The sequence below is a fragment of the Chromatiaceae bacterium genome, assembly GCA_024235395.1.
Taxonomy (GTDB): Bacteria; Pseudomonadota; Gammaproteobacteria; order Chromatiales; family Chromatiaceae; genus Thiosocius.
Genome location: JACKMK010000001.1, coordinates 863,173 through 920,383 on the forward strand (window position 1 = coordinate 863,173; position 57,211 = coordinate 920,383).

Annotated in this window: 55 protein-coding genes (2 of these 55 running past the window's edge); 16 read left to right on the top strand and 39 right to left on the bottom strand. The window is 64.9% G+C overall.

The features are described 5' to 3' along the window. From H6955_04015 to H6955_04035, 5 genes are all read right to left on the bottom strand, one after another. On the bottom strand, positions 1-1,737 hold the 5' portion of the coding sequence (locus H6955_04015; protein ID MCP5312696.1) for an MtrB/PioB family decaheme-associated outer membrane protein. The gene continues 420 nt to the left of window position 1, outside the view; only the first 1,737 of its 2,157 coding nucleotides appear in the window; its start codon is at positions 1,735-1,737; its stop codon lies off the left edge, out of view. A 20-nt stretch (positions 1,738-1,757) separates the two neighbouring features. Then, positions 1,758-2,780 (bottom strand): DmsE family decaheme c-type cytochrome, encoded by a 1,023-nt coding sequence (locus H6955_04020; protein ID MCP5312697.1) that lies wholly within the window; start codon positions 2,778-2,780, stop codon positions 1,758-1,760. A 393-nt stretch (positions 2,781-3,173) separates the two neighbouring features. Beyond that, positions 3,174-4,613 (bottom strand): exodeoxyribonuclease I, encoded by a 1,440-nt coding sequence (gene sbcB / locus H6955_04025; protein MCP5312698.1) that lies wholly within the window; start codon positions 4,611-4,613, stop codon positions 3,174-3,176. Continuing rightward, complete coding sequence (gene tsaB / locus H6955_04030; protein ID MCP5312699.1) at positions 4,610-5,287, bottom strand: tRNA (adenosine(37)-N6)-threonylcarbamoyltransferase complex dimerization subunit type 1 TsaB; 678 nt, start codon at positions 5,285-5,287, stop codon at positions 4,610-4,612. The genes sbcB and tsaB overlap by 4 nt, the downstream gene beginning before the upstream one ends. 5 nt (positions 5,288-5,292) lie before the next feature. Then, a complete protein-coding gene (locus tag H6955_04035) occupies positions 5,293-6,267 on the bottom strand; it encodes a quinone oxidoreductase (protein ID MCP5312700.1) in 975 nt (324 codons plus the stop codon). 182 nt (positions 6,268-6,449) lie between these two features. Between H6955_04035 and H6955_04040 the strand changes: the two genes are divergently transcribed. Then, positions 6,450-7,391, top strand: coding sequence for a sulfur oxygenase reductase (locus H6955_04040; GenBank protein MCP5312701.1), 942 nt, complete (start codon positions 6,450-6,452; stop codon positions 7,389-7,391). Between the two features lie 25 nt (positions 7,392-7,416). On the opposite strand, the gene H6955_04045 is transcribed toward H6955_04040, so the two are convergent. The 8 genes from H6955_04045 to H6955_04080 all read right to left on the bottom strand — a co-directional run bounded on the left by H6955_04045 (position 7,417) and on the right by H6955_04080 (position 17,758). Continuing rightward, positions 7,417-8,403 carry a GGDEF domain-containing protein gene (locus tag H6955_04045; protein ID MCP5312702.1) on the bottom strand — a complete coding sequence of 329 codons (987 nt, stop codon included), beginning with the start codon at positions 8,401-8,403 and terminating at the stop codon, positions 7,417-7,419. 88 nt (positions 8,404-8,491) lie between these two features. Next, positions 8,492-9,328, bottom strand: coding sequence for a 23S rRNA (adenine(2030)-N(6))-methyltransferase RlmJ (locus H6955_04050; GenBank protein MCP5312703.1), 837 nt, complete (start codon positions 9,326-9,328; stop codon positions 8,492-8,494). Between the two features lie 127 nt (positions 9,329-9,455). Next, on the bottom strand, positions 9,456-11,363 hold the full coding sequence (locus H6955_04055) for an ATP-dependent DNA helicase (protein ID MCP5312704.1): 1,908 nt from the start codon (positions 11,361-11,363) through the stop codon (positions 9,456-9,458). Between the two features lie 24 nt (positions 11,364-11,387). After that, positions 11,388-11,891: a hypothetical protein gene (locus H6955_04060; protein MCP5312705.1), complete on the bottom strand. Its 504-nt coding sequence runs from the start codon at positions 11,889-11,891 to the stop codon at positions 11,388-11,390. Positions 11,892-11,985: 94 nt separating this feature from the next. Beyond that, on the bottom strand, positions 11,986-12,531 hold the full coding sequence (locus tag H6955_04065; GenBank protein MCP5312706.1) for a tetratricopeptide repeat protein: 546 nt from the start codon (positions 12,529-12,531) through the stop codon (positions 11,986-11,988). 25 nt (positions 12,532-12,556) lie between these two features. Further along, positions 12,557-14,893, bottom strand: coding sequence for a penicillin-binding protein 1B (gene mrcB, locus H6955_04070; GenBank protein MCP5312707.1), 2,337 nt, complete (start codon positions 14,891-14,893; stop codon positions 12,557-12,559). 199 nt (positions 14,894-15,092) lie between these two features. Beyond that, the gene (locus H6955_04075; GenBank protein ID MCP5312708.1) at positions 15,093-15,713 is read right to left on the bottom strand and encodes a class GN sortase; all 621 of its coding nucleotides are present in this window, start codon (positions 15,711-15,713) and stop codon (positions 15,093-15,095) included. After that, positions 15,710-17,758 carry a marine proteobacterial sortase target protein gene (locus H6955_04080; GenBank protein ID MCP5312709.1) on the bottom strand — a complete coding sequence of 683 codons (2,049 nt, stop codon included), beginning with the start codon at positions 17,756-17,758 and terminating at the stop codon, positions 15,710-15,712. Before H6955_04080 ends, H6955_04075 begins: the two co-directional genes overlap by 4 nt. Positions 17,759-17,978: 220 nt before the next feature. On the opposite strand from H6955_04080, the gene pdsR reads away from it, so the two are divergent. The 5 genes from pdsR to H6955_04105 all read left to right on the top strand — a co-directional run bounded on the left by pdsR (position 17,979) and on the right by H6955_04105 (position 22,692). Then, positions 17,979-18,677, top strand: a complete 699-nt coding sequence (pdsR, locus tag H6955_04085) for a proteobacterial dedicated sortase system response regulator (protein MCP5312710.1) — start codon at positions 17,979-17,981, stop codon at positions 18,675-18,677. An 8-nt stretch (positions 18,678-18,685) separates the two neighbouring features. After that, a complete protein-coding gene (locus tag H6955_04090; protein MCP5312711.1) occupies positions 18,686-20,737 on the top strand; it encodes a hypothetical protein in 2,052 nt (683 codons plus the stop codon). A 107-nt stretch (positions 20,738-20,844) separates the two neighbouring features. After that, positions 20,845-21,330, top strand: a complete 486-nt coding sequence (locus H6955_04095; protein MCP5312712.1) for a hypothetical protein — start codon at positions 20,845-20,847, stop codon at positions 21,328-21,330. Positions 21,331-21,470: 140 nt separating this feature from the next. Continuing rightward, positions 21,471-22,385, top strand: a complete 915-nt coding sequence (locus H6955_04100; protein ID MCP5312713.1) for a D-hexose-6-phosphate mutarotase — start codon at positions 21,471-21,473, stop codon at positions 22,383-22,385. 67 nt (positions 22,386-22,452) lie between these two features. Then, positions 22,453-22,692 (top strand): acetyltransferase, encoded by a 240-nt coding sequence (locus H6955_04105; protein MCP5312714.1) that lies wholly within the window; start codon positions 22,453-22,455, stop codon positions 22,690-22,692. 101 nt (positions 22,693-22,793) lie between these two features. On the opposite strand, the gene H6955_04110 is transcribed toward H6955_04105, so the two are convergent. From H6955_04110 to H6955_04130, 5 genes are all read right to left on the bottom strand, one after another. Next, positions 22,794-23,150: a hypothetical protein gene (locus H6955_04110; GenBank protein MCP5312715.1), complete on the bottom strand. Its 357-nt coding sequence runs from the start codon at positions 23,148-23,150 to the stop codon at positions 22,794-22,796. A gap of 152 nt (positions 23,151-23,302) precedes the next feature. Further along, on the bottom strand, positions 23,303-24,640 hold the full coding sequence (locus H6955_04115; protein ID MCP5312716.1) for an ATP-binding protein: 1,338 nt from the start codon (positions 24,638-24,640) through the stop codon (positions 23,303-23,305). Then, positions 24,637-25,302 carry a response regulator transcription factor gene (locus H6955_04120; GenBank protein MCP5312717.1) on the bottom strand — a complete coding sequence of 222 codons (666 nt, stop codon included), beginning with the start codon at positions 25,300-25,302 and terminating at the stop codon, positions 24,637-24,639. Before H6955_04120 ends, H6955_04115 begins: the two co-directional genes overlap by 4 nt. 1 nt (position 25,303) lies before the next feature. Beyond that, complete coding sequence (locus H6955_04125) at positions 25,304-25,636, bottom strand: peptidase (GenBank protein ID MCP5312718.1); 333 nt, start codon at positions 25,634-25,636, stop codon at positions 25,304-25,306. Further along, the gene (locus tag H6955_04130) at positions 25,629-26,162 is read right to left on the bottom strand and encodes a cytochrome b/b6 domain-containing protein (GenBank protein MCP5312719.1); all 534 of its coding nucleotides are present in this window, start codon (positions 26,160-26,162) and stop codon (positions 25,629-25,631) included. Before H6955_04130 ends, H6955_04125 begins: the two co-directional genes overlap by 8 nt. Positions 26,163-26,372: 210 nt before the next feature. Between H6955_04130 and H6955_04135 the strand changes: the two genes are divergently transcribed. The 3 genes from H6955_04135 (at position 26,373) to H6955_04145 (ending at position 29,620) form a co-directional block, all read left to right on the top strand. Continuing rightward, a complete protein-coding gene (locus H6955_04135; protein ID MCP5312720.1) occupies positions 26,373-27,257 on the top strand; it encodes an ABC transporter ATP-binding protein in 885 nt (294 codons plus the stop codon). Next, the gene (locus H6955_04140; protein MCP5312721.1) at positions 27,254-28,267 is read left to right on the top strand and encodes an ABC transporter permease; all 1,014 of its coding nucleotides are present in this window, start codon (positions 27,254-27,256) and stop codon (positions 28,265-28,267) included. The genes H6955_04135 and H6955_04140 overlap by 4 nt, the downstream gene beginning before the upstream one ends. Before the next feature lie 165 nt (positions 28,268-28,432). After that, a complete protein-coding gene (locus H6955_04145) occupies positions 28,433-29,620 on the top strand; it encodes a hypothetical protein (GenBank protein ID MCP5312722.1) in 1,188 nt (395 codons plus the stop codon). Between the two features lie 70 nt (positions 29,621-29,690). Here the strand turns inward: H6955_04145 and H6955_04150 are convergent, their stop codons facing one another. Then, a complete protein-coding gene (locus H6955_04150) occupies positions 29,691-30,185 on the bottom strand; it encodes a hypothetical protein (protein ID MCP5312723.1) in 495 nt (164 codons plus the stop codon). 55 nt (positions 30,186-30,240) lie between these two features. Then, complete coding sequence (parC, locus tag H6955_04155; protein ID MCP5312724.1) at positions 30,241-32,496, bottom strand: DNA topoisomerase IV subunit A; 2,256 nt, start codon at positions 32,494-32,496, stop codon at positions 30,241-30,243. A 159-nt stretch (positions 32,497-32,655) separates the two neighbouring features. Between parC and H6955_04160 the strand changes: the two genes are divergently transcribed. Then, positions 32,656-33,498 carry an NAD-dependent protein deacetylase gene (locus tag H6955_04160; GenBank protein MCP5312725.1) on the top strand — a complete coding sequence of 281 codons (843 nt, stop codon included), beginning with the start codon at positions 32,656-32,658 and terminating at the stop codon, positions 33,496-33,498. Here H6955_04160 and H6955_04165 read toward each other — a convergent pair. The 10 genes from H6955_04165 to H6955_04210 form a co-directional block, all read right to left on the bottom strand. Further along, a complete protein-coding gene (locus H6955_04165; protein MCP5312726.1) occupies positions 33,495-34,136 on the bottom strand; it encodes an MBL fold metallo-hydrolase in 642 nt (213 codons plus the stop codon). The genes H6955_04160 and H6955_04165 overlap by 4 nt on opposite strands. A gap of 63 nt (positions 34,137-34,199) precedes the next feature. Beyond that, positions 34,200-35,450: an HDOD domain-containing protein gene (locus H6955_04170; GenBank protein ID MCP5312727.1), complete on the bottom strand. Its 1,251-nt coding sequence runs from the start codon at positions 35,448-35,450 to the stop codon at positions 34,200-34,202. 62 nt (positions 35,451-35,512) lie between these two features. Beyond that, a complete protein-coding gene (locus tag H6955_04175; GenBank protein ID MCP5312728.1) occupies positions 35,513-36,208 on the bottom strand; it encodes an alpha/beta hydrolase in 696 nt (231 codons plus the stop codon). Positions 36,209-36,252: 44 nt separating this feature from the next. Then, the gene (locus H6955_04180) at positions 36,253-38,697 is read right to left on the bottom strand and encodes an EAL domain-containing protein (GenBank protein MCP5312729.1); all 2,445 of its coding nucleotides are present in this window, start codon (positions 38,695-38,697) and stop codon (positions 36,253-36,255) included. A 12-nt stretch (positions 38,698-38,709) separates the two neighbouring features. Further along, on the bottom strand, positions 38,710-39,861 hold the full coding sequence (locus H6955_04185) for a TonB-dependent receptor (protein MCP5312730.1): 1,152 nt from the start codon (positions 39,859-39,861) through the stop codon (positions 38,710-38,712). Positions 39,862-39,904: 43 nt separating this feature from the next. Beyond that, on the bottom strand, positions 39,905-40,282 hold the full coding sequence (locus tag H6955_04190; protein ID MCP5312731.1) for a hypothetical protein: 378 nt from the start codon (positions 40,280-40,282) through the stop codon (positions 39,905-39,907). A 319-nt stretch (positions 40,283-40,601) separates the two neighbouring features. Next, positions 40,602-41,078 carry a hypothetical protein gene (locus H6955_04195; GenBank protein MCP5312732.1) on the bottom strand — a complete coding sequence of 159 codons (477 nt, stop codon included), beginning with the start codon at positions 41,076-41,078 and terminating at the stop codon, positions 40,602-40,604. Further along, complete coding sequence (locus H6955_04200; protein MCP5312733.1) at positions 41,075-42,127, bottom strand: c-type cytochrome; 1,053 nt, start codon at positions 42,125-42,127, stop codon at positions 41,075-41,077. The genes H6955_04195 and H6955_04200 overlap by 4 nt, the downstream gene beginning before the upstream one ends. Before the next feature lie 118 nt (positions 42,128-42,245). After that, positions 42,246-44,132, bottom strand: coding sequence for a DNA topoisomerase IV subunit B (gene parE / locus H6955_04205; protein MCP5312734.1), 1,887 nt, complete (start codon positions 44,130-44,132; stop codon positions 42,246-42,248). A 27-nt stretch (positions 44,133-44,159) separates the two neighbouring features. After that, a complete protein-coding gene (locus H6955_04210; protein ID MCP5312735.1) occupies positions 44,160-44,768 on the bottom strand; it encodes a hypothetical protein in 609 nt (202 codons plus the stop codon). A 100-nt stretch (positions 44,769-44,868) separates the two neighbouring features. Between H6955_04210 and H6955_04215 the strand changes: the two genes are divergently transcribed. The 3 genes from H6955_04215 (at position 44,869) to H6955_04225 (ending at position 47,004) form a co-directional block, all read left to right on the top strand. After that, entirely contained in the window at positions 44,869-45,108 is a 240-nt protein-coding gene (locus H6955_04215) for an exodeoxyribonuclease VII small subunit (protein MCP5312736.1), read from the top strand. Continuing rightward, the gene (gene ispA, locus H6955_04220; GenBank protein ID MCP5312737.1) at positions 45,098-46,000 is read left to right on the top strand and encodes a (2E,6E)-farnesyl diphosphate synthase; all 903 of its coding nucleotides are present in this window, start codon (positions 45,098-45,100) and stop codon (positions 45,998-46,000) included. Before H6955_04215 ends, ispA begins: the two co-directional genes overlap by 11 nt. A gap of 176 nt (positions 46,001-46,176) precedes the next feature. After that, positions 46,177-47,004 (top strand): GTP cyclohydrolase I FolE2, encoded by an 828-nt coding sequence (locus H6955_04225; protein ID MCP5312738.1) that lies wholly within the window; start codon positions 46,177-46,179, stop codon positions 47,002-47,004. Positions 47,005-47,043: 39 nt separating this feature from the next. Here the strand turns inward: H6955_04225 and H6955_04230 are convergent, their stop codons facing one another. From H6955_04230 to ribB, 6 genes are read right to left on the bottom strand one after another with little or no spacing between them, the layout of a single operon-like run. Further along, positions 47,044-47,691 (bottom strand): TIGR02281 family clan AA aspartic protease, encoded by a 648-nt coding sequence (locus tag H6955_04230; protein ID MCP5312739.1) that lies wholly within the window; start codon positions 47,689-47,691, stop codon positions 47,044-47,046. A 15-nt stretch (positions 47,692-47,706) separates the two neighbouring features. Continuing rightward, a complete protein-coding gene (locus H6955_04235) occupies positions 47,707-48,258 on the bottom strand; it encodes a phosphatidylglycerophosphatase A (GenBank protein MCP5312740.1) in 552 nt (183 codons plus the stop codon). Then, entirely contained in the window at positions 48,176-49,132 is a 957-nt protein-coding gene (thiL, locus tag H6955_04240; GenBank protein MCP5312741.1) for a thiamine-phosphate kinase, read from the bottom strand. The genes H6955_04235 and thiL overlap by 83 nt, the downstream gene beginning before the upstream one ends. A gap of 12 nt (positions 49,133-49,144) precedes the next feature. Beyond that, positions 49,145-49,573: a transcription antitermination factor NusB gene (nusB, locus tag H6955_04245; GenBank protein ID MCP5312742.1), complete on the bottom strand. Its 429-nt coding sequence runs from the start codon at positions 49,571-49,573 to the stop codon at positions 49,145-49,147. Between the two features lie 12 nt (positions 49,574-49,585). After that, positions 49,586-50,053 carry a 6,7-dimethyl-8-ribityllumazine synthase gene (gene ribE, locus H6955_04250; GenBank protein ID MCP5312743.1) on the bottom strand — a complete coding sequence of 156 codons (468 nt, stop codon included), beginning with the start codon at positions 50,051-50,053 and terminating at the stop codon, positions 49,586-49,588. 34 nt (positions 50,054-50,087) lie between these two features. Continuing rightward, complete coding sequence (gene ribB, locus H6955_04255) at positions 50,088-51,206, bottom strand: 3,4-dihydroxy-2-butanone-4-phosphate synthase (GenBank protein MCP5312744.1); 1,119 nt, start codon at positions 51,204-51,206, stop codon at positions 50,088-50,090. A 66-nt stretch (positions 51,207-51,272) separates the two neighbouring features. Here ribB and H6955_04260 point away from each other — a divergent pair, with 66 nt between their 5' ends. Further along, a complete protein-coding gene (locus H6955_04260; protein ID MCP5312745.1) occupies positions 51,273-51,917 on the top strand; it encodes a class II aldolase/adducin family protein in 645 nt (214 codons plus the stop codon). Further along, positions 51,910-52,842, top strand: coding sequence for a patatin-like phospholipase family protein (locus tag H6955_04265; GenBank protein ID MCP5312746.1), 933 nt, complete (start codon positions 51,910-51,912; stop codon positions 52,840-52,842). Before H6955_04260 ends, H6955_04265 begins: the two co-directional genes overlap by 8 nt. Before the next feature lie 12 nt (positions 52,843-52,854). Here H6955_04265 and H6955_04270 read toward each other — a convergent pair whose 3' ends face one another. Beyond that, entirely contained in the window at positions 52,855-53,517 is a 663-nt protein-coding gene (locus H6955_04270) for a riboflavin synthase (protein ID MCP5312747.1), read from the bottom strand. A gap of 126 nt (positions 53,518-53,643) precedes the next feature. Here H6955_04270 and H6955_04275 point away from each other — a divergent pair, with 126 nt between their 5' ends. Continuing rightward, positions 53,644-55,671: a methyl-accepting chemotaxis protein gene (locus H6955_04275; protein MCP5312748.1), complete on the top strand. Its 2,028-nt coding sequence runs from the start codon at positions 53,644-53,646 to the stop codon at positions 55,669-55,671. Here H6955_04275 and ribD read toward each other — a convergent pair. Continuing rightward, positions 55,652-56,764, bottom strand: coding sequence for a bifunctional diaminohydroxyphosphoribosylaminopyrimidine deaminase/5-amino-6-(5-phosphoribosylamino)uracil reductase RibD (gene ribD, locus H6955_04280; GenBank protein ID MCP5312749.1), 1,113 nt, complete (start codon positions 56,762-56,764; stop codon positions 55,652-55,654). The two genes, H6955_04275 and ribD, sit on opposite strands and share 20 nt — an antisense overlap. A gap of 91 nt (positions 56,765-56,855) precedes the next feature. After that, positions 56,856-57,211: the 3' portion of a transcriptional repressor NrdR gene (gene nrdR, locus H6955_04285; protein ID MCP5312750.1), read on the bottom strand. 148 nt of this gene lie beyond the right edge of the window; the window shows 356 of its 504 coding nt (coding positions 149-504); its start codon lies beyond the right edge, outside the window; the stop codon is at positions 56,856-56,858.

Consider the following 57,211-nt stretch of genomic DNA (forward strand, 5'->3'; position numbering starts at 1 on the left):
CGAGCGATCGATCTCGTGGTCCTCCGAGCGCCTGTCCCAGCGACCGTTGAACTGCGAGGCCTTGGTCTCGTCGTACGACACCCATCCGTTGAGGTGCCAATCGCTGTTGATCACGAAGTCGGCATCCAACGAGTACAAGCGTGCGCTGCCGTCGATCAATCCGTAGGGATTCGATCCGGGCCCATAGTCGTCCTGCGAGTCCTCGACGTTGAACTGCAGACCGAAATTGGCGGTCGGCATCCAGTCGAGGGTCAGGCGCCATTTGTCACGTTCGCGATCGGCGATGTTGATCGGGTTGATACCCCCCTCCGAATGGATCGCGTCGGAGTAAGAAGACCCGTCGCGGTCGCTGCGCAGGTATGCCAGTGAGCCGTTCAGTGTCTCCGATAGGGACTTGCGCAGCTGCAACCGGTAGGTGGTCTCGTCGACCTCCGAGCGGAACGGCACATAGCGTTCGTCGTCGCGCCCGTCGCCGTCGAGATCGCTGCCGTAGGGCACGGTACGGTCCTGGTTCTTGTACTCGACACCACCGACCACGCTGTAGCCGAGCGGCAGCCGGTAGGTACCCTCGACGCTGCCACTGGTCGTCTCGTAGTCGAGCGGCGTCGAATGCACCTGGGTGTCGGTACAGGTTGGATCGGGACTGCAGATGATGATCGCGTCCGGCGTCCTCTCGTCGACCTTGTGATACCGGAGATTGGCATTGAGGCTCAGATTCTGCAGCGGATGCGCACTGAATCCGAGGAAGGCCTGCGTGGTGTTGATCTCGCCGTCGAGATGGCTCGGTGCCACCGAAGCGGCCAGCCCGGCGATGTCTGCGGTCGGCAGGTCCTCGTCCTGCGTCGCATGGGTATACGAGACACGGAACGTCGCCCGCGTGGTCGGGGTGAAGTTGTAGCCACCGTTCAGAAACAACTGGTGCGCCTGGTTGTCGAGCGGCAGCGACAGGTAGTACGCGGAATCGGGATCGTCGCCGCGCAGCGTCGTAACCAGGTTGTTGTGGTTGTCGTACATGCTGCCGTAGTAGCCGCCGTTCAGCTGCAGATCCTCACCTGCATAATCGAGCAACGCCTCCCACTGGCGGATGGTGCTGTCGATCGGTTCGACCGCGAATTCCGCCTGTCCGCCGCGACCCCAGGGACATTCACCGTCCTTGTCCTCGTTTTTGAAACTGAACTTGAAGTTCAGTTTGGGCGCGATGTAGTAGTACCCGTCCAGGCCGGTGCCGGTACGCTCGGTCTTGAGTGTCTTGTCGGAGCCGCTACCGGGGACGTAGGCGGCGGGGTCGGCATCCGGGTCGGCGCTGGCCGGTACGGATTGATTTACCTTGCCGAAGCCGCTCATCCCGGTGTTGACGGTAAAGGGCGTGACATGCGGGATCTGTTCGAACTCCAGCCCGGCACCCCAGTGCCCCTGGCGTTCGTAGCGCAGCTCGCCATCCCGATTGCTTATGCCGCCGTCGCGTATCCTGCCGGTCATCCAGGTGCCGGTCGCGTCGTCGCGCTTGTTCACGTCGGCGTCCAGCAGCAGGATGGTGTCGTCGCCGAGCAGATCGTCATAGATGCCGAACTGTTCGCGCTCCCCGCTCCAGTGACCGACACCGAGCGAGATATTGCTTGACGGCTTGGTCAACGCGATCAGATCGTCGTCGTCCGCGGCGACCGCGTTGGCTGCATAGAGCGATGCCAGCGCTGCAGCGAGGGTGGTCAGGGTGAAATTGTGATGCATGTTGTTCATGTCCGCATTCTCCCTGGTGATCAACGACGGAAACGTCCGGCGGTCGCACTGTTCTGCGTGCTGTTGCCGCCGTGGATGTTCGTATGGCAGTTCAGACAGCCGCGCGCGATGGTCCCCACGCTGGAGGTGCTGGTCGTGCGGCCGCCTGGGAGACCCGGCAGCTGACCCGGGTGGCTGGTATGGCTGTGACACTCCTGACACAGATACGGCGGTCGGTACTTCAGCAGATTGGCGACGATGGTCCCATGCGCGTTGTGACAGATCGTGCAGTCCTCGGTGACCGGCTGATGGTTGTGCACGAAGGGTCCGCGTTTCTCCATGTGGCAGGTGTAACAGGTCTCGTTGACGCTATCCCGCTTGAGCTGCTTCGGGCCGGCTGAGCCGTGCGGGTTGTGACAGTCCGAACAACCCATCTGCCCTTCCAGCACCGGATGGTGCGACGGCCGGTGCAACTGTGCCCGCTGTTCCTTGTGGCAGTTGAAACACACTTCGGTTTGGTCGCGCTGCTCACGCACGCGGTCGTGATCGGTATGTACCTGGTGGCAGTTGGTGCAGGCGACGTCGCGCGTCGCATGGGTGCTGTTGCTCCAGAACAGCTGGGCGCCTCCCTGATGGCAGTTCAGGCAGGCCCGGTTGCGCTCGGCGACCGGCGTGAGGCCATAGCCGAGTTCACCCTCGACGCGCTCGAGATGCGGTACCGCCGAACGCATGTCGCGGTAGGTGATGTCGGGTTTCGGTCGATCCTTGTCGGACCCCTTGCGTGCATGCTCCTCGCTCTCGCCATGGCAGCTGGTGCAACCGGGTGTCCGCGCATCGGCGGTGACACCGTGGCGTGTCTTGCCAATCGCCAGTACAGGGTATTCCTCACTCTCGTCGTGGCACTTGGTGCATACCGCATCGCCTATCAGCACCATGTCTTTCGCTGCCAACTGCCTTGCCGGCACATCGGCCGCACTCGAGGCACCCGGTAGTCCGGCCAGGCACCAGACAAGCGTCACCACAGCCCACCACCGCCAGTTCTCCGCGATGCGAGAGTCGTTCATAGAGATTCCCCTTTTGCGTAAGTGACAGCCAGCCGACCGCCTGTGACCGTATTCGGGTCGCCGGACGATCGACACAGGTCGACGTCCAACAACCGTCACACGGCCGCCGCGCTTCTCAAAGATCTACGAAAACTGTCGGAGCCGCCCCGGACGGGCGCCTTTCGCATCCGGGCGGATGCGCTCCCCTTTTCCTTATTTCGTTATCCGGGTGTCTGATCGCACCCTTTACCGCACGCCGTGCGGATCCTGAGACCCGACGGCGACTTTGGAATACATCTAGACGGCCGGGCCATCCAATGCCAGTCAACGACCCTACTTCACGAAGGCGTATTCGCTGTTAACTGATCTGGATCAAGTTTGATAGGCCCCAGCACCCCAGGTTGTGGGCGGGGTTCACAGGCCCAGTTCGGTCGGCCAGTCGATCAGCGCATCGACCACGGCGCGTTGGTGTTCGCTCAGCGACAGGTCGACCGCCAGGCGCGACAGCTGGCGTCGGTAGTCGCCCAGGGTGATCGAGCCGCCCGCGTCGGGTTCCGTCAGCCGGGCCCGGCGGAACTCCTCCCAGCGTGCCCGCTCGTCGCGGTTCAGGGTCTGCGGCCAGTTGCGCGCCCGATAGCGGAATAGCAGTTCGTGCAACTTGGGTGCCTCGAATGCCGGCTGCAAGGCCGCCAGATCCTCGGGGGAGCTTGCCCGCACCTGGTCGCAACGGCGGCGGTCGGCGTCCGACAGAAAACCGCCGTACAGATCGCGGTCCGGATCTGTCTGCGGTGGGAACCGGTCGGCGTCGGCGAACACCTCGGCGAGCTTCTCGGCCAGCCCCCGGGCATTGCGCAATACCTGCAGATGCGCCTGCTCGGCCACCGCGTCCATCTGCCAGCATTCGCGCGCCGCCTCGGTCAGGGTCGCCATCGGCGCGATCACCGGACTGCGGTTGAGGTGCACGACCTTCAGCGGGATGCGCCCCTCGCCTTCCGCGAGGTCGGCGGTGGCGGTATACAGGCGCGCGCGGATCTCGTCCGCGGAAAGCGCCAGCAGCGGCCCCGGATCGGCGCGCAGATCGTAGACGATCACGCCGTTGCGGTTGGTCGGGTGCATCGCCAATGGCACCACGGTGGCGATACAGCCAAGCACCGCCGGGTAACGGGCCGAGACATGCAGTACCGGCTGGGCCGCGCGTACGTTCAGCTGTGCAGCGAGTTTGCGCTTGTCGCGGTTGTGGAACGCGAAGTCGAACAGGCGCGGCTGGCGTTCGCGGACCAGGCGCGCCAGTGCGATGGTCGCGCGCACGTCGATCAGGGCGTCGTGGGCGCCGGCGTGCTCGATGCCATTGGCCGCCGTCAGTTCCTCGAGACGGAAACTGGTGACGCCGGGCTCGCGTTCCGGCCACTCGATCCCTTCCGGGCGCAGCGCACGGGTCAGGCGCACGACGTCGATCAGGTCCCAGCGCGAATTGCCGTTCTGCCACTCACGCGCGTAGGGATCGAAGAAATTTCGATACAGGCCATAGCGCGTGACCTCGTCATCGAAGCGCATCGAGTTATAACCCAGCGCGCAGGTGCCGGGGCGAGCCAGTTCATCGTGGATGAAGCGAAAGAAATCCGCCTCCGGGGCGCCTTTTTCACGCGCCAGCTGTGGCGTGATGCCGGTGATCAGGCAGGCCTCCGGCTGCGGCAGGAAATCGTCGGCCGGTCGCGCATAGACCACCAGGGGCTCGCCGATCGGATTGAAATCCATATCGGTGCGCAGACCGGCGAACTGCGCCGGCCGGTCGACGGCCGGTTGCGCACCCCAGGTCTCGTAGTCGTGCCAGTAATAACTGCTTGGCGGGCTCATGGCTTCGACCACGCGACCTCGTTGCGCAGATAGACCGGGACCGCCTGTTCGGCCGGTACCGCGGTGCCTTCGGCGAACATCGCCGCAGCCAGCCGCACTACGTCCCGGGCATGGATCCATCCACCCGCATCGTTCGTGGCGCAGGCGGGACAGCGCGCCTCCAGGATCGCGGCGTGGGCCACCCAGCCGCTGCCGGCCGCCTGCCAGTGATCGGCTTCGGGCACCGGCACCTGTGACGGCGCACACACGCATTCCTCGATCACCGGGCGCATGATCCCCTGCCCGTCGGCGCGGTAGGCGCCCCAATAGACCTCGCCCATGCGCGCGTCCAGCGCACTCAGCACGGCGGCCGCGCCGGTCGTCCGGGTCGCCCCCTGCGCCAGGGCCTGCAGGCTGGATACCGGCACGACCGGCAGGCCCGCACCGAACGCCGCACCCTGTGCGACCGCAGCCGCGATCCGCAGCCCGGTGAAGGCCCCTGGCCCGCGCGCGAAACCGAGCGCGTCGAGATCCACCAGGCGCAGCCCGGCATCCGCGAGCAGCGCATCCATCATCGGCAGGATCAGCTCGCTGTGTTGGCGCGGTGCGACTTCGAACCGTTCATACACCTCGGCACCGATCAACAGCGCTGCAGAACAGGCGTCCTCGGTCGTGTCGATCGCCATTACCCGCACAGGCGTCAGGGCAGCAGCACGGTCGAGCCGGTGGTGTTGCGCGCCTCGAGATCGCGGTGCGCCTGCGCCGTCTCGGCCAGTGGATAGGTCTGGTTGATCTGCACATGCAGCAGGCCGTCGGTGACGGCACCGAACAGCCGTTCGGCCCCCTCGTCGAGCAGTGCGCGGGTCGCAATATGGGTCGCCAGCGTCGGACGGGTGACGTACAGCGATCCCTTCGGTGCAAGGATCGCCGGGCTGAACGGTGCCACCGGTCCGGATGCGTTGCCGTAGCTCACCAGCACGCCAAAAGGTTGCAGGGCGTCCAGCGAGGCTTCGAAGGTCGCCTTGCCGACCGAGTCGTACACCGCGGCGACGCCGGCCCCGTCGGTCAACTCGCGGGTGCGCGCCGCGATGTCCTCTTCGCGGTACAGGATCACGTGATCGCAGCCGTTGGCCCGCGCCAGCTCGGCCTTGGCCTCGCTGCCGACACAGCCGATCACGGTCGCACCGAGGTGCTTGGCCCACTGGCACAGCAACAGTCCGACGCCGCCGGCCGCTGCGTAGACCAGGATGCCGTCTCCGGGCTTGACTGCATACGACCTGAACAACAGGTAGTGCGCGGTCAGGCCCTTGAGCATGATCGCCGCGGCCTGCCTTTCGCTGATCGTGTCGGGAAGTTTCACCAGCCGATCCGCGGCGATCAGGCGCGCCTCGGCATAGGCACCCTGGTTCATCGGGTAGGCGACGCGGTCCCCGACCGTGAATGCAGTAACGGCATCGCCGACCGCCTCGACCACGCCCGCCGCCTCCATGCCGAGCACCGCCGGCAGCGGTCCGGGTGGATACAGTCCCTGCCGCTGGTAGACATCGATGTAGTTCAATCCACACGCGGTCTGGCGCAGCAGCACCTGGTCCGGGCCCGGTTCGCCGACCGTGACCGCCTCCCAGCGCAGCACCTCCGGACCACCGGTCTCGTGAATACGGATCGCGTTCGTCATCGGCATCTCCGCGCGCACAAAGACCCGATTCTCGTTGTCCCAGGCGCGCAGTACAAGCCAGTCACCCCACGACCACAGAAATGCCACGGGCATTCGCGGACGAATTGCGGCAACCTTTGGCGCAATCCCTCGGTCACACGACGCGAGCCGATGCCGAAACGTCAGTAGGAGGACCACACCCGATGGATATCAAGGCCCTGTTCGATGCCGAGCCGCCATCCACGCTGTACGTCGCGATCAACCGCGTGCTGGTGCGTAACGATCCGAACCTGTTGCGGATGATGAAGGAGGCCAGCAGCAAGATGTGCCTCGCCACCGCATTGACGCCCGGGTTTCGCGGATTCGACCTGATGCGTCAACGCGGGACCTGCCCGATGGGCATGCGCTGGGCGGCGAGTTCCGATATGTCGACCGAGCTGTCACATGTCTGGATCGACCAGTTCACCTACTGGGAGTCCTGGCAGGCACACGAAGACTTCCACGAGACCTTCGAAGACGTGGTGGTCGAATCGTGCGCGAAGTGTGGCGGCATGTTGCTCGACGGTCCGGAGGAACCGGTCTACCGGATCGTGCGCAGCGAACTGCCGAAACTGATCTCGAAGAGCCAGATGATGAAACTGGGCTTCGAGAACGGCGGCGACACGCGCGGTTACGCGATGGACTCCGGGCAGACAGTCACGGTGATCGCGACCCACCACGTGCGCCCCGGCAAGGAGGCCGAGTTCGAGGAAGGGGAGATCCAGACCATGGAGATGCTCAAGCAGACCAGCGGTGTCATCGGCTACCAGATCCTCAAGCGCATCGGCCTGTCGACGCTCGGCAGCGGGCACGCCACGGTCGAATCGATCATGGAGGACCTCAAGGACAGTTCGGGCACCAAGCTCAAGCGCGCCGCCGAGGTCTGGGAGGGCTATTCGCTGCCGGCCGAATACCTGACGATGGTCGAGTTCGAGGACCTGCAATCGGCACAGGGCGGCATGCCACATGTCAACGTCAAACCCGAGATCCTGTTCGTTCACGGTACCAAGGTGCTCAACAACTGCCTAACAGTACCCACTGTACGGATCAGCGACAGCCTATTCCGCGAACACAGCTATCGCGAGGTGCTGCAGGGTCTGCGTTGAGCCACCGAAGCGGTCGACCGCGGGTTCAGAACAGGTCGATGCTGCCCGACTCTTCGGAAACCGCTTCATCGACATCGGCATGATCGACCACACGGTTGCGCCCCTTTGCCTTGGCGAAATACAGCGCGCGGTCGGCGCGGTCGACCAGCGTGGTGGGCAGCACGTCTCCGTCGCAGCTCACGTATCCGACGCTGACGGTGATGTGCCCGACGCCGGGAAACTCATACTGCTGCACGGCGCTACGGAAACGTTCGAGGATGGCCTGCGCCATTCCGGGGCGATGTGGCGACAGCAGCGCGACGAACTCCTCTCCACCAAAGCGAAACAGCATGTCCGTGTAGCGGAACGAACGCTCCATCAGGCGCGCAAAATGGATCAGCACCTCGTCGCCATACAGGTGACCGAAATTGTCGTTCACCCGCTTGAAATGATCGATATCGAGCACTGCGAGCGTGAGCGAAAGCGCCGGATCGCGCTTTGCGATCCGTTTCGCCAGATCGAACAGCTTGGCGAAGTTGTGACGATTCAGGAGTTTGGTCAGTGAATCGCGCTCGCGGCTGTCCATCAAGGTGATCAGATTGCCGTAGACCTCGACGAGCTGCATGATGCGCGCCCGCACCCAGGGGTCCATCGGAACATCGTCGATCGCGACCATCCGGGTCGGGCCGATATCGCTCTCGACCGGGATCATCAGGCGCCCGGTCTTGCTGACCTCGCAGTCCGCCGCGGTCGGTTGAAGACGGTGCAGCACGTCGGTCACGTCGGGCAGCGGCTGAACCTCTTCCGGCCGCCAGCCGGAATCGTCGAAGCGGCGGATGACGACCTCGCGCCGAAGATCGAACACATGCTCGGACTCGGAACGCCGATGCCCGTATATCTCCATCACCGAGACGTGCGCACCTTCGACCATGGCACCGATGCGACCGATCAGCGCGCGCGTCAACTCGATGCCGTCGCGCTGCCGGCTCAGCCCAAGGATGTTGCTCAACTGCAGGTAATCGTCGTCTTTCAAGCTGTACCCCGTCCGCTGGAGATAACGGCTGCGATCGTGCTTCCTTGAATCGGCCGCCCCGAAGCTGCAGGGCCAAGCTGCTGACAACTCAAGGAATTTTGTCGTCTAGCGTGAACCGCGCCGTACCGTCCTGGGCGAGATGCCGGGCCAGCTCAGGCAGGCCCGCACCCAGGATCCGCGGCAGTGTCCAGGGAGGGTTGACGACGAACAGGCCGCTTCCGTACATGCCCTCGCCGACGTCGCGGACCGCGAGTTCGCAGTGCAGCCAGGCGGCGAGCGGCAGCCGGCGCAGACGCTCGCTAAGCATCGCGACCTCGCGCCGCCGCAGCAGTGGGTACCAGACCAGAAAGGTCCCGGTCGCGAAGCGCCGCAGCGCCGCTCGCAGCGCTTCCTCGACGCGGTGGTAGTCGGCCTTCACCTCATAGGGCGGATCGATCAGTACGACCGCACGCCGTGTTGGCGGAGGCAAGAGCCCGGGCAACCCGGCAAAACCGTCCTCCGCGGCGATCACGACCTGGCGACCGCGCTCGCGAAACTGGGCCCGCAGCGCAGCGGCATCGTTGGGATGCATCTCGAACAGGCGCATCCGGTCCTGTGCGCGGATCAACGCGGCGGCCAACGCCGGCGAACCCGGATACCGCCGCAGGGCGCCGCCAGGGTTCATCCGGCGCACCAAGGCGACATAATCCGACAATTCGGGAGAGAGATCGGACAGGTCCCAAAGGGGACCGATGCCGGTACGGTATTCCGCGTTCAACGCGGCTTTGGGATCGTGCAGATCGTACCGACCGGCCCCGGCGTGCGTGTCGATATACCAGTACGGTGCGTCCTTGCGGTTGTAGTGACCTAGCACCGCGCACAGCACGTAGTGTTTCAGCACGTCGGCGTGGTTGCCGGCGTGGAAGGCGTGACGATAGCTCAACATACCCGGTCCCCGACCAACCCGAGTTCCGCGGAGGTTCGAACGCGCCGGGTGTGCATCGCCAGTCTACCAGTGGGGTCGGCCGCCGGATACGCCGTCGCGGCGCGTCGACCACCAACCCGGCAGCGACCTAGGCAAAGAACGCCAGCACCTCGTCGAGGTCGCGGGTGCGCGCAAACGGCGGCATCGCGTCGAGAAAGGTCTGACCGTAGCCCTTTTGCAGCAGACGCCGGTCACACACGACAAGTACGCCGCGATCGCTGACGTCACGGATCAGGCGACCGGCCCCCTGCTTCAGCGCGATCGCCGCCTGCGGTACCTGGTACTGCATGAACGGGTTGCCGCCGCGCCGGCGGATCGCATCCAACCGCGCCTGCAGCACCGGATCACCCGGCGAGGCAAACGGCAACTTGTCGATCAGCACCAGGGACAGCGCCTCGCCGCGGACATCGACACCCTCCCAGAAGCTCGCCGTGCCCATCAGCACCGCGTTGCCGTGCGCGACGAACTGCTGCAGCAGCTCGGTCTTCGGTGCACTGCCCTGCACCAGCAGCGGATACGAGATCCGGGGTTCGAGCAGATCGGCGGCCTCGCGCAGCGCCCGGTGGCTGGTGAACAGCAGAAACGCCCGCCCGCGGCTCGCCTCGAGCATCGGCACCGCCAGGTCGACGACCGCCGCGGTGTAACCCGGATCGCTCGGTGCCGGCATGCCGCGCGGGACGAACCACAATGCCTGGTGCGGATAATCGAACGGGCTGTCCCAGCGCTGCGTGACCGCGTCCTCGAGACCCAGTTGCCGCTGGAAATGCGCGAAGCTCTCACCGACCGCGAGGGTCGCCGAGGTGAACACCCAGGCCGCGGGATGACGCTGCATCTGCTGGTGGAACACCTCGGCGACGTCGAGCGGGGTGCTGTTCAGGCGCAGGCTCTGCTGGTAGGTCTCGAACCAGCGGATGTCTTCACTGCCCTCCTGCGGATGCAGCAGACCGTCGATCTGGCCGACCAGTGCGGTACAGCGCGTACGGCAGCTGTCGAGACCCTTACCGCGCCCGGCGATCACCTCGAGCATATCGCCGAGTTCGGCCAATTGTTCACGACACCGGGCGATCGACTGCTGGATCTCGGCATCGGCCTCGATCTCCTGCCAGGCGCCACGACGCATCTCGTGCCCGAACGCCAGTCGCAGGTCGCGCGCCGCCTTGGTCAAGGTGTCCAGTTTCTCGGGCAGCTTCGGCAGGTCTCCGGCCTCGCGCTGGTATTCGACCTGGGTGTCACGGGCGAGGTCGAGTATCTGCCGGGTGCTCAAGGTGCTGCCGAAGAAGCTGCTGGCGACCTCCGGCAACTGGTGCGCTTCGTCGATCACGAACGCATCCGCGCCGGGCAGGAGTTCACCGAAGCCATCACCCTTCAATGCGAAGTCGGCGCACAGCAGATGGTGATTGACCACCACGATGTCGGCCTCCTGGGCGCGTCGGCGCGCCTCGACCAGATGGCAGCGGCTCCATGCACTGCACTCCTGGCCGAGACAGTTGTCGGTGGTCGAGGTGACCAGCGGCCAGACGGTCGCGTCTTCCGGGACCTCGGCCAGTTCGGCGATATCGCCACGCCCGGTATGCACCGCCCAGTCGCGGACCTTGAGCAGCCAGCGCAGGTTGTCGCGACCGTGGCCACGCTGATCGAGCAACGCGCTTTCCATGCGATGGATGCACAGATAGTTCGCCCTGCCCTTGAGCAGCGCGACCTTTGCCGGGCTCGCCATGGTCTCGCGCAGGCGCGGCAGGTCACGCAGGAACAGTTGATCCTGGAGATTGCGTGTACCGGTGGAGATGATGACCTTCTGTCGCGCCAGCAACGCCGGCACCAGATACGCGAAGGTCTTGCCGGTCCCGGTACCGGCCTCGGCGATCAGGCGTGTGCCGTCTTCCAGTGCCGCTGCGACCGCCTCGGCCATCTGCAGCTGCTGGGCACGATACGCAAAACCGTCCACGCTGCGCGCCAGCATGCCGTCCGGGCCCAGGACGTCTGCGAGCTCCATCAACGCACCCCGTTGCAGGGTACCTGCTCAGCCGGCCTGATTGTCCCAGACCCCGTCGCTGCGCCCGTTGACCCGATCCCAGACCAGTTCGCCGATGATCTTGAAGCGTGCCACCGACATCGCGCCGCGTTTTGCGCGGCCGCTGCTCGACGCGTCGACGAACTCGGCCAGGTCCTCGCGCAGGGCTTCGTAGATCTCGTAGGGTTCGTAGTCTTCGTCCATCAGTACCAGCACCACCGAGTCCCAGTCCTGATTCATCTTGAGCTGACCGATGCGCTCGCCGCCCTTGTTCTCGTCGAAGATCGTGCGGCTCTTGATCTGCACGCGGCGTCCGGTCTCCGGGTCGACCGCATCCCACGCGGCCTCGGCGGCCTCCGGCTCCAGCCCGAGCAGGCGGATCGCGTCGTGTTCCGCGATCTCGTTGCTGATCCCCGGCAGCGGCTTGCCCATGGTGCGTCGATACTCGGCGGCGAGTTGGCGCGCCTGGGCGATCAGTTTGTCAGCGGCGTAGGGATTGCTCACGGCGGCCATGGGTTGCAGATGTTCCAGCGCAATTCTATACCGAAGCAGGAAGCCACTTCAGAAAACACGCGGACAGCCGGCCAAGCCCGGGCCGGCGCAACCGTCACTCGTAGCCGGCTGCGCGACGCTCCGCGTCACGCGCCCCGGCGCTGTCGCCGAGTGCCCGCCGCGCGGTGGCTATCAGTCGCCAGTTGCCGGCGAGCAGGGTGCGATCCTGGGGATGTGCCAGGGCATTCGACTTCGCGGCCAGCTGGGTGACCAGATCCGGCTTGCGTTGCGCCATCCGTACGCGCGCGAGTTCGTGCCACAGCGCCGCATCCTCGGGCGCAATGCGCAGCGCGCGTTCCAGACTGACCTGTGCACCATCCAGGTCGCCGGCATTGCGCTGATCGTCGGCCTTGCGCATCAGCACCTCGACCGCGCGCTTCGGCGTGGGTCTCGCATAGCGCGGTTGCGCCGGCGGTTGGTAGGCGGCGATCTGCGCACCGCCGTCCTGCACGACCGGCGGCGGCGCGACACCACGCTCTTCGACGGTCGCCGGCCGGTCCGAGCGACCGACGCCGGCGCAGGCCGTCAGCACCGTCACGAGCGCAACGAGAGCGCCGACCCGCCATGTCTGGTGAAGCCCCTGTCGAACACTGATCGTCATTGCAATTCCCCTGGTTGCATCACGGCTAGTCGAACAGGCCGCGCAGAAATCCACCGATCGTCTTGCGGGGTTCGCTGCAGGGTGCCCGTTCCGTTGGCTCGGAGCCGGCGATGTACGGAAACGCCGCTGCACCCTTGCACCCTTCGTTGGCGAGCCGCCCGGCGCCGTCCACCCAGTGGTATTCGATCCCACCGGGCGGACTCAATTTCAAGGAGCGGATGTCGATCCCACTCATCACGTCGGCCCATACCGGCAGTGCGCCCTGGGCACCGCTGAGACCGATCGGCTTGTTGTCGTCGCGGCCGACCCAGGCGACCGCGACCCGGTCCGCCGAGTAGCCGGCAAACCAGCTGTCGCGCAGGTCGTTGGTGGTGCCGGTCTTGCCGGCGACCTGGACCCCTTTGGGCAGCCGTCGTTGCAATGTCGCCGCGGTACCGGTTTCCGTGACCTCGACGAGGTTTCGCGTGAGCAGGAACACCGCGGCCGGGTCGGCCGCTTCGGTGACGGTCAGCGGATAACGCTGCAATGGCTGCTGCTGTGCATCCAGCACTGCGCGAATCGCCTTGAGCGGCGAACGGAAACCACCCGCGGCCAGACTCTGATAGACCTGAGTGACCTCGAGCGGTGACAGTGACAGCGCACCGAGCAGCAGCGACGGGAAGGCATCGATGTCGCGGGTGACGCCCAGTGCATGCAGCGTATCGATGACCCGGTCCAATCCCAACGCCAGCCCGAGGTTGACCGTCGCCAGGTTCAGCGAACGTGCCAACGCGTCGTGCAGCGCGACCTCGCCATAGGTCTGATGGTCGTAGTTCTGCGGCTGCCAGCGCTGCCCACCCGGGAGTTTCAGGTCGACCGGCTTGTCCTCGATCGAGGTGCTCAGGGTGTAACGCGTCGGCTGCGACAGCGCAGTGAGATAGACCGCCGGTTTGACCAGGGAGCCGATCGGGCGCACCGCATCGAGTGCGCGGTTGAAACCGGCGAGGTCCGCGTCGCGTCCGCCGACCAGTGCCTGCACCTCGCCGTTTTGCGCGCCGGCAACGACCAGCGCGCCCTGCAGGCTGTTCGCTTCGATGCCGCGCCGTTTCTCGATCCCGTCGAGGCGCTTGTCGAGTGCGTCCGCGGCCTGCTGCTGGACCCACGGATCGAGCGTCGTGAAGATCCGCAGGCCCTCGGATGTCAGGTCTTCCTCGCGATAGTCGCGACGCAGCTGCCGGCGCACCAGGTCGACGAATGCCGGCACGCGTTGTCCATGGGTCGCGCCGTGCTGCGTCACGCCAAGTGGGCGTTTTTTTGCCGCTTCCGCCTGCTGTGGCGTGACGAAGCCCTGCGCCTGCATCTGATCGATCACCAGGTTGCGGCGTTGCACGGCCCGTTCCGGGTGGCGGCGCGGGTTGTAATACGAGGCGCCCTTCACCAGGCCGACCAGCAACGCGGTCTCGTGCAGATCGAGTTCACGCAGTGGGCGGTTGAAGTAGAAATAGGCGCCCAGCCCGAAACCGTGGATCGCGCGATCGCCGTCCTGGCCGACGAAGATCTCGTTGGCGTAGGCCTCGAGGATCTCGTCCTTGCTGTAGCGTGCATCGACGATCAACGCCATCAACGCCTCGTTGATCTTGCGGACCAGCGAGCGCTCCGGTGTGAGGATGAAGTTCTTGACCAGCTGCTGGGTCAAGGTGCTGCCGCCCTGCACCGCGCGGCCGGCCTGCAGGTTTGCCCAGAGCGCGCGCGCGATGCCGCGGAGGTCGACGCCATGGTGCTCGAAGAAACGCCGGTCTTCGACTGCCAGCAGGGCGTCGACGAGGTGAGCGGGCAGCTCGGCACGCTGCACCAGCACCCGATCCTCGTTGTGCGCCGGGTAGATACTGCCGACCAGCGCCGATTCGAGGCGCATCAGGTCGACCTCACGGCGATCGCCGACCCGCCGGATGTCCTTGATCCCGCCGGTTCCGGCACGCACCACCACGCTGGTACTGGGTTCGGCGCCATCCCAGAACGCGAAATCGCGCGTGTGGATCGTGAATCGCCCGCCCTTCTCCGCCCACTGCGCCGGTCCGGAGACCTCGCCGACGCGGCGATAACCGAGAAACCGCAGTTCCGCCTCGAGCTGCGCCGCCGAGACGTCGGCGCCGGCATACAGCTCCAGCGGGCGCGCAAAGATCTGCGCCGGCACCGCCCAGCGCTTGCCCTCGAATTTGACGCGCACGGTCTTGGCGAGATACAGGGTGTAGGCACCGCCGACCAGGATCAGCAGCATCAGCAGCGCGGCCACGACCTTCCACGCCGTGCGTCCTCGTGCGCCGGCGGAGCGGCGCCTCGGCTTCGCCCTGGACTTGCGTTTACGTTGCTTGCTTGCGGCCATGCCTCGCCCGAAATCCGACCGTCGCAGAAAACCACCCGCCCACGACGGGGACACAGGATCGCCGATCTGTACAGGCAACCACCGGAGATGGATCGCAGAATCGCGAATTTTCGGTCGCCGGCAGGATGCTTCACGGCGGCGACCGTGCCGCAGGTCGATGCGGCAGGGCGGTCGGATCGGACAATCGCGGCGGATTGTATCAGGACGCCGCGCGCGGCACCCGATCCCCGGTCGCGCCGGTGCCGACCTCCGGACCGAACGGCACGGCGGTCACCACGTAGCGCCACGGGGTACCCGGGACCAGGGCGTCGAACGGGTAGCAGGTCAACAGCTGCAATCGGTCGCCGCCCAGCGGGTCCAGCAGCGCGACTTCGGACTCATGGTGCACGGCGCGGCGCACCACCACGTACCGATGCAGCGTGCCCCGGTCGGTCTCGAGCAGCACGCTGTCGCCGTCGCGCAGGTCGGCCAGCCACCGGAAATGGGTGTCGCGATGGGCGCTGATCGCGACATTGCCATGGGTCCCGGGCGCCGCGCTGCCACGCACGTGTCCCGGACCGAATGCCAGGGTCCTGGCGCTGGCGTCGTCGAGCACGATCTGCGCGATCCCCAGGCGCGGTTGTCGCAGGCGCGCCAGCGGCGCGAGATCGGCCCAGGGCCAGGGCCGGACCGGTCCACCGCTGCGCACGCGCTGCTCCCAGGCGTGTTCCAGCAATTGCTGCGCCACCCAGGCCTTGGCCGGGATATAGAGTCCCTGCGCGACCAGACCCAGGCCGACCAGCGCGACCACCAGCGCGGCACGCCGCCGCACCCGTTTCACCGCCGCCGTCCCGCCAGCAGTCGCGCGAAAAGCAGGGCCAAGGTTCCCAGCAACAGTGCCAGCGGCGCCGGCGTCGCGGTCCCCGGCATCTGTCCGAACACCGCCTCGGCGGACCAGCCGGCGGGCAGGCGGACCGGCAGTGCCGCCGATGCCAGATCGGTGGTCTCCGGCCGGCTTGGTGTGCGGTCGACCGCGACCAGACTGGTGTAGCGGCTCACCAGGCGGTGGTCGAGGGCCAGTTGCAGTACCGCCGCGCGCACCTGCTCCGGCGCCTCGCCGAGCACGCCGCGCGCCAACCAGTCGTCTATCAGACGGCGTGCCCAGAGCGCATGCACGCCACTGCTGTCCGCGCGTTCGGCTGCTGCCGGCAGGACCACCGTGTGCCGCCAGGGCTGCGCGCCCAGCCGCCCGGCGACCTCGACACGCCGCGACAGGGTCGTGGCCCGGAGCGCGACGACCAGCGGCTCGCCGGCGTACAGATCGGGCAAGGGGTCCGGGGTCTGGACCGGTTCGGCCGCCAACTGCGGATCGGCCCAACGCAGCCCTACGTCGGTCAGCACCGGTGCCGCCAACTGCCGGAACAGGGTGTCGACCTGTCGCTCGACCTCCCGGGTGCTGCCGATGTAGGTGAAGGTCCCGCGGCCGAACGCGGCGGCCTTGCGCATGAACAAGGCATTCGGCGCCGACCCGATCCCAACCGTGAACAGGCGACTGGCGCCGAGGTCCGCGGACACCGCGCCGAACAGCGCCTGTTCGTTGCCCACCGCCCCATCGGTGATGAACACCACCTGGCGCAGCAGACCGCTGGGGCTCGGGTCGCGCAGGGCGCGGCGCATCGCCGGCAGCATCTCGGTACCGCCATCGGCCTGCAGACTGCGGGCGTAGTCGAGCCCGCGCGCCAGGTGGGCAGGATCGGCCGGCACGGCATCGGCGAACAGCGCGTCGACGCGGTCGTTGAACTGGATGATGTTGAACCGGTCGCCCGGCCGCAGGCGGCGCAGCGCGCTGCGTAACGCGGCGCGCGCCTGGGCAATGGATTCGCCGTGCATCGAACCCGAGGTGTCGACCACCAGAATGAGTTCGCGCGCGACCTCGACCGGCGGCACATCGGCCCGTGGCGGCAACAGCATCAGCAAGGCGTACTCCTGCCCCTCCCAAGTCTCGGTGAACAGTGCGGCGCTCGGCTGTTCGCCGAGCACCGGACGCCAGCGCAGCACGAAGTCGCGTTCAGCCGGCACGACACCCTCCGCGAGCCGAACCCGGTAACGCCGCGGTGCCGGCTGTTCCACGACGATCGGGTGATAGGGGCTGTCGATACCGCGCAACGCCAGTCCCGCATCCAGCTCCACGCGCAGTGTCAAGCCGTTGAAGCCCGACGGTGCATTGTCCACCACCGGTGGCGTGATCAACGAGGCATCGGCGACCTGGTCGGTATCCGGCGACCAGCCTGTCACAGGTTCCGGCCGTTCACGGTCCATGGCTTCGCCAGGGATGTATCGCGGTGCAACGACCGTCGGAAAGCGCAGCGAGAACTCGCCCTCGGACCAGTGCACCGCCTGCTGGTACTCGATTGCGATCTCGACCGTCTCGCCGGGCGGGATGTTCGCCACTGACGTGGTGAAGACATTGCTGCGTTGCTGGTCGAGCAAGCCGGCGCCACGGCCGCTCTGGCGCGCCTGCTGGTAGGTGCGTCGCGCCTGTGCGCGTTCCTGGATCTCGCCCTCGATCACGCGACCCGCATACCGCATCTGCAGACGGTCGACCGCCGCGTCTTCGGGCAGGGGGAACACATAGACGCCCTCGACCCAGCGCGCACCCGCGTTGCGAAACCGCTGCACCACCCTGACCCGGGAGACCATGCCGCTGACCGTCATCGACACCGCAGTACCGAGCTGCGGCGCCTGTTCGACTTCGGTCCGATCGGCCCCATACAGTCGCAGACCGTATGCGTCCTGTTCGGCATGCGCGCCAGCCGTGAGCCAAGGCGCCAACAGCAGGCAGGAAAGGACGCCGAACAGGCGTCTCCGAAGAATCAGCGGCGACATGCAACCTCCTCGCGGGTATCAGTGCGACAGTTGGTCCAGCGCGCCGTCCATGGCCGAAACGACCTCCTGGTCTGCGCCGGTACTGCGACTGATTCAAGTCGTGCAGAGAGGACGGGCGGGTGCACAATCCGGGCGATCCACCGACAGAATGTGGCGACAATCGGGCAGCGGCGTTTTTGCAGTTACACTGTACGGAAGCAGTGACTGTGGACTGAGCCCGATGGTGCGCAAGATTGCGATCGTCGAAGACGAACCGGCGATCCGGGAGAACTACGCCGATCTGTTTCGTCGCCAGGGGTACCGCGTGGAGACCTACTGCGACCGCACCAGTGCGGCGATCGCATTGCAGCGCAGACTGCCGGATCTGGCAGTGCTCGACATCGGTCTCGGAGATGAGTTCGATGCCGGTTTCGAGTTGTGCCGCCAGCTGCGCGGCCTGTCCGCCACACTGCCGATCATCTTTCTCACCGCGCGCGACAGCGACATCGACGTGGTCGCCGGGCTGCGCGTCGGCGCCGACGACTACGTGACCAAGGACGTCAGCCTGCACCAGCTGAGCGCGCGTGTCAGCGCACTGTTCCGCCGGGTCGATGCCGCCTCGCGTCAGGAAGACGTCGACGCACAACGCATCGAATTTCGCGAGCTGGTGCTGCTGCCGGAACAGATGCGGGTGAGCTGGCAGACGCACCCGGTCGACCTGACCGTGACCGAGCTATGGATACTGCACGCGCTGGTGCGCCACCCGGGTCACGTGAAGAGCCGTGAGCAACTGATGGATGCCGCGGATACCTTTGTCGACCTGGGCACCATCACCTCGCACATCAAGCGCATCCGACGCAAGTTCCAGCAGGTCGATCCGCAATTCGACGCCATCGAGGCCGTGTATGGTGCGGGCTATCGCTGGCGGACTGCGGACTGAGCATCGCCGTGTCGCGACCACGCTTCTGGCACCGTGTGCGTTTCAAGCTTCTGCTGGTGTCGCTGACACTGCTCGGGATTCCCTGGGCCGGTTACCGGTTCATCGAAGAGACCGAACATTTCCTGCGCGACGCACAGGATCAGGCGCTGCAGACCACGGCCAGTTCGGTGGCCAACGCGATGCATGGTTACGAGCAGGCGTTCCACGGCGTTGCGCGACCGGGATCGGTGCTCACCTTCCGCAACCTGTTCCTGCATGCACTCGACGAGCCACCGCAGCTGGACGGGTACCGGGACGAGTGGGCGCGATACGCTGAAAACTTCAGCGTGTTGCAGTCGGTCGACGATTCACTCGAGGCCCGCATCTTCATCGGTCATCACGATCGCTATCTCTACCTACTGCTCGGTGTGCGTGATCCGCAGGTGGACTATGGCGCACAAGGGGATGCCGTCGACCTCGCGTTCACCGATGCCAGTGGCGAACTGCAACGCTACCGCATCCAGCCTCAGGCGCCCGGATGGGTGTCCGCGCAACGGGTCGACGACGCCGACGCCACCCCGGACGCCACCGACAACAGCGGCCTGATCCGCGGTGAATGGCAGAATGACACTCTGGGCTATACCGTGGAATTGCGCCTGCCGCGCGAGAAGATCGGCAATCGGCTGTCGCTGCGCCTGTTCGACAGTGCCAGTCGCCAGGTACTGGCAAGCGGTCATATGTTTCCGGCGCAGGCGCTCGGGCTCATCGTCGAACGCTCCGCACAGCTCGAGCAGGTCCTGCAATCGGTGACGCCGCCGGCAACCCGCGTCTGGGTGACCGATCATCAGGGACTGGTGCTCGCGCGCACCGGACGGCTGGACGCCTCCGCACCTTTCAGTGCCGACCAGCGGCGTCTGCCCTGGTTCGTGGAAGAACTGATTCTCGCTGTACTGCCGCACGATGCCGATACGGTGGGCGATCTCGGCGACGACCAGACCCAGTTGTTCCAGCGGCCGGTGGTCGACGCGTTGAGCGGCCGCCCGGCGAGCCTGCGCCGCCAGCCACGCCACGGCAAGGCCGTCGTGGTCAGTGCCGCGGTCCCGATCCGCAGCAGCGCCGGCGTGGAAGGTGCGGTGCTGGTGGAACAGACGACCAATGCGATCCTGTCGATCCAGAACCTGGCGCTGCAACGCCTGTTCGGCGTCACCCTGCTGTTCTTCGCGGTGACCAGTCTCGGCCTGCTGGCGTTCGCCAGTCTGCTCGCATCGCGCATCACCCGGCTGCGTGACCGCGTCGAGGCCGCGGTCAGTCATGACGGGCGCATCGTGGGGCGGCTCGACGATGACAACTCACGCGACGAGATCGGAGATCTCGGGCGCAGCTTCGCCAGCGTGCTCGACCGCCTGCACGACTACAACCACTATCTGGAGGCGATGGCCTCGCGCCTGGCGCATGAACTACGCACGCCATTGGCGGTCGTGCGCAGTTCGTTGGACAACGCGGAACAGACCCGTGACGACGACCGTGCGCGTTACATCGCGCGTGCACGTGACGGCGCACATCGTCTCGAGCAGATCCTGATGCGCCTGCGCGAGGCCACGGGACTCGAACAGGCGATGCGCCATGCAGAGCCGGTCGCTTTCGACCTCGCCGGACTGCTGCGGCTGCAGACCGACGGGTTGCGCACCACCCACCCGGACGTCGCCCTCACGCTGCGCGGCGCCGAACAGGCGATTGCATTCACCGGCGTGCCCGACATGATCGGCCAGGCACTCGACAAACTGATCAGCAACGCAGTCGACTTCCACATCCCCGGCACACCGGTGCACATCGACTGCGAGGTGCATGCAAACGAGGTGGAATTGACGGTCAGCAACCAGGGGCCGGCAATGCCCGAGGGCGTCGACGTCTTCCAGTCGATGTTTTCGGGACGTGCCGGGCGACAGGAAACACCGCACCTGGGCCTGGGTCTCTACCTGGTTCGCCTCATCTGTGAGTTCCACCGCGGCGACGTGGAGGCCATCGCGCTCGACTCGCCCCAGGGCGTCGCGGTGCGCATGCGTCTGCCGCGTTCTGTTTGATTGCCGGTGCGACGTCGACCATTCAGCGGACGTTCATTGTCACCCACCTAGCATTCTCCTCAACGGTCGCACAGGCGTCCGCAACCACAGCAAATGGAGAAACGACAATGAACCACAAACGCAACACTCTCATCGCGCTGGCCATTGCCGCGATCGGCCTGTCCGGTGCCACCCAGGCGCATCAGCAGCGCGACACCTGGCACAAATCCGACGCTGTTTGCCACGACGGTCGGCACCAGTATCGCGACGGTCATCGCAACACCGATCGGCACAGCTTCGCGTGCAAGGTCGACAGGCGGCAGGCAAACCAGGAACGGCGTATCCGCGCCGGACTGCACAAGGGTGACCTGACCCGCGGCGAGGCGCGCAAACTGCGTCGGGAGCAGGACAAGATCGAACGCATGGAAGCACGCTACACGGCCGACGGTCATCTGTCGAAGAAGGAACGCATCCGGATCGATCGCGCGCTCGACCGGGCCAGCGAGCGGATCTACGCCGCGCGCCACAATGACTGGGAGCGCTCCGAGCGGCACGCGCCTCGCCGGCACGACGGTGACCGTGTGTCGTTTTTCATCGACTACAGGGACCGTTAAGCGCTGCCGATCTTCGGCACTCGCATGAGTGCTCCGCCTGTCACCGTGCGTCCGCCCGGTGGCGGGCGGGTTCCGGCACACCGGCGGCCCGGGGCGGGTTAAGATCGCCTCACCCCGGTCTACGCTGGAATCCCTGCCCGATGGATATCGCCGCACTCAATACACGCTTCGGCGCGCCTGGAGAGATCACGTTTGCCGCAGGCCAAGGCGGCCTGCCGGTCGTCCGCATCCGCAATCGTTCAGCGGAGGCCCTGGTGTCATTGTACGGCGGCCAGGTGCTTGCTTTTCGCAGTGCGGAGGCACAGGCCGACCTGCTCTTCCTCAGTGAACGGGCACATTACCAGGCCGGAAAGGCGATCAAGGGCGGGATCCCGATATGCTGGCCCTGGTTCGGCGACGACCCCGAGGGTCGCGGACGCGGCGCCCATGGTTTCGCACGCAACAGGCTGTGGTCGGTCGTCGACGTCCGGCAGCTGGAAAGCGGCGAGACGCGGTTGGACCTGCGCCTGACGGGCGATGCGGACAGTCGCCCACTCTGGTCGCACGACTTCGAACTCGAACTGCGCATCACGGTGGGCCCTTCCCTGGCGCTGCTGCTGGTGACACGTAACACCGGCGCGCAGCCGTTTATCGTCACCCAGGCCCTGCATACCTACTTCGCGGTCGGCGACATCGATCAGGTCTCGGTTCACGGACTCGACGGACAGCACTTCCTCGACAAGGTGCGGGGGTTTGCGCGTGCGCAGCAATCCGGACCGGTGCGGTTCGACCGCGAGGTCGATCGGATCTATCTGCAGACCGCCGGTCCGCTGCAGATCGACGACGCCTCGCTGCAACGTCGGATCCTAATAGAGGCACTGGGCAGTCAGACCGCGGTCGTGTGGAATCCTTGGCAGGCGGTCGCGCGCGCTTCGGCCGACCTCGCCGACGACGCCTACCGGCACTTCGTGTGTGTCGAGACCGCGAATGCCGCGGACGATGCGATCGAGGTCACGGCCGGTGGTGAGCACCAAATTGGCGCACGTTATGCAATCGCCCCGATCGCGTATGGTTGAAAACACGTCGGCCTGACACATACTCCCATTTGGAGCTGTCGAACCCACCGCCTGCCGGAGACCTGACGTGCTGTTGAAAGAACGCAAGACGGATGAACTGGTCGAAGTGATCGACTCCGAGGCATTGTTCGATCCTTTCAAGACACAACTGAAGGGACGCTACAACGCCGGCGAGGAACTGCCCGAACCGCGCATGTTCGACAAAGCGGATCTGGTGTTCTGTTCCAACGAGTCACTGCCACGTTGCTGGATGGACCCGGAGTACCGCAAGGCCGAAATGATACGCCGCAGCGGTACCGACGGTTAGCCGGCGCGCACGAGCCGCACAGCCTCAGCCGGGCTGGGTCCTGGGGCCCGCCCGGCCTGCGTCATCGGCGGCCGCGCACGGGATCGCATTTCCTCCGTCCGTCAACGGGTGCGCCAACCACAACCGCGTTGAGACATGCGCTGAGTGCGCCAATTCGTGAGTTCCTCACGACTGACCGAACCATTGTGATCGGCGTCGATCAGATCGAAACCCGGTGCATTCACCATGTTCCGCATCGGGTAACCGCGCTGGCTCCGATAGTCGAAGCGCTCGCGGTGCACCTGCGCGTGTTCATCTGCGGTCACGATACCGTCACCGTTCAGATCCAGCACTTCGAACGGCAACGGTCCAAGTTGCAGATAGGCCTCTTCCCGCTCTTCGCCCTGCTGGCTCGCTGAGGCGGAACCCAGCAGCAACAGCAGGCTCGCGGTGGTCGTCATCAGTGTGCGTGTAAGCATGATGGCATTCCTCTCACCTTTGGCCCTTGGCCTGCGGTCCCTGGCCGACACCGGGCCGATACTTCATCCAGTTCCCTCTGTGATTCTCAGGCTACACCGGGAAACTGAATTGACGCTGAAAAGCCGTCCGGGTTGGCCGCGCCGCGCGGTGCTCACGAACCCGCCGTCGACCGCGTTACCGGCAGTTCGACCGTGACTTCGAGCCCGCCGAGTTCGGCGGCACGCGCAAACCGGATACGGCCGTGATAGTCGTTGACCAGATCGTTGACGATCGCCAGCCCGAGACCGTGTCCGGTGGCATGCTCATCGAGCCGACCGCCCCGGCGAACCATCGCGGAGCCCTCCGCGTCTTCGACACCGGGGCCGTCGTCGGTCACGCGGATACGCATCGCCGAGTCGATGCCGATGTCCAGGCACACCCGGTGGCGGGCCCATTTGCAGGCGTTGTCCAACAGGTTGCCGAGCAATTCGAGCATATCCTCATGGTCGAATGGCAGCGCACCAGTCGGCAGTTCGCCGTTTTCGATCAGCAGGTCGCGGTCGCGATGCAGCTGGCGCAGTGCGTCGAGCAGGTCCGGTACCTGTCGCGCCGGGATGAACGGCGCCAGATCGCCGCTGCCGGCGAAGCGGGCCCGCTTGAGTTCGCGCTCGATCAGGAACCGGATGCGTTCCAGGTGATGCGCCAGCTGCTCGCGTTGGTCATCGGCAACCGGCAGCGCGTCGAGTTCGCGCGTTGCCAGGCTCAACGGCGACTTCAACGCATGGGCCAGATTGCCCAGGCCCTGGCGTGACCGCTGCAGGCGCTGCTGCAGGTGTTCGAGCAGGCGATTGACCTCCGCGGTGAGCGGACGGATCTCATCGGGCCCCATGCTCTGCAGTCCGCTACGCTCGCCGGCCGCTATCTGCCGGAGTTCAGCGCGTACCTGGTCGACCCCCTGGAAGCCGCGCCGCAGGATGTAGCGCTGACTGAGGACGATGACGACCAGGGCGAGCAGCAGGCCGACCAGCGCCATACCCTGAAAGCGCACGATCTGCTGGTGCATCGGGCTGACGTCTTCCGCTACCGTCAGGGTCAGTTCGGCATCGCCCTTGCGGTAACCCGAGGCACGCAGCATCAGCTCCTGCCCATCCGGTCCCGCCACCTTGGCGGTCCGCACGCTACCGGGCGCCACGGTGTCGACCGGCAGGTGCTCGTCCCACAGCGAGCGCGAACGGATCTGTTGGCCGTCGCCGAAGTCCAGTTGGAAATAGTGGCCAGACAACGGCTGCAGGTAGATCGGCGTGATGCGTCCGCCACGCAGACGTATATTGCCGTCCGGCGCGACCACCAAGGCGGTCAGCAGCGCCTCCGCATCGTGCTCCAGGCGCGCGCTCACATACGCCTCGCTCAAGGATTCCACCGCGGTGACCGCCGCCCAAAACAGCACGCCGAACACCGCCAGCAGCGCGATGGCGAGCCCGACCACGAAGCGCTGCTCCAGTGACTTCATCTGCCACCCCGAAACACATAGCCCTGGCCGCGACGGGTCTCGATCAGTTCGCGGCCCAGTTTTTCCCGCAGGCGCCTGATATAGACCTCGAGCACGTTGCTGTCCCGGTCCTGGTCACCTTCGTACAGATGATCGGTGAGCCGCGTCTTCGAGAGCAGGCGATCGGGATGCATCATCAGGTAGCGCAGCAGGCGGAACTCCGTCGCGGTCAATTCCAGTTCGACGCCGTCCGTGCGCCGCACCCGCTGGCGTTCCTCGTCGAGTTGCAGTCCACCGACCACGAGTTCCGCGTTGGCACGCCCGGCGCTGCGCCTCAGCAGCGCCTGCAATCTGGCAACCAGCTCCTCGATGTGGAACGGTTTGCCAAGATAGTCGTCGGCGCCGGCCTTCAACCCCGTCACCCGATCGCTCCACGCATCACGCGCGGTCAGGATCAGTACCGGCGTTTCGAGTCCTGCACGTCGCCAGGCGCTCAGCACCTCCAGCCCGGGCCGACCCGGGAGACCGAGGTCGAGGATGATGGCATCGAACAGCTGTTCATGCCCCAGGTACTCGGCGTCGATCCCGTTGTCGGCGGTATCGACTGCGTAACCGGCACGACGCAGATCGGTGGCGATGCCCTCGGCGAGGTCCGCATCGTCCTCGACCAGCAGGATATGCAAATCAGTCCTCCTTGGCGTCCCCGAGCGGCTGCCCGCCCACAGCATCGAATTCGCGTTTGTAGACGCGGCCCGTCGAATCAAGCAGTTCCAGCTCGTAAACCAGGCGGCCGTGCTCGCGTTCGAGATCGGCCTCGATCACCCGGTGTCCGGCCAGCGATGGATGGCGCAGGACCTCGGTCAGCGGCATGACGTCGCCACGCTCACGCAAGGTGCGCACCTCATCGTGATCGTCGCTTGCGCCGACCGGCGCGCTACCGGTAAACAGCACGCCGCCCGCGATGAACACCAGGGCCACGAACACCCATGCCAGACGGAATCCGTATTGCTCAGACATCGGCGCTACTCCTCGGCTTGTTGCCGGTCAACATCGCACGCACCAGGTTCTCGCGGTGCAAAAGGCTGGACACGACGACGCCACTGACATGGATCACGACCAGCAGCAACGTGAAATTGGCGGATCCTTCGTGGATCTCCTCCCAGGTCTCCTTCCCCGCACCGTCGATCAGCACGCCGCTCACACCGGTGCCCAACAGACCGATCAGTAACACGATCACCATCCAACCACCAGCGGGATTGTGACCGAGATAGCGCCGCGCGTTGCCGGTCATCAGTGATTTCAGATAGTCCAGGGTGCGACTCGGGCGGAACACGAAATCGCTGAACCGGGCATGCCGCGTTCCTACCAGTCCCCATATCGCGCGCAATCCGATCAACACGAGGATGAAGTATCCCGCGCGTTCGTGTAACCAGGCCCGCTCGTCCCCCGTCGCCCAGGCCAGCGCATACGACAGCACCAGCGACCAGTGGAACACGCGCACGAAAGGGTCCCAGACCCTCACGGTACCATCGTTGCGTTGCATAACTTCTCCTTGCATTATCGAACCTCGATCGTCAATCGCGAGTCCGGCGCGGACGCATGTCGGCGCCCAGTACACGGCTGGTCGGCCCCTCGCATGAAACCAAGGTTAACGATGCCAGCTGAAACCAAACTGAATGCCTTTGCCCGCGGTTCAAGGGGATACGCGTCGCTGGCGACACGGCGCTGCACCGGCGGGTACCGCTGAACGGCCATGCCGGCACTGCTGCAGATCGAGGACCTGGTCAAGTCGTATCCCGGGGTACGGGCGGTCGACGGCATCGGTTTCGATGTCGATGCCGGCACCTGCTTCGGCCTGCTCGGTCCCAACGGGGCCGGCAAGACCACGACCCTGGAGATACTCGAGGGGATCACCGAGGCCGACGCCGGCCGAATCCTGTTTCGGGGCGCGCCACGCGATGCGCGCTATCGCGAGGTGATCGGAATTCAGTTTCAGCACACGGCGCTGCAGGATTTCCAGACGGTGCGCGATTCGCTGCAGCTGTTCGCGAGTTTCTATCCCAGACACCGGCCGTTCGACGAGCTGGTCGCCTTGTGTGAACTGCACGAACTGCTGGACCGCGACACCAGCAAGCTCTCCGGCGGTCAGCGGCAACGCCTGCTTCTGGCGATAGCGCTGATCAACGACCCCGACCTGGTATTCCTCGACGAACCCACGACCGGTCTCGATCCGCAGTCCCGTCGCAGATTCTGGGATCTGATCGAAGGCATCAAGCATGAGGGCAAGACGATCCTGTTGACGACGCATTACATGGAGGAAGCCAGTGTGCTGTGCGACGAGATCGCAGTGATCGATCGCGGCCGGATCGTTGCGCAGGGGCAACCGCGACGGCTGCTTCGCCAACACTTCCCCCGGGCCCTGGTGAAGGTGCCGCTGCACGCATTGCCCGACCCCGGGCACCTGCCCGAGGGATTCGAATCCCGTGCCGGGTTCGCCGTGGCCGCGACCGACGATATCGACGGTACCCTGAATGAACTCGGGCGGCATTCGATTGCCCTCGAGGAGTTGCACATCGGCACACCGACGCTCGACGACCTGTTTCTGAAGCTCACCGGTCACGGGTTGCGGGAGCCATGAATCTGCAGCGCATCGTCGCCGTCGTGGTCGCCCGCAACCGCGAGTTCTACCGCGACAAGGCCGGCCTCGGATGGAATCTGTTCATGCCAATGGTGATGGTGCTCGGTTTCGCGTTCATCTTCAGCAATCCGGACGAAACCCTGTACAAGGTCGGGGTCATCGGCGAAACGGCGGCGAACCGCCCGGTGTTCCTCGATACCCGGCACATCCAGTTCATCGCGCAGCAGGATCTCACCGCCGCGATCGACAAGGTGCGATATCACCGCATCGACCTGCTGATCGACCTGCGTGGGACGCCGCGCTACTGGGTCAATGAAGGCTCGGCCCGCGGCTACCTGGTGGAACGGTTGCTGTTGAACAGCGCCGCACCGTCGCCGACCGGGCTGCAGCGCGCGACCGTCAGCGGGCGCGCGGTTCGTTATGTCGACTGGGTGTTGCCCGGCGTCCTGGCAATCAATGTCATGTTCAGCAGTCTCTGGGGGGTCGGCTGGGTGATCGTGCGCTACCGCAAGAATGGCGTTCTTCGTCGTTTGCGGGCCACACCACTGACCGCCAGCGAGTTTCTGGTCGCACAGATCATCTCGCGCCTGCTGGTCGTGGTCTCGGTGACCCTGCTGGTTTTCGTCGTCACCGACCTGCTGCTCGATTTCCCGATGCGCGGTTCCTACTTCGCGTTGTTCCTGGTGTTGCTGGCCGGCGCGATCGCCCTGATCAGCCTCGGCCTGACGGTTTCCGCCCGGGTACGCAGCGAGGAGCTGGCCGACGGTCTGCTCAACCTGATGTCGTGGCCGATGATGATCCTGTCCGGCGTCTGGTTCTCGCTGGAAGGCACCAATGTCTGGGCGCAGCGGATCGCCGAACTGCTGCCGCTGACGCACATGGTCGAGGCCGCGCGCCGCGTGATGCTCGACGGCGCCGGGATACGCGAGGTCGCCCCGGAGATCGGTCTGCTGCTCGCCCTCGGGGCCCTGCTACTTGCCGGATCGTCGCGTGCATTCCGCTGGCAATGAGCCGTTCATGGATCTGCGGGGCGCGTCGCAAATCCGCGAAACAGTATTGAGATTCTGTTTCAAATAATTGAACCCATTAACTTTGTCGCATCTCGCAGTTGCCAGACTCCGGGGGCAAAGTTATATTAGCAATTTCTAATTATATCGAATCATAGGTAGTGAGTGATGATTCGGATCCGCTCTGAAGATCGTTACAGTCCGCTGCACTTCCTGGCCGCCTTGGGTGCCGGGGGCGCGGCGGTGACCTTCTATGTCCAACTGATGTTTCTGGTCGAACACCCGGACGCCCCGGTCGTGACCATCGACCACGTCTGGCCGATTCTGCGCGAGGGCAATCCCCTGGCCGGCCTGCTAGCCGGTCTCGCGCTGTTGGCGATGCTGGGGTTCGCCGCGATCCACGTGCGACTGCTGGTGTGGAACCTGCTGCAGTGGCTGCGCTGCCGCCATACCGCCGCGTGGCGGGCACTGCTCGACAGCCACGCGGCCACCGGCCTGATGGCGATTCCGCTGACCCTGGCGATGACGGTCAACGTCACGTTCCTGACGGCCATGGTGCTGGTGCCCGGCCTCTGGCGAGACATCGAGGCGTTGTTTCCGTTCGCCCTGCTGGCGTTGTTCTCGATCGGGGTGTACGCCCTGTACCGCTACGCCCACATCATCGTGCATCTCGTGCGCACCGACCGGTTCGCGGCACTGACCAGCCATAGCCTGAATCACATGACGGCGGTGTTCGCCTTTGCGATGGTCGCGATGGGACTGGCGGCACCCGGCTGCATGAGCGAGCAGGCCTACTCGAGTGCGATCGGCCGCTACGGCAGCCTGACCTTTGCCGGCATCGCATTGTCGTTGGGCATATTGCACCTGGCATTCGCGCTGCGCGCCCTGCTGGCCGGCAGGGTCGGGGTGGTCGCGAGCCCGGGGCTGTGGGTCGCGATCCCGGTTCTGACCCTGTTGGGCATCGTCGCGATCCGCAACCGACTCGGGCCACTGCAGGGATTCGACGATGCACTGCTGCAGGACGATCTACTGGTGCTCACGGGGATCGTGCTGATCGTTCAGCTGGCGTTCGGTGCCCTGGGCTACCGCGTCATGAAAAGGCTCGGATACTTCCGCGACTACCTGCACGGCGAACAACGTCACCCGGGCAGCTATGCGCTGATCTGCCCGGGCATCGCCTTGTTCGTGTTCGGCATGTACTTCATCAGCTACGGGCTGGTCAAAACCGGCGTCGTCGAGGCCTTTTCGGCCGTGCATATATCGCTGCTGGCGACACTGACCCTGTTGCAGTGGAAAACGTTGGCGACGTTGTTTCGGCTCAACAGCCGCCTGCTCGGCAGCCCACTTGCCGCCTAGATCGCCGGCGCACGCCCTGCGCGGCGTGCGCCGCGCGCGCATGCGGTTGCGGAGCTGACGACGCGGGTCGTCAGCGACCCATCTCGGAACGCAGCTTGTCGGCCGCGTCCTGGGCGCCTTTTTTCAACGTATCGACCGCCTTTTTGCCGAGCCGCCGTTGTTCCGCATTCACCAGGCGCAGCAGGTCCCGGTCGCTCAGCGGCTGGCCGTTGTGCGTCATCTTGAACGGCAGCGTGGCGTAGGCGCTCAATGGATCGGCCAGCGTGATCGCGGTGTCGTCGAGTGCCTCGTATTCATAGTGACAGGCGGCGGTCGACGCCGTCCGGCCACCGCTGTTGTCCAGCACATCGAAGGTCAGTGCGGTCACCGCGTACTCGGGCCGGTAGAAGCTGTTTTCGTTGCCAGTCCATTCGATCGATGCGGCACCGGGGTGGAGCGCTGTCGCCAGGTTCTTGCACAGGCTCACGCGCACGTCCTCGGTCGAGCCCGAACACCCCGTCAGGCCGCCGAGCGCGGCGAGCACACACGCGAGCGAAGTCCAGTTCGTCATAGTGGATGATCTCATCGTCTGTTTCCGTTTCAGTTGTCGAAAATCGGTCGGCGCCCTCCTGTGGGCCCGGTCACTCCTCGAGCGCGATGCTGTCGACCTTCTGGAAACCGCGCGGCAGCTTGTTGCCGCGTCGGCCGCGCTCGCCTTCGTAGGCATTCAGGTCGGCCGCACGCAGGATCAGATAACGCTTGCCCGAGTTCAGGCGCACCCTTGCGCCATCCGGTACCGCCAGGATGTCGACGACGTACTCGCTCCGTTCGGCGACCGCCTTGGGCGGGACGCCGATGATCTTGTTGCCCTTGCCGCGGGTCAACTCCGGCAGGTCCGCAGCGGGGATCACCAGCATGCGACCCTCGCTCGTCACCGCGACCAGCCGGTCGGTGGCCGCATCGTCGATGGGCGAGGGTTTGAGCACACGCGCGCCGGCCGGCAGACTAAGTACCGCCTTGCCGGCCTTCTTGTTGGCAACCAGGTCCTTGGCCTGCACCCGGAAACCGTAACCGGCATCCGAGGCAAGCAGCCACCAGCGCTCCGGGTCGCCGCCCAACGCGGCGACAAACGCGTGTCCGCTGGGCGGGTTGAATCGTCCGGTCAGCGGTTCGCCCTGTCCACGCGCCGACGGCAGGGTATGCGCCGCGAGCGAGTAACTGCGGCCCGCCGAATCAATGAAGATCGCGAGCTGATTGCTGCGCAGCCGTACCGCCTGGCGGAAACCGTCACCGGCCTTGTAGTTCAGCTCCAGCGGATTGATATCGTGGCCCTTGGCCGCACGCACCCAGCCCTTTTCGGAAAGCACCACGGTCGCCGGCTCGCTCGGCGTGAGTTCCGCCTCGTCCATCGCCTCGGCTGCCTCCCGTTCGACGATCGGCGAGCGTCGCTCGTCTCCGTACTTCTCCGCGTCTGCGGTGATCTCCTTGCGCACCAGCGTCTTGAGCCGCTGCTTCGACGCCAGTGTCTTCTGCAGATCGTCGCGCTCCTTGCTCAGTTCCTTCTGCTCGTCGCGGATCTTCATCTCTTCGAGGCGAGCCAGGTGCCGCAGCTTGGTATCGAGGATGTAGTCCGCCTGGGCCTCGCTGAGCGAAAACCGCCGCATCAGCACCGGCCTAGGCTCGTCCTCGCTGCGGATGATGCGGATCACCTCGTCCAGATTGAGGAACGCGACCAGCAGGCCTTCCAACAGGTGCAGGCGTTCGAGTACCTTGTCAAGGCGGAACTGCAGCCGCCGCCGCACCGTCTCGAAGCGGAAATCCAGCCACTCGCTGAGGATGCTGCGCAGGTCTTTGACCGCCGGCCGACCGTTCAGGCCGATCAGGTTCAGGTTGATCCGGTAGCTACGCTCCAGATCCGTGGTCGCGAACAGGTGCGACATGACCCGTTCCACGTCGACCCGGTTGGAGCGCGGCACTATCACCAGGCGGGTCGGGTTCTCGTGATCCGACTCGTCGCGCAGGTCTTCGATCCACGGCAGCTTCTTGGCCTGCATCTGTCCGGCGATCTGTTCGAGCACACGCGCCCCGGACACCTGGTAGGGCAACGCGGTGATCACCATCGCACCCTGGTCCTTGTGCCAGCGTGCGCGCATGCGCAGCGAACCCAGACCCTGCTCGTACACCTTTCGCAGTTCGCTGCGCGGGGTGATGATCTCGGCCTCGGTCGGGAAATCGGGGCCTGGTACGTGCTCACACAGGTCGGCGAGACTCGCCTTGGGGTCTTCGATCAGCCGGATGCAGGCCGTCGCCACCTCGCGCAGATTGTGCGGCGGAACGTCGGTCGCCATGCCGACCGCGATGCCGGTCGCACCATTGAGCAACACGTTCGGCAGGCGCGCCGGCAGCATCACCGGTTCGCTCAGCGTGCCGTCGAAGTTCGCCTGCCATTCGACCGTGCCCTGCCCCAGTTCGGACAACAACACCTGCGCATAGGGCGTCAGGCGCGCCTCGGTATAGCGCATGGCCGCGAACGACTTCGGATCGTCCGGCGACCCCCAGTTGCCCTGCCCATCGACCAGCGGATACCTGTACGAAAAGTCCTGGGCCATCAGCACCATGGCTTCGTAGCACGCCGAGTCGCCATGGGGATGGTATTTGCCGAGTACGTCACCGACGGTACGTGCCGATTTCTTGTGCTTGGAGGCTGCCGACAGTCCGAGTTCGGACATTGCGTACACGATGCGTCGCTGAACCGGCTTGAGGCCATCGCCGATGAACGGCAGGGCGCGGTCGAGAATGACGTACATCGAATAATCGAGATAGGCCTTCTCGGTGAAGCGGCGAAGTGGTTGCTGTTCGACGCCTTCGGCGTTGTATTGCGTTGGTTCCTGGTCCATCGGGCCATCAGAAGGTTACTGCGGAGGCGCAGATTCTACACTGCCCGCGGCGGCTTGACGGCGCTCGTCGGCCGGCCGTGCGGGTCCTGGACGTGACCCGGGCCCGGCCGTGGCGCACCGGGTTTATCATTCCGAAAAACCAGCCGCGAAGCCCCGGGGATGCCGACCGACGATGAATTGCCAGCGCTGCAGGCGTTTCTAGACGCCCACCCGCGCCTGTTCGTATTGACCGGCGCCGGGGTGAGCATCGCCTCGGGGATTCCCGGTTACCGCGACCTGGACGGCGCCTGGCAGCGACCACCACCGGTTCAATACCGCGACTACCTCGATCATGCGCATACGCGGCGCCGATTCTGGGCGCGCAGCCTGGCCGGCTGGCGCTGGTTTTCGCAGGCGCGGCCGAATGCCGGGCATACCGCACTCGCCGCATGGGAGGCGGCGGGACGCATCAGCCAGCTGACCACGCAGAACGTCGACCGCCTGCACCAGGCAGCCGGTTCACGCAAGGTCATCGATCTGCACGGGCGGCTCGACCAGGTCGTCTGTCTCGACTGCGGCACGCATCACGCGCGCGCGGCCATCCAGCACCGTCTCGTTGAACTCAACCCGGCCTGCGAGGCAGGCCCCGCAACGATCGCGCCCGACGGCGATGCCGAGTTGGACACCGCCGGACTGGACGATTTCGCGGTACCCGATTGTCCGTCATGCGGCGGCCTGTTGAAGCCGGACGTGGTGTTCTTCGGCGAGCAGATCCCACACGCGCGGGTGGAGGGGGCGGTACAGGCATTGCTCGAGGCCGACGCACTGCTGGTGATCGGCTCGTCGTTGATGGTGTATTCGGGTTACCGGTTCTGCCGTCTGGCCGCCGAGCATCGGATCCCGAGTGCGGCGATCAACCTCGGTCGGACACGCGCCGACGACCTGCTGGGGTTGAAGGTGTCGGCACGCTTCGAAGACCTGATCGACCGGCTGAACGTCACCGCTGGACCCGGTCCCGGCTAGCCGTAGCCACCCTGCAGGAACGGATTGTGTGCCCTCTCCTCGCCCACGGTGGTGACCGGGCCGTGACCCGGTAGCAGCGTGACGTCATCGCCCAGTGACCAGATACGTTCGCGAATCGACGTCAGCAGCGCCTGCAGGTCGCCGCGCGGAAAGTCGGTACGCCCGATCGAACCCTGGAAGATCACATCGCCCACCATCGCGACCCTGTCCACGGGATGGAAAAAGATCACGTGGCCCGGCGTATGTCCGGGACAATGGCGCACCTGCAGGCGCTGCTCGCCGAACTCCACGGTGTCGCCGTCGACCAGCCAGCGGTCGGGTACGAATGCCTCGCTGGGGGGAAATCCGAACTGTCGACACCATTCGGGCAGGCTGTCGAGCAGGAACCGGTCGGCCTCCTGCGGTCCCTCGATCGGCAACGCCAGCGCCTCGGCCAGCTGCGCGACCGCGCCCACATGGTCGAAATGGCCGTGCGTGACGAAGATCTTTTGCAGACTGACCTCCGCATCTCGGACGGCCGCGAGGATTCGATCGGGATCTCCACCGGGATCGACCAACGCGGCCTTGCCGGTTGTCGGGCAGCACAAGAGCGAGCAGTTCTGCTCGAAGCTGGTGACCGGGATGATGCGGATCTGCATGCCGGCAAGCCTAACCCGAGCCATGCGTGATGGGCAAAAAGCTAGTGTCGTGGACGGACCGGGTCAGCCGCGCAGCAGGCTACGCATCTCGTCGATCTGTTCCTTCGCGGCGTGCATTATCTCGATGCTGCGTTCGGGCGAGGCATCGTCGCCAAGCACGCGCCGAACCGCGGCGATCGATTCCCAGTCCGGCAGCGACTTCAGCTGCTGCTTGCGCAGTCGTTCGTGCACCTGGGCAACGATCAACAGATCGGTATAGTCCGTTTCGCCGTTGTGCTTGCGCCGCCAGCGCTCGGCATCGCGTGCCGCGGCGATCATCGCCGGTGTGAACTTCCACTCGCGCAGGATCATGGCGCCCAGTTCGCCGCGCATCCGCTCGATCGTGAGTTCGAGTTCGTCCTCGTCTTCCGCGAGCTGCGGAAACTGTTCGACGTAGTTGAGGATCGCGATCGCGCCGACATCGTGTACCAGGCCGATCAGCAATGCCTCCTCGGCGGACAGTCGCCGGACTTCGCGTGCCAGTACGAAACACAATGCGGCAACCTGGGCGCTGTGCTTCCACAATACGTGCATGCGCTTCTGGATCGCCGCATCCTTGCTTTGAAAGACCTCCTTCAGCGCAAAGGTCATCACCAATTGCTTCGTTGTCTGCATGCCGAGCCGAACCACGGCGGCAGAGCAGGTCTCGACCGCGCCGAGTCCTGCATACAGTGCGCTGTTGGCCGCCTTGACCAGCTTGGCGGCCATCGCCGGGTCGGTCTCGACCAGGCGCGCCACATCGCGCGCATCGCTGGAGTCGTCCTCGATGGCCCGACGGATGCGCAGCGCCAGGTCAGGCAGACTCGGAAGTATCGCCTTGTCCTTCTTGAGATCGCGGTACAGCTGGAAGCTGAGCTTCGACTCGAGTTCGCGGCGCTGCTCTTCCTCCTGGCTCTCGACCTGGATTCCGTTCGGGTCGGCCACCCGTCCTTCGCAGCCGGCAGCACTCAGCACGATGTCCGGGATGCGGATACCTTTGACATGGGTGAGTGCGGTGATCTCGAAGATCCGCGGACGCAGATTCGAGACCGGATGACGGCGCGATTCGGCATCGATCTCGAGTGTCTTGGAAAAACCGTCTGCGGCCTCCAGCGAGATCTCGCCCTCGTTCAGGAAATAGGTATAGCCATCGTCGCTGCCGCGTTCCACCAGTACCGTACCCTGACGGACATATACCGGCTCGATCGCCTCGGAAACGACCTCGAGTTGCCATGGTGGCAACTCTGCGAGCATATCGATGTGCTGCAGGACAGCGGGATTGGAAAAACTGGTCATGCCTCGTTAGCGGCACATCGTGCTAGGGGTTTAGCGCCTAAACCGGGTCAGGCGGCGGGGCCTCAATCGCCCCGGAAGCGGAACCGGGTCTGGAGTCTGCCCTCGAACAGCGCCTCGACCGCAATGGTCCCCGGCCCCCGGGTGACCACGAAACCGGGCTGCTGTTCAGGCATGTGCTCGCTGAGCCTCAGCGAGGCCGGGTAGACAATGCTCATCGACAGGTGCAAGGGGTAATAACCATCCAGGAAGCGCCGCATGAAGGGCCCGTTCTGCAGTTCGTAGATGCCCTGGTCGAGCGCGTGGAGTGCGCGGCTCTCGGCACGCAGGCAGACCTCGGAATCGGCCCGGATCCCACGCAACTGGACGCTGCTGCCATCAGGGAATGCCTCGTCCATGTTGCGGAAACGGATCACCTGCAGGTTGCGCGAAGCCGTGGGCCGGAACAGGATCTGTGCGGCCGGCACCTGGTCCAGGTTGAGATGGCACTGCTCCATGGTCACCCATCCGTCGATCAGTGACCGCTCGGTGATTGCTATGTGGTTCTGGTGATGGTGTACGGGCGTGTCGGCCGCCGACAAGAACGTCAGCTCGCCTTCGTTGACCGCAGCGATGCGCGCGCGCACGCGTTCTTGTTCGTCCACCCAGTCGGGCCAGTCGTCGGTCTCGGCGCTGCCCGCGAATGCAACGAGCGGGAACAGCAGACCGAGTATCGCGGCTGCACGGCGGCCAGGGGAGACAAGACGGGTGTCGGGTCGCATTCGACAAGCATAGCCAAACGGGTGTCGTCCGCGAGCGTCGGTGTTCAGGCCACGCCGGCCATCTCCGGCGCGGGACGCCCGATGTGGTAGCCCTGGGCGAAATCCACGCCGAACTGCTCGAGCAGCCGAAGGGTCGCCGCGTCTTCGACAAACTCCGCCACCGTTGTCTTGCCAAGTCCCTTGGCAACGTCCGTCAACGCCTTTACGAACAGCTGGTCATCGGCACTGTGGGCCAACTGCTGGATGAAGGCCCCGTCGATCTTGACGATGTCCACGGGCAGCTGTTTCAGGTAGGCGAACGACGAGAAGCCGCTGCCGAAGTCGTCCAGCGCGAAGCGGCAACCGAGCGCCTTGATCTCGCGCATGAACGCGATCGCGTCCTGGACATTGGCGACCGCCGCAGTCTCGGTGATCTCCACGATCAGGCGCGAGGGATTGATGCCGCTGTTCTGCAGTTCCTGGTGAAACCATTCCAGCAGTGAAGGATCATCGAGCACCCGGCCTGACAGATTGACCGACAGAGACAGACCGGCCACTGCCTTGACCCGCTCGATCGCCTTGCGGATCACCCAGCGATCGATCTCATGGATCTGTCCGGACTGTTCGGCGACTGGAATGAAGTTGTCCGGGAAGACCAGCCGCCCCGCGTTGTCGCGCATCCGCACCAGAGTCTCGAAGCGCGTGACGCGTTTCGCTTTGATGTCGTAGATCGGCTGGTAGTGCAGTTCGAATGCGTCATCCAGCAACGCCTGGGAGATCCGCTCGCGCCATTTCGCCCGGGTCGCCAGCAGCTCCTTCGCCAGCTCGTCACGCGAGTACATATGCCAGCGGCCTGCACCCGATTCCTTGGCCTGGTACATGGCCATGTCGGCATTGGCCAGCAGTTCGTTCAGGTCGCCTCCATGATCCGGGAACAGCGTGATGCCGATACTGCAGCTGATCTTGTGTGGACGGCCGTTCGACGAAAACTCCACCTGTCTCAGGTCGTGCTGCAGTTTGTTGGCCATGAAGATGGCCTCCTCGGCGCCGGCCTCCGGCAACACCAGGGCGAATTCGTCACCACCCAGACGCGCCAGCACGTCGGTATGGCGAACGGCGTCGCGCAGGCTGCTGGCGACCAGCAACAACAGTGCGTCGCCGGCCTGATGACCGCTGAGATCGTTGACGTACTTGAACTGGTCGAGATCGAGAAACAGCAAGGCGCCCGTGCGTTGGTAACGAATACTGAGCGCGAGTATGCGATCGAACACCTCTTGAAACCGTCGCCGGTTGTACAGATTGGTCAGCGGGTCGTGGTCGGCCAGCCAGATGAGATTCTGTTCAGCCTCGAGTCGCGCACCCAGCGCACTCTCGAGATCATCCGACAGGCTGCGGACCGAATCGACGACGACATCGATCTCATCCTCGACCAGATTGTTGCGGCGCGGCGGCAGCGCCTCGTGCAACGCCGGAAAGTTGTTGCGGGCAAGCGCCGGGAGGGCGGACGCGAGCTGCCGGATACGCCGCATCGGCTTCCACAGGAAGGCCAGCAGGATGGTTCCGGTCACCAACAGCCCGACGACGCCGGTCGTGACGATTGCGCGGTTGGCCGCACCGAGTTGGGCGATGTCCTCGGTGATCGGATTGATCACCAGGAAGGAGGTGTCCTCGCCGGCCGCGTCATCGTGGCCCAGCAGGCAGGAGAACCACTGGTCCCCCAGTTGGATGTAGCGCGCCTCGTGACGCAGTTCTTCGAGGGTGTCCCGCTGCTGCAACGCACCGAGTATGCGCAGCGTCATGTCCGGATGACTCAGCGCCGGCACGTCCACCGACCATCTCGCGAGGTGGCGACTGCCACCGACGGACGCCGTCGCCGACGCAGTCGGGCGCGCGACCAATACCGCGACTTCCGAGCCAGACAGGCGCTGAAACGCCAGGATGCCGTCAGCGACCGAACGGCTGACCACCAAGACACCGCCACGCAGCCGACCGTCCAGCTGCGGTACCGCGAGGGTCAATACGCATTCGCCTGTGCAGTCGATGCGGCCGGCGGGCGCATCCGTTTCAGCGGCACGCCTCGCAAGCGCACTGCGCAAGCCCTGTTCGGCGGCGCTCGGCCAGGAGTACACCAGCAACCGATTGGCGTCGTAGAAGGCCAGCGATTCGATGCCCCATTCGAGACCCAGCAAGGCGCTGTGCCGTTCGAGGATCGACCGCAGGTACGCCGCGCCCTTGGCATCTTTCGCGTCGCTGCTCAACTGCGGGATAAAGCCGGCAAGGCTGTTGAGTTGTTCGTAGTCGCGTTGCAGCAGGCCGGAAATCGTGCGTTGCTGCTGCCGCAGCAGATCAAGGTTCTGCTGATTGAACTGGCGGTTGGACTGGTGATACGCGACAAGTGTGATCAGCGTGTTGACGACGATCAGCACCAGGCTGACGATCAGCCCGACCTTCCACTTGAGGCTGACGAACCGCGCACGCGCCGACTCCTGGCTACTCGGAGCGGCATTCATCCCACGCCACCCTCAGAATCGGTAGGATGCGAGCAACGAAAGCATCTCCCAGTCCTTGACGGTGGCTGGCGGGACCGGGTTTTCGCGACTGGACAAAGTCCATGTCCCCTCGGTCCATTGGTATTCGGCGCGCAACATGAAATTCGGCGTAACATCCCAGCGGAGCCCGATCATCCAGTCTTTCTGGAAAAAGCCGTAAGGTGGAACCAGTCCACCGGTGAGGGCCGACTGTCGTGTCCCATCCCGGCTGTCTTTGTCAGCGTATCCCTCCGCAAACCGCGCGATCAGTTCCAGATCGCTGCGCAGCAGGTAACTCCCTTGCAGGTAATATCCCCGCACCGTGCCATCGCGGTTATCGACAGCGGGACCGAAATTCTTGAATTCGACCGGCTCCTGCATGAATTCGGCGGTCAGGCTCCAGCGCTCGGCATTGTATTGGGCCGACGCGATCCAATAGAAAAGATCGATCTCCCCGCTGCCGAATGGATCGCCCGTGTCGCGCCTGTAGGTCAGCGCGGATTTGGCACCGCTGAGCGCCAACCGCCAACGCGCATCCGGCGTCTCATACGCGACCCGACCGATCACCGACAGGCCATCCGCGTCCATCTCGCCACCGAAATCGGCGCCCAGGAACGTCACCTCGACATTCTCGTCCACCGGTGTCCGTCCGAGCCCCAGGTTCAGCGACCAATTGCCGGCGTCGGTGTAAAAACGACTGTAGAGATGCACGCCGTCCGACGACAGGATCAGGTTGCGGACGCGATCGAAATAGATCTGTTGCGGCAGGAAGATGCTCGGACGGGTGAACGCCACATCGCGCGTGTCGTTGTACAGCCCCAGCGGGTTTTTGGCCCGCCCCAACATGACGCCGTAGGTATGCGCCGGTGTGTCTGACAGGGTCCAGTCGACCAACGCGAAATCGATGGTGGGCGAACCGTCATACATCTCCCCGGCGCGACGCGACAGCAGCTGGCCCGCCAGACGCACGTTCGCGGCCGCCTTGTACGACGCGTTGACGCCCAGTTCGGTGAACTCGAAGCTGCCGTCTTCGCTGTCGCCGAAAAAGCTGTTGTCGCTGGTGTGTACGAACCCCTGCGTGGCGAATCCGTGCAGTTGCAGATCGCTTTGCCATCCCTCTGCGTGACCTGACTCACAGGCCACCAGCAAGCCGACCGCCGCCACCCAGGCACGCCCGCGACGCACGCGATCAACGAATATCGAGAACTTTAACGGTGTCATCGATCATCTCGTCGGAAAGGTATCCAATCGCGCCCGGCGTAGCCGCCACTCTCGCGCGCATCTCGGTTTCGTCAGTCACCACCTCGGGTACTTCACCGGTACCCGAATACAACTGGCGATCCCAGGTTCGCCGCAACTGACGTGGGTAGAGGCTCAGACTGTCCTTGCTGAAGGCGCGGTGAACACCGTTGTCATCCGGCAGGACGAAGACGCGCACCGGGGTGCCGTTCGGCCATTGACCGAGCTGCATGCTGAACATCAGCCGCGTCGTATTCAGGGTGACGTGGTCGGCATCGACAGAGGGATGCGCGACCAGCACGGGGGCCGCCAATGCGGGCGAAACCATACACAATGGGAAAAGACAGTTGGCGACGATTCGCGCCACCGATTTTGAAACGGGTTTACGCACGCAGCGTTTCAGCGGATGGTCCGTCTCACCCCCACCGGTGACAACAAGTGCATATCCGCCGACGGCTCAAGATGCATCTCCGAACTGATCACACCGGTACTCCCTGGGACTGGCTGCTTTGAGTCTCAAGGCATGAGTTTAGGCGAAGCCGCGCGAACCACAACGGCATCCGGGGCAGTCGATCGAAACCAACCCGTCGGCGAGCCCCCGGGCACCGCTGAATCCGCGCGGGCGCCTGGCACCGAACGGCATGGCGTCAGCCGGCGGCCAGCCGCTTCCCGGTCGCCCGACGTATATCGTCGAGGATACTGATCAGGTCGCTGTGCCAGCGGTCCAGCTGAATCTGCACCTCTTCATCGGCGTAGAACGGCGAGAGCGCGCGCGGGTTGAGGACCGCGAGCAGGGTCTCGTCCTTTTCCGCGATCACCGCGATCTTCAGCGGCACGTAGGAGACCAATTCGGGATACCGTTCCGAGATTTTGCGCACCTCGTCCACCTTGCCGAAGAACACCACGCGGTAGAAGTCGGATTTGTAACCGAAGTCCGCCATGCCGCCGTCGCACAGCTGGATATGGGCAACCGAATACCCGTGTTCCTCGACGCTGGTCTTCACATACTCCAGGACGATCTCCGCGCGCATGGGAATCCTGCCCATCAGCATGTTTTCGGCGGCGGCTACAGTCGTCAGCAGCCACAGCAATGCGAGCAATCCGGCTTTCGCGAATCGGCTCATAGCGTCACCTCGTCGATGATCGAGACGAAGGTCTCTTCCATACGGTCCCAGAGCTCAACCAGCTCGTCGTTGTTGAACCAACGCGACACGACACGCAGATTCGGCACCACCAACACGACCTGGCCGTCGGCACGTTCCATGATCGTGATCCGGCACGGCAGAACGATTCCGAGACGCGGCTCGATCTTGAGCATGCCGTACAGTACGTTGAAATTGCAGAAGCGCACGCCGACCTGCCGCGTATTGACGCTGAACTCGTCGATCAGGCCCTGCTCCAACAGCCGGTCGGGAAAAATGCGGAAGTTCGCCCCGGTCAAGGCCGCCTTGACGTTGTTGACCGTGGTCTCGAAGTCGTAGGGCGAATCGTAGAGATGCGCCGGCCGTTCCTCGGGGTCGATCGGCGCGCGTTCCTTAGCATGCCGCTCGAAACTGCGGACATAGGCGACGACATCATTGACTTCCTGCGGACTCAGTTTGCCCTGACCGAATGCGGGCATGCCGGACGATTTCCGCCCCACCTCGACCACCCGATGCATCATCTGATCCGACACCGAGGCGAGAAAGCCTTCGTTCGAGATGGACGCGGGCATCACCAGGAATCCGCGTTCCCGCGATTCGGTGACGCCGGTCCCCTTGCCCTCGCCACTGCCGTCCTCCGCATGGCACTTCTGGCAATGCTCGGCATACACCGCCGCGCCGCGGGTCACATCACCGACCACCGGTTCATCGCTGTAGGTCGGTTCCGTGGTCCCCGAGCGTTGGCGCAGAAAGCGCACGATCGCACCGACCTGGGCATCGCTGATCCGCTGGAACGCCGGCATCACGCGTCCCGGTCTGCCCAGACGGATCGTCTTGTGCAGATAGTCGTCGGTGACATCGGCCAGTTTGACATTCGGCAACGGCAGCCCGATGCCGCCCTGGCCTTCCATCTGGTGGCAGGCGCTGCAGTGCTCGATGTACAACTCACGTCCGTCGGGCGCAGCCTGCACCGCGCCGCCGAATACCGACGCGCCGACGATCACGAGCCGCAGAGCAAATCGCAAGTTCATAGTCCAAATCCCGCCAGCGAATTCATGCTGCGTCGCAATATTAGCGAATTCTGATGCATTTTGCTAAACCCGGGTCACGCTTCTGGCGCGGACGGTGAACGTCCGCGACATCGGTCGCTCAGGAGACTTCGGCCAGATCGCCCCGGTCCTGAAGCCAGGCTTTGCGATCCGCCGCCCTTTTTTTCGCCAGCAGCATATCCATCACCTGGTTGGTGTCGTCGCCGGGTTCGATGGTCAACTGCACCAGGCGACGGGTGTCCGGGTGAATCGTGGTCTCGCGCAGCTGCAGCGGATTCATCTCGCCGAGCCCCTTGAAACGCTGAATGCCGACCTTGCCTTTGAGCTTGTCGGCAGCGATCCGGTCGAGAATGCCCTGCCGCTCATGTTCGTCGAGCGCATAGAAAACCCGCTTGCCGACATCGATGCGAAACAGCGGCGGCATTGCCACGTAGACGTGGCCCTGTGCGACCAAGGCGCGGAAATGTCGCACGAACAGCGCGCACAACAGCGTCGCGATATGTGCGCCGTCGGAATCCGCGTCCGCGAGGATGCAGATCTTGCCGAAGCGCAGTTTCGAAAGATCGTCGCTGCCCGGCTCGACACCGATCGCGACCGAGATATCGTGAACCTCCTGGGAAGCCAGCACCTCGCCGGAATCGACCTCCCAGGTGTTCAGGATCTTGCCCCGCAGCGGCATGATCGCCTGGAAATTGCGGTCGCGGGCCTGCTTGGCGGATCCACCGGCGGAGTCACCCTCGACCAGGAACAACTCAGTACGCGAGGGATCGTCCGAGAGGCAGTCGGCGAGCTTGCCCGGTAACGCCGGCCCCTGGGTGACCTTCTTGCGCACCACCTTGCGTCCGGCACGCTGGCGCGCCTGCGCCGCGTTGATGGCCAGATCGGCGATGCGCTCACCGATATCGGTATGCTGGTTGAGCCACAGTCCAAACGCGTCCTTGACCACGCCGGCGACGAACGGTGCGCACTCCCGGGACGACAGGCGCTCCTTGGTCTGACCCGAGAACTGTGGATCACGCAACTTCACGGACAGCACGTAGCTGACGTTGGCCCATACGTCGTCCGGCGCCAGTTTGATGCCACGCGGCAACAGGTTGCGGAACTCGCAGAACTCACGAACCGCCTCGGTGAGGCCGGTGCGCAGACCATTGACGTGCGTCCCACCCTGCGGGGTCGGAATCAGGTTCACATAGCTCTCTGTGAGCGTCTCTCCGCCTTCCGGCAACCATGCGAGCGCCCAGTCGGCGGCCTCGTCATTGCCGGTGCTGCTACCGACGAACGGCGCCTCGGGCAGGCAACTCAGGCCGTGCAGCGCTTCGGCGAGATAATCGGACAGGCCGTCTGCAAAACACCATTCATCGTGCTCCGACTCGCCCTCCCGAAAGAAGCGGATCAGCAGTCCCGGGCACAGCACCGCTTTCGCGCGCAACAGATGGCGCAATTCGCGGACACTGAACTTGGGTGAATCGAAATACTTGGGATCGGGCCAGAAATGCAGACGGGTGCCGGTGTTGTTGCGGCCCACCTTGCCGACTTCCTCGAGGTCGGAGACCTTGTCACCATGTGCGAATGCCATGTTGTATTCGGCGCCGTCGCGTTTCACCCAGACCTCCAGGTGCTGAGACAGCGCGTTCACCACGGAAACGCCCACGCCGTGCAATCCGCCGGAGAACTGATAGCTGCGGCTCGAGAACTTGCCACCCGCGTGCAACTTGGTGAGGATCACTTCGACCCCTGGTATGCCCTGTTGCGGATGGATGTCTACCGGCATGCCACGCCCATCGTCGCTGACCTCCAGCGAGCCGTCCTTGTACAGCGTGACTTCGATCTTCTTCGCATACCCGGCAAGCGCCTCATCGACACTGTTGTCGATCACCTCCTGGGCGAGATGGTTCGGACGCGAGGTATCGGTATACATGCCCGGACGCTTGCGTACCGGCTCAAGCCCGCTCAATACCTCTATCGCGGAAGCGTCATAGGCGCTCATTGTCGGTTCCCTTCAGGTTTTGGCGCGTCACTCGGACATGAAATGTTCGCGCTGGAACTCGCCGGTCATCGCGTTGCGGATCTGGTCGGCGTCGCGTGTACCACGGATTCCGCAGAAATAATCGCTCAGCAGTTCCGCACGGTAGGCGGTCTGGCCAATCTCGCGAACTGCGAGCCAGCGCGGCCGCCTCGCCTTGCTGACCGGCGGATCCCGCCGCGGGTTGGCATAGGCATACACCTTGTATTCGCGCGTCTCGCAACGGAAACCCTCGAAGGTCGCACTCTCGGCGCCGGCCTCGCTGTGCAACCAGAGCCAGACGCGCACGACGCGGTCGCGTGGATCCACCGATATGCGCGAACGGTCGATCAGCAACTCGAAGCCGGGCGGCAGCGCATCGACATTGAGCGCGTAAAGGTTTTCCTTTTTCGGCAGGGCCAGGACCTCGGATTCGTTTTCTATCCAAGGAATGTCGTTGCTGTCGTCGTACTGGTACTCGCCACGCTCCACCTCGTCGCGGTAATCGTGATAAGGATCGACCACCACGTCGCGCGCGACACTCGCGCCGGCGAACACCACGGCGGCCAGGATCGGCAGCCACGACAGCACAGCCTGCAGGCGTTTATTTCGGAATTGCATGGGCGCGCAGTGTACCGCGGGCGCCGTCAGCTCTGCATCCGCCGGGTTTACCTCGGGTGACCGCGTGCGGTAGCTTTAGCCACCCCACCGGAATCGCCGCATGAGCAAAAAGAAGACCGTATCACCCTCTTTCGAAGAATCGCTCGCCGAACTCGAGGCGCTGGTCGAGCGCATGGAAGGCGGCGAGCTCAGTCTCGAGGATTCGCTCAGCGCATTCGAACGCGGTATCGCGCTGACGCGCAGCTGCCAACAGGCCCTGCAGGCCGCCGAACAAAAGGTCGAGATCCTGACCGCGCAGAATCCCGACGCGCCCACCGAGCCGTTCGAAAATGACGCTTGATCCTGGTTTTCAGGTATTTCTCGGCGATTGCCGCACACGTGTCGAGCGCGCGCTCGACCAATGGTTGCCGGCGGCATCGATGCAGCCGCAAGAGCTGCACAGCGCGATGCGTTATGCCACGCTGGGTGACGGCAAGCGGGTCCGGCCGGTATTGGTGTATGCCGCCGGACAGGCGCTGGGCGTCAAACCCGATTGTCTGGATGGCGCCGCCTGTGCGGTCGAGCTGATCCATGCCTATTCGCTGGTGCACGACGACCTGCCGGCGATGGACGACGACGACCTGCGGCGCGGTCGGCCGACCTGCCACAGGGCATACGACGAGGCGACCGCGATCCTGGCGGGCGACGCGCTACAGACCCTGGCGTTTCGCGTGCTGTGCGAGGATGACGGTCTGTGTATCGACCGCGCCGATCGCCTGCGGATGATCGCGGAGCTGGCGCATGCCAGCGGATCGCGGGGAATGGCCGGCGGTCAGGCCCTGGACATCGCCGCGACCGGCCGCGAGATCGACCTGGCGCAGCTCGAGAACCTGCATATCCACAAGACCGGGGCGCTGATCCTGGCCAGCGTGCGCCTGGGCGCGCTCGCTGCCGGGGCCGCCAATGACCCGCGGGCACCGGGCCTCGAACGCTACGCGAAGTGCATCGGACTGGCCTTCCAGGTGCGCGACGACGTACTCGACGTCGAGGGCGAAACCGAGACCCTCGGCAAGACCCGTGGCAAGGACGCGGCCGCCGACAAGGCGACCTATCCGGCCCTGATCGGCCTGGACGCGGCACGCGAGATGGCCCAGCGGCTGATCGAAGAGGCGCTCGACAACATTGCCATGTTCGACGACGCGGCGAATCCGCTGCGCCAGCTGGCGCACTACATTGTCGGGCGCCAGCGTTGATTTCCCACGACTTTTCCGCCCCCCTCCGCACAAACCGATAGCGCGCATTCACTGCTTACGGCGATAATAGGCGGCTCCGCCTTAGACTTTGCGGTGTTTTGTAGCCCTGTACGGGGCGGATATAATCTTGAGCAAATCAGTCAACTAAAGGCGCGGGCGCCGCCCGCAGTAAGCACATGACCGTAGCAATACCGAAGCCGACCAGCGGCCCCGAGATCGAAGACGTGCAGGGCAGCGCCGATACCCGGCGCATCGCGATCAACAAGGTCGGCATCAAGGACATCCGTCACCCGGTTCGGGTCCAGGATCGCAGCGAGGGCGAGCAGCACACGATCGCCACCTTCAGCATGTACGTGTTCCTGCCGCACAATTTCAAGGGCACGCACATGTCGCGCTTCGTCGAGATCCTGAACAGCCACGAGCGCGAGATCTCGGTCGAATCGTTCAAGGACATGCTGAACGAGATGGTCGAGCGACTGGAGTCGGAGCGTGGCCACATCGAGATGGATTTCCCCTACTTCGTCAACAAACGCGCGCCGATCTCCGGGGTCGAGAGCCTGCTGGACTACCAGGTGACCCTGATCGGCGAGGTGCGCAACAGCGAGCCGCAGATGTTCATCCGGGTCGTGGTGCCGACCACCAGCCTGTGCCCCTGTTCGAAGTCCATATCCGACCGCGGCGCCCATAACCAACGGTCACATGTGACGCTGACGGTACGCACCTGCGATTTCGTCTGGATCGAGGAGTTGATAGAGCTGGTCGAACAGGAGGCCTCGTGTGAGCTGTTCGGGCTGCTCAAGCGGCCGGACGAGAAGTACGTCACCGAACGCGCGTACGACAACCCCAAGTTCGTCGAGGACGTGGTACGCGATGTCGCCGCACGGCTGAACGCCGACGACCGGATCTGTGCCTACACGGTGGAGGCGGAGAACTTCGAGTCGATCCACAATCATTCCGCCTACGCGCTGATCGAGCACGACAAAGAGGCGGAAGCACCCGCCTAGCGGAACAGGCCGCCGCGCGACGGCATGGCGCCGGCGGACTCAGTACTTACTGCGCAGGATCAGCAGGTTTTCGCGCTGATCCATCTCGAACTGTGACAACACGTTCATGCCCAGCAGCGGAAACTGCGGGCTCGCGCCCTCGATCACCACGGCGGTCACGTCGTTCAATCGCACGCCGTTCACCGAGATGCTGTCCAGCTTCAGACGGTGACCCACCGCCCGGCCTGACGCTGTCGCGACATTGATCGGCACACCGTCGATCCGGTGCGTGATGCCGAGGCGGCCCGCGTCCACCTCGCTCAATGCAATGCTGGTGGCGCCGGTATCGACCAGGAAACGTACCGGTTGACCGTTGATCAGTCCGTCGACGAAATAGCCGCCGTGGCCTCCCTTGAGGATGCGTATCTCACGTCGCTCGGTGGCGGCATAGCTGGCGTTGACCGTCGATCCGAGGCGCATCTCGCGGCGCTCCCCGTCGATCTCCACGACGGCGCGGTGCGCATCCGCACTGACCAGCAACACCCCGCCCGGCCCACGCGCACCGGAAGCCAGCACCTTGCGCTTGCCGTCGATCTCGAGCATCGCCTTGCCGGGAAACAGCGCCAGCACCTTGACCGCAGGCGCGGCCATTGCGCCACCGACGCACAGCATCAGGAACGCGCTCACCATGCCCTTGATGTGCCTCATCCTCATCCCTCCGGTTCAGCTCCAGTACGCGACCGCTTGCAGGACCAGCGCCGCGAAGACACCGGCCACGAGATCGTCGAGCATAATCCCAAGCCCGCCGGCGACGCGCCGGTCCAGCCAGTTGATCGGCCAGGGTTTCCAGATATCAAACAAGCGAAACAACACGAATCCGAACAGAACCCAGATCCAGCCGGTCGGCGCGGCGAGCATGGTCAACAGGTAGCCGGCGATCTCGTCCCAGACGATGCCGGGGTGGTCGTGGACGCCGAGGTCGCGCGCCGCCCGGCCGCACAACCAGATGCCCAGCACGACGATGACCGCGAGCATCAGGCCATAGACCGGCAGTGGCAGCAGCGACAACGGCAGGTAGACCCCGACCGCGAGCAGGGTCCCCATGGTGCCCGGCGCGAACGGCGAACAACCCGCGCCGAAGCCGAACGCCAGAAGGTGCACGGGATTGCCGATGTCCGGCTTGGGGAGCGATTCAGGTGAGGAAATGGTCGAAGCCACGCGGCTGCTCCCTGGTCTGACGCCCGTCCGGATGAACCAGCGTGATGCCCGGTTCATCGACCAGGCGGCCGATTTCTTGCACCTCGTGTCCGGCGGCGATCAACTCGGCACACACACCGTCGGCATCGGACGGCGCGACGCTGAACAGCAGCTCGTAGTCGTCGCCGCCGCTCAACGGGCCTTCCCAGCCGCGCTGCGCGACGTCCGCCGAGACCGCGGGCGACAGCGGCAAACGGGCGAGCTCCACCACCGCACCAATGCTGCTGGAGGCGCAGATATGGCCGAGATCGGCAAGCAGCCCGTCGGAGATGTCGATCGCTGCCGCCGCCCGGCCGCGCAACGCCCGTCCCAGTGCGACGCGCGGCATCGGCCGGTCGAGGCGTTGGCGTAACGCATCCGCCAGATGCTCGCCCCGCTGCTGCCGCGACAGCGCGAGCGCGGCGTCACCGAGCGTGCCGCTGACGAACAGCCGTTGTCCAGCCCGGCCCGCATCGCGTCGTAGCGCGGCCTGGGCCTCGATGAACCCGTGCACCTGGACGGTGATGCTCAGCGGCCCGCGCGTCGTGTCCCCGCCGATCAGCTGTACTGCGTGTGCCGTGGCGAGCGCTGCGAAACCGGCCATGAACGCGGACAACCAATCAGCGTCCACCTCCGGCAAGGTCAATGCAAGGCTGGCCCAGGCCGGCTGCGCGCCGACCGCAGCGAGGTCGCTCAGGTTCACCGCGAGCGCCTTGTGGCCCAATGCCTCGGGATCGGCATCCCGCGCGAAGTGACGACCAGCGACCAGGGTATCCATGGTCACCGCAAGGCACTGGTCGGGCGGTGGACTCAACAATGCACAATCGTCACCGATGCCGAGCAGCACATCGGCGCGTTCAGGCGTGGACCTGGAAAAATAGCGCCGGATGAGGTCGAACTCTGAGACGGGCACGGCGCGGTGCTGTCAGCGGCGGGCCGACGTCTCCAGCGGCCGCAACGCGCGTGCCGCCTTGTCGAGCACGCCGTTCACGTATCGATGACCCTGCTCGGCGCCAAAGGTCTTCGCCAGCTCCACGGCCTCGTTGATCACGACGCGGTACGGTATCTCCGGATGCTCGAGGAGTTCGTAGGCGCCCAGGCGCAGAATGGCGCGTTCGACCGGATCCACCGATTCGAGTGCGCGATCGACCCAGGGTGCCAGCGCCGAGTCGAGTTCGCCGATGCGTGCCGGGACACCGCGCACCAGCTCGCTGAAATAGTCACCGTCGAATTTTTTTGCATCCTGCTCCAGCAGGAAATGCTCGATGATGGCACCGACGTCCTGGCCGGCCATCTGCCACTGGTACAACGCCTGGATTGCCAGGCTGCGCGAACGACTGCGTTGCCGGCTCACCGCTGCATTACCTCACAACGCACGCAGCAGGTTGACCATTTCGATCGCGCTTGCCGCGGCCTCACCACCCTTGTTGCCGGCCTTGGTCCCGGCGCGTTCGATCGCCTGCTCGATGGTGTCCACGGTCAGCACGCCGAACGCGATCGGTACGCCATGTTTCAGCGTGACCTGCGCCATCCCCTTGACACACTCCCCGGCAACGTACTCGAAGTGCGGCGTGCCGCCACGAATCACCGCGCCCAACGCGACGATCGCGTCGTAGTCGCCTTTGGCAGCGATCTTGTCGAGTACCAGAGGCATCTCGAACGCGCCCGGCAGGCGTACCACGGTGATGTCGGCATCGCGCGTCCCGTGACGCTTCAGGGTGTCGATCGCACCGGCCTCGAGGCTGTCGACGACAAAGCTGTTCCAGCGCGCGACGACAACGCAGAAACGTGCGTTGGAGACGGTCAGACCGCCCTCGATTGTCTTGATGCTCATGCAGATTTCCTCTTGATATCTTCTGCCGGCCGGTTCAGTCGGTGCTGACGAACTCGACCACTTCCAATTCGAAGCCGGCCAGCGCGTGCAGATGCTTGGGCGCGCTCATCACCCGCATCTGACGGACGCCGAGGTCCGACAGGATCTGTGCGCCGACACCGATGGTGCGCAGGTCGTCGTCGCTGCCCTTCTGCTTGCGCTCCGGGATCGTGTCCTCGACGCCGTGCCATTTGTAGTCCTGGATGCGCTGGACAATGTCGCGTGCGGTATCGTAATTGCGCAGCACGACGATCACCCCTTCGCCCTCAGCGGAAACCTGGTCCATGACCCGCCGCAGCGGCCAGCCACAATCACGCGTGCCCTCGAACAGATCGCACAGCGAGTTCTGAACGTGCACGCGCACCAGCGTGGGCCTTTCCGGACTGATCTCGCCCTTGACCAGCGCCAGGTGCATCTCGTTGCCGATCACGTCCTGATACGCGACCAACTGGAAATCCCCGTGCTGTGTCGTCAGGTTGCACGAGGTGACACGCTCGACGGTCTTTTCGTTCTTGATCCGGTACTGGATCAGATCGGCGATGGTCCCGATCTTCAGGTCATGCTGGGCGGCAAACACCTCGAGGTCCGGCCGCCGCGCCATGCTGCCATCCTCGTTGAGGATCTCGACGATCACCGCGCTGGGAGAGAATCCGGCCAGACGCGCGAGGTCGCAACCCGCCTCGGTGTGGCCGGCGCGGACCAGCACCCCGCCCGGCTGGGCCATCAGCGGAAAGATGTGCCCCGGTTGTACAAGGTCCTGCGGCTGCGCGTCGGGCTTCACGGCGGCCAGCACCGTCGTCGCGCGATCGGCTGCCGAGATGCCGGTCGTCACCCCTTCGGCGGCCTCGATCGAAACGGTGAAATTGGTCGACTCGAGCTGATTGTCGGTATTGACCATCAGCGGCAGGCGCAACTGGCGGCAGCGCTCCTTGGTCAGCGTCAGACAGATCAGCCCGCGGCCGTACTTGGCCATGAAATTGATCGCGTGCGGTGATGTCGCCTCGGCGGCGATGATCAGATCGCCCTCGTTTTCGCGATCCTCGTCATCCATGATGATGACCATGCGGCCCTGGCGCAGGTCTTCGATGATTTCTTCTGTCGAGTTGAGTTCCATGCTGATGCAACGGATGTGGCAAACGGTACAGTTTACCAGTCCTCGCCCGGGGGAGAGAATGCCCAGATGACCGAAATCGAAGGCGTCATCAAATATCGGCTCGACTACCGACCCGGCGATCTGCCGGGCGGGGTCGATCTGCGCGCCCTTCAGGACTGGTTTTCGCGCTGCCGGGCGTACGGCCTGATCGGCCGCGACCCCCAGCGCTACCAGGGTCTGGCATTCGGCAACATCAGCCAGCGTGCCGCAACGGGTTTTGTGATCTCCGGCACCCAGACCGGCGCCCTGGACGCCCTTCGCGCCGATCAACTGGCGTGGGTCAAGACGTTAGATCCGGACCGCAATACCCTCAGCGCGACCGGTCCGGCACGGCCCTCGTCAGAGGCGATGACCCATGGACAGGTGTACCGGGCGCTGCGGTCGGTGGGCGCAGTGATCCACGCGCACTCACCGGCGATCTGGCGGCACGCGGACGCGCTGGGCATACCGAAGACCGCGGAGTCGGCGGCCTACGGCACCCCCGAAATGGCCGCCGAGGTGACCCGGCTGCTGGACGCCGTCCCCACGGCCGACCATGGACTGTTCGCCATGGGTGGCCACGAGGACGGGGTGGTCGCTTTTGCCCGGGACATGGCGAGCGCCGGCCGATTGCTGCTGGCCACCGAGGACCGCGCGCGCCGCCTCGCCAATCGGCGGAACATACATGCCTGAGCAGCACACACAGTCCGCTCCCCGATCGGTGTCGTTGGTGCTGGGCGGCGGCGGCGCACGCGGCCTGGCCCACATCGGCGTCGTGCGCGTGCTCGAACGTCACGGCTGGAAGATCGGATCGATCGCCGGCAGTTCGATCGGCGCCCTGATCGGCGGCTTCTACGCGGCCGGCAAACTCGACGATTACGCCGAATGGGTACAGGCGCTGACCGAGTTCAACGTGTTGCGCTATTTCGACATCGCCTGGGGCGGAGCCGGTCTGCTCAAGGGGGAGATGCTGATGCAGACCCTGCAGGCATTCGTCGGCAAACACCGCATCGAAGACCTGCCGATCCCGCTGACCATCGTCGCCACCGACGTATTGAATCGCAAGGAGGTATGGCTGCGGCGCGGTGACCTGTTCGACGCGATCCGTGCCTCGATCGCCGTACCCACCGTATTCACCCCGCACCGGGTGAACGGTCGACCCCTGCTCGACGGTGGCATCCTGAATCCTGTGCCGATCGCACCGACACTGCACGACGCCACCGATACGATCATCGCGGTCAGCCTGTCGGGCGTGCCGAGCCGGGTCGGCGGCAGAAGCCGCCGCCACGTCGAGCAGCAGGCGGAACAAAAACCGCGCGGCCGCTATCAACAGAAAATCGATGCATTCATCGACCAACTGCAGACACGCCTCGGCCTCAGCAATGGTCAAACTGCGGAAGAACCCAACCTGTCGATCACCGACGCGGCACTGTTGTCGCTGGACGCGATGCAGGCGACCATCGCCCGCTGCATGCTCGCCGCCTATCCACCCGACCTGCTGATCGAGATCCCGATCAATACCTGCGGGGCGCACGAATTCTATCGCGCGAGCGAAGTGATCCAGGCGGGCGAGTACTGGGCCGAACAGGCGATTCAGCGGTTTGCCGGGCGCGGCTGAGCGAACTGCGAATCAGCGGCGAACCAGTCCGACGCGTTCCAGCAGCGCGAGGTCGAGCGTGCCTCCATCCGCACTGGCCGCATCGTCGCCGAGCACCAGGCGTTCGAGATAGCGCGCGATCAGATCCACTTCGAGATTCACCTGACGACCCACGTCGTAACCATCGATGATGGTCTCGTGCAGCGTGTGCGGGACGATGTTGAGTTCGAAGCGTCGACCCTGCACCGCATTCACCGTCAGACTGGTGCCGTCGACGGTGATCGACCCCTTGTGCGCGATGTAACGCGCCAACGCCTGCGGCGCTTCGATCGCGAAACGTACCGACCGCGCATCGTCGTGACGTTCGACGACCTGCCCAAGTCCATCGACATGGCCGGAGACCATATGGCCGCCGAGCCGTGACGCCAGGGTCAACGCCTTTTCCAGGTTGACCCGTGACCCCGGCGCCAACTGGCCGAGACTGGTCAGCGACAGGGTCTCGCGCGACACGTCGGCGGCAAAACCGTCGCCGGGCAGCTGCACGACGGTCAGGCAGACCCCGTTGACGGCAATGCTGTCGCCCAGCGCCACATCGGCGAGGTCGAGCTTGCCGGTGCGCAGGCGCAGCCTGATGTCCCCGCCGCGCGGCTCCAGCACCGCGACCTCGCCTATTGCCTCGATGATCCCCGTGAACATGCAGGCTTCCCGTTACGAATGTGATAAATCCTTATTTTACCGGTTAAGCACGACGGCTGGCTCAGGTTTCGCAACGCCGGGCCGATGCGGTTGGGCATAGCGATCTACGGGAACGGAGTCGTGGTAATGCTCAAGGTTGGTGCAAGAATCGGTGTCGGGTACCTGTCGATGGCGGTACTGATGATCGCCATCGGCCTGGCCGGCCTGCTGTCGGCGGAACGGATCAGCGATGCGCTCGCCCGGATCTCCGGTCCGGTGGACGCCACGGTGACGGCGGTCGACAGCGCGATACGCGGGTCCTTGACGCAGATGATCGGCGTCGACATGGCACTCGCCGGACGCACCGCGAAGGCCACCGAAAATATCGACGCAGGTCGCAGCCTGGCGACCAAGGCGTTCGACGACCTGCGCAGTGCGGGCCTGGTACCGCTCGACCAGCTCGAACAGATGCAGCGCAAGATGGCCGCGTTCGACGAAGTGCGCCAGTCGTTGATCGCGCTTCACAACGACTTTGCGCTCCGCTATGCCGCCTTACTGCAGACCATCAACGACACCAAGGACCTGCTGCTGACGATCGAGGAACGCGCCAGCCAGGCGCTGGTCAACCTGGAATGGAACGCCAGCACCACGGCGGCCGAAGACACCGATGCCACCAGTACCGAGGAATGGGCGATCGTCGGGGCGACCTCGGATGCGCGCCTGGCCTTGATGACCCGCCTTTTCGATTTCCGCCAGTTGCAGGATGACCCGGAGAATAGTGACCTGCTGCGCGCGGCCGCGACCAGCCTCGGCGACCTCGAGGTCTATATCGACCAACTCGCCGAGTCGGATTCACTGAAAGGGCGTACGGTCAACAAGGGACCCTTCGCCGGACAGACGTTCGACAGCGCGCTCAAGACCTTGCTGCAGGACAACAGGGCGCGCTTCGACGGCGCCCTGCACACACACATCGCAGTACGCGACATGCGTCAGCACTACAGCGATGTCGCAGAGGCACTGATGGCCGATGCACGCCGCATCGAGGACGCCAGCCGCGGGATCGTGGCCGATCAACTGACCGAAAGTGCGCAGATCCGCAACTCTGCCGTCAAATGGGTTTCCGGGCTGTTCGTGATCGGACTGCTGACGGCACTCGTGGCCTATCTGCTCAGCATCCGCACCATCGCACGGCCACTGCGCGAGGTCGCCGGACGCATGTTCGAGATTGCACGCGGCGATGGCGATCTGACCGCACGCCTCGAGTTCAAGGGACGCGACGAGATCGGCCAGGTCGCCACCTCGTTCAACGAGTTTGTCGCAAAGATACGCAATACCCTCGGCGAGGTCCGGTCGGCGGTACAGCAGCTGTCCCAGGCGTCGGAGGCGGTAAACGGGCTCAGCCACGCAAACCTCGAACGCTCGCGCCGACAGCAGGGGGAAACGGCACAGATCGCCGCGGCCACCCAGCAGATGACACACACCGCTTCGCAGGTCGTCGACGCCGCCAAACACGGCCTGAACAACGCCAACCAGGCGCACCAGGAGGCCAATGCCGGGCACGGCACCGTCGACGATACGCTGCAGGCGATCCGCACGCTCGGTGCGCAGGTCGAGTCGGCTGCCGCGACGATCCGGTCGCTGGAGCAGGAGAGCGATGCGATCGGCAAGGTGATCGACGTCATCGAGGGCATCGCCGAGCAGACCAACCTGCTGGCCCTGAACGCGGCGATCGAGGCCGCCCGGGCGGGAGAACACGGCCGCGGCTTTTCGGTCGTGGCCGACGAGGTCCGCACGCTCGCGACGCGCACCCAGCAGTCTACAACCGAGATCCTACGAATGGTGGAACGACTCCAGCATCAGGCGGGCGCGGCGGCCAAATCCATGGCGGCCAGCAGCGCGATGGCCAGTGACACGGTCCAACGCGGCGAGCGCACCGGCGCATCGTTCGGCAACATCGTCGGTGCGGTAGCGGGTATCCAGGAGACCAACCAGCAGATCGAACGCGCCGCATCGGAGCAGTTCGCGGTCGCGGAGGACATCTCGCAGAGCCTGGTGCGAATCAACAACGACGGCGAGGCGCTGGTCGCTGACAACGACAAGCTCAGCGCGTCGGCCGGCAGCCTGACCGCGTTGTCGCAACAACTCGCAGGGTTGGTCAATCAGTTCCGGACCTGACCCGGGGCAGCAGTGTCAGGCGCAGGTCTGCGCCCACCCGGCGAACATCGTGCAGCGCCAATTCGATGCGCTGCTGCATGGTTTCGAGACCGGGCAGATCGACCAGGCCACGTGCCGCATGCCCCATCAGATGCGGTGCCAGATAGACGATCAACTCGTCGACCAATCCCGCCTCGATGAACCGCCCGGCCAACGTCGGACCGCTCTCCACCAGCAATTCGTTGACGCCGCGCGCGGCGAGCGCCTGCAACAGGCGCTGCAGATCGATCCGCCCGCCAAGCTGCGGCAGGCGAACGACCTCGGCGCCGACCGCGCGCAGTTCCTGCTCGGACTCCTGCGCGGCGCCATCGCCGCATACCACCAGGGTGTCGCCGGGCAGATGCAGCAGGCGGGCACGTGGGGGCGTGCGCAGACGGGTATCCACGACCACACGCAGCGGCTGCCGCAGGTCGGCGTCCGACTCGACCCCCGGCAACGACTCGCTACCGAGGCGCACATTCAGCGAGGGATCATCGGCCAACAGCGTGCCGATGCCCGTCACGATCGCGCTGCTGCGCGCGCGCAACAGCTGCACGTCGTGGCGCGCGGCATCCCCGGTGATCCACTTGCTCTCGCCACTGGCCATCGCAGTGCGACCGTCCAGGCTCATCGCCAGTTTGCAGCGCACCAGGGGCCGGTTGTCGCGCATGCGCCGCAGGAAACCGGGATTGAGTGCCTGGGCATCCCCGGCGAGCAACCCCACCCGGGTCTCGATACCGGCGGCACGCAGCAAAGCCAGTCCACCGCCGGCCACCAGCGGATTCGGATCGGCGATCGCCGCGACGACCCGCGCCACACCGGCTTCGACCAACGCCTCCGCGCACGGCGGCGTACGGCCATGGTGCGCGCAAGGCTCGAGCGTGACATAGGCCGTCGCACCCTGAGCCGCAGCGCCTGCCGCCTGCAAAGCGATGCGTTCCGCATGCGCCTGCCCCGCTTTGCGGTGCCAGCCCTCGCCGACGACCTCGCCATCGCGCACCAGTACGCAGCCCACGCAGGGGTTGGGGTCCGTGGTGTAACGACCGCGCTCGGCCAGGCGCAGCGCACGTGCCATGAACCGGTGATCGGCGGCGTCGAACTCAGTCTGCATCGGGGATCGGGGGCCGGCGTCGGCTTGGCGCGACGGGATACGCGTCGTCGGTCATCTAGTTGTCTTCGTCGAGCAGATCGAGCTGCTGACGACGCGCCTCCGGTGTCAGTTGGCGCTCCAGTTTCTCGATCTCCTCGCGGAACGCATTGACGTCCTCGAACTGGCGGTACACCGATGCAAACCGGACATAGGCGACCTGATCGAGCTTCTGCAACTCGTCCATCACCAGTTCGCCGATCTTGCGCGACGAAACCTCGCCCTCGCCGCCCGCCATCAGCCGGCGGGTGATGTGGTTGATCGCGGCATCGATCATCTCGGTCGATACCGGACGTTTCTCCAGTGCCCGTTCGATGCCGGCACGCAGTTTGCGGCCGTCGAAGTTCACCCTTCGGCCGTCGCTCTTGACGACCC

Excerpts from the sequence above, each read along its gene's own strand:
- H6955_04020 (MCP5312697.1), bottom strand. The coding sequence starts at position 2,780 with ATGAACGACTCTCGCATCGCGGAGAACTGGCGGTGGTGGGCTGTGGTG.
- sbcB (MCP5312698.1), bottom strand. The coding sequence starts at position 4,613 with ATGAGCCCGCCAAGCAGTTATTACTGGCACGACTACGAGACCTGGGGT.
- H6955_04035 (MCP5312700.1), bottom strand. The coding sequence starts at position 6,267 with ATGACGAACGCGATCCGTATTCACGAGACCGGTGGTCCGGAGGTGCTG.
- H6955_04040 (MCP5312701.1), top strand. The coding sequence starts at position 6,450 with ATGGATATCAAGGCCCTGTTCGATGCCGAGCCGCCATCCACGCTGTAC.
- H6955_04050 (MCP5312703.1), bottom strand. The coding sequence starts at position 9,328 with ATGTTGAGCTATCGTCACGCCTTCCACGCCGGCAACCACGCCGACGTG.
- H6955_04060 (MCP5312705.1), bottom strand. The coding sequence starts at position 11,891 with ATGGCCGCCGTGAGCAATCCCTACGCCGCTGACAAACTGATCGCCCAG.
- H6955_04065 (MCP5312706.1), bottom strand. The coding sequence starts at position 12,531 with ATGACGATCAGTGTTCGACAGGGGCTTCACCAGACATGGCGGGTCGGC.
- mrcB (MCP5312707.1), bottom strand. The coding sequence starts at position 14,893 with ATGGCCGCAAGCAAGCAACGTAAACGCAAGTCCAGGGCGAAGCCGAGG.
- H6955_04080 (MCP5312709.1), bottom strand. The coding sequence starts at position 17,758 with ATGTCGCCGCTGATTCTTCGGAGACGCCTGTTCGGCGTCCTTTCCTGC.
- pdsR (MCP5312710.1), top strand. The coding sequence starts at position 17,979 with ATGGTGCGCAAGATTGCGATCGTCGAAGACGAACCGGCGATCCGGGAG.
- H6955_04095 (MCP5312712.1), top strand. The coding sequence starts at position 20,845 with ATGAACCACAAACGCAACACTCTCATCGCGCTGGCCATTGCCGCGATC.
- H6955_04100 (MCP5312713.1), top strand. The coding sequence starts at position 21,471 with ATGGATATCGCCGCACTCAATACACGCTTCGGCGCGCCTGGAGAGATC.
- H6955_04110 (MCP5312715.1), bottom strand. The coding sequence starts at position 23,150 with ATGCTTACACGCACACTGATGACGACCACCGCGAGCCTGCTGTTGCTG.
- H6955_04115 (MCP5312716.1), bottom strand. The coding sequence starts at position 24,640 with ATGAAGTCACTGGAGCAGCGCTTCGTGGTCGGGCTCGCCATCGCGCTG.
- H6955_04125 (MCP5312718.1), bottom strand. The coding sequence starts at position 25,636 with ATGTCTGAGCAATACGGATTCCGTCTGGCATGGGTGTTCGTGGCCCTG.
- H6955_04130 (MCP5312719.1), bottom strand. The coding sequence starts at position 26,162 with ATGCAACGCAACGATGGTACCGTGAGGGTCTGGGACCCTTTCGTGCGC.
- H6955_04135 (MCP5312720.1), top strand. The coding sequence starts at position 26,373 with ATGCCGGCACTGCTGCAGATCGAGGACCTGGTCAAGTCGTATCCCGGG.
- H6955_04140 (MCP5312721.1), top strand. The coding sequence starts at position 27,254 with ATGAATCTGCAGCGCATCGTCGCCGTCGTGGTCGCCCGCAACCGCGAG.
- H6955_04145 (MCP5312722.1), top strand. The coding sequence starts at position 28,433 with ATGATTCGGATCCGCTCTGAAGATCGTTACAGTCCGCTGCACTTCCTG.
- H6955_04150 (MCP5312723.1), bottom strand. The coding sequence starts at position 30,185 with ATGAGATCATCCACTATGACGAACTGGACTTCGCTCGCGTGTGTGCTC.
- parC (MCP5312724.1), bottom strand. The coding sequence starts at position 32,496 with ATGGACCAGGAACCAACGCAATACAACGCCGAAGGCGTCGAACAGCAA.
- H6955_04160 (MCP5312725.1), top strand. The coding sequence starts at position 32,656 with ATGCCGACCGACGATGAATTGCCAGCGCTGCAGGCGTTTCTAGACGCC.
- H6955_04165 (MCP5312726.1), bottom strand. The coding sequence starts at position 34,136 with ATGCAGATCCGCATCATCCCGGTCACCAGCTTCGAGCAGAACTGCTCG.
- H6955_04170 (MCP5312727.1), bottom strand. The coding sequence starts at position 35,450 with ATGACCAGTTTTTCCAATCCCGCTGTCCTGCAGCACATCGATATGCTC.
- H6955_04175 (MCP5312728.1), bottom strand. The coding sequence starts at position 36,208 with ATGCGACCCGACACCCGTCTTGTCTCCCCTGGCCGCCGTGCAGCCGCG.
- H6955_04180 (MCP5312729.1), bottom strand. The coding sequence starts at position 38,697 with ATGAATGCCGCTCCGAGTAGCCAGGAGTCGGCGCGTGCGCGGTTCGTC.
- H6955_04190 (MCP5312731.1), bottom strand. The coding sequence starts at position 40,282 with ATGGTTTCGCCCGCATTGGCGGCCCCCGTGCTGGTCGCGCATCCCTCT.
- H6955_04195 (MCP5312732.1), bottom strand. The coding sequence starts at position 41,078 with ATGAGCCGATTCGCGAAAGCCGGATTGCTCGCATTGCTGTGGCTGCTG.
- H6955_04200 (MCP5312733.1), bottom strand. The coding sequence starts at position 42,127 with ATGAACTTGCGATTTGCTCTGCGGCTCGTGATCGTCGGCGCGTCGGTA.
- parE (MCP5312734.1), bottom strand. The coding sequence starts at position 44,132 with ATGAGCGCCTATGACGCTTCCGCGATAGAGGTATTGAGCGGGCTTGAG.
- H6955_04210 (MCP5312735.1), bottom strand. The coding sequence starts at position 44,768 with ATGCAATTCCGAAATAAACGCCTGCAGGCTGTGCTGTCGTGGCTGCCG.
- H6955_04215 (MCP5312736.1), top strand. The coding sequence starts at position 44,869 with ATGAGCAAAAAGAAGACCGTATCACCCTCTTTCGAAGAATCGCTCGCC.
- ispA (MCP5312737.1), top strand. The coding sequence starts at position 45,098 with ATGACGCTTGATCCTGGTTTTCAGGTATTTCTCGGCGATTGCCGCACA.
- H6955_04225 (MCP5312738.1), top strand. The coding sequence starts at position 46,177 with ATGACCGTAGCAATACCGAAGCCGACCAGCGGCCCCGAGATCGAAGAC.
- H6955_04230 (MCP5312739.1), bottom strand. The coding sequence starts at position 47,691 with ATGAGGCACATCAAGGGCATGGTGAGCGCGTTCCTGATGCTGTGCGTC.
- H6955_04235 (MCP5312740.1), bottom strand. The coding sequence starts at position 48,258 with ATGAACCGGGCATCACGCTGGTTCATCCGGACGGGCGTCAGACCAGGG.
- ribE (MCP5312743.1), bottom strand. The coding sequence starts at position 50,053 with ATGAGCATCAAGACAATCGAGGGCGGTCTGACCGTCTCCAACGCACGT.
- ribB (MCP5312744.1), bottom strand. The coding sequence starts at position 51,206 with ATGGAACTCAACTCGACAGAAGAAATCATCGAAGACCTGCGCCAGGGC.
- H6955_04260 (MCP5312745.1), top strand. The coding sequence starts at position 51,273 with ATGACCGAAATCGAAGGCGTCATCAAATATCGGCTCGACTACCGACCC.
- H6955_04265 (MCP5312746.1), top strand. The coding sequence starts at position 51,910 with ATGCCTGAGCAGCACACACAGTCCGCTCCCCGATCGGTGTCGTTGGTG.
- H6955_04270 (MCP5312747.1), bottom strand. The coding sequence starts at position 53,517 with ATGTTCACGGGGATCATCGAGGCAATAGGCGAGGTCGCGGTGCTGGAG.
- H6955_04275 (MCP5312748.1), top strand. The coding sequence starts at position 53,644 with ATGCTCAAGGTTGGTGCAAGAATCGGTGTCGGGTACCTGTCGATGGCG.
- ribD (MCP5312749.1), bottom strand. The coding sequence starts at position 56,764 with ATGGCACGTGCGCTGCGCCTGGCCGAGCGCGGTCGTTACACCACGGAC.